The 57,671-nt window shown below is 47.3% G+C and carries 40 protein-coding genes (1 of these 40 running past the window's edge); 13 read left to right on the top strand and 27 right to left on the bottom strand.

Translation table 11 applies throughout. The features are described from left to right. The 3 genes from BLS15_RS00005 to BLS15_RS00015 all read right to left on the bottom strand — a co-directional run. Window positions 1–434 (bottom strand): hypothetical protein (locus BLS15_RS00005; protein ID WP_217635858.1); only part of this gene is annotated, 434 nt, incomplete at its 3' end. 135 nt (window positions 435–569) lie between these two features. Then, entirely contained in the window at window positions 570–1,046 is a 477-nt protein-coding gene (locus BLS15_RS00010) for a DUF4188 domain-containing protein (RefSeq protein ID WP_090509256.1), read from the bottom strand. Between the two features lie 12 nt (window positions 1,047–1,058). After that, entirely contained in the window at window positions 1,059–1,697 is a 639-nt protein-coding gene (locus BLS15_RS00015) for a TetR/AcrR family transcriptional regulator (protein WP_021252570.1), read from the bottom strand. 120 nt (window positions 1,698–1,817) lie between these two features. Between BLS15_RS00015 and BLS15_RS00020 the strand changes: the two genes are divergently transcribed. Continuing rightward, window positions 1,818–2,678 (top strand): DUF368 domain-containing protein, encoded by an 861-nt coding sequence (locus BLS15_RS00020; protein ID WP_051249843.1) that lies wholly within the window; start codon window positions 1,818–1,820, stop codon window positions 2,676–2,678. Between the two features lie 145 nt (window positions 2,679–2,823). Here the strand turns inward: BLS15_RS00020 and BLS15_RS00025 are convergent, their stop codons facing one another. Both BLS15_RS00025 and BLS15_RS00030 read right to left on the bottom strand, forming a co-directional pair. Beyond that, window positions 2,824–3,366, bottom strand: coding sequence for a DUF2199 domain-containing protein (locus BLS15_RS00025; RefSeq protein WP_028531910.1), 543 nt, complete (start codon window positions 3,364–3,366; stop codon window positions 2,824–2,826). A gap of 323 nt (window positions 3,367–3,689) precedes the next feature. Next, a complete protein-coding gene (locus BLS15_RS00030) occupies window positions 3,690–5,585 on the bottom strand; it encodes a PrkA family serine protein kinase (protein ID WP_021252573.1) in 1,896 nt (631 codons plus the stop codon). A gap of 265 nt (window positions 5,586–5,850) precedes the next feature. Between BLS15_RS00030 and BLS15_RS00035 the strand changes: the two genes are divergently transcribed. Further along, window positions 5,851–6,753 (top strand): DUF2161 family putative PD-(D/E)XK-type phosphodiesterase, encoded by a 903-nt coding sequence (locus BLS15_RS00035; RefSeq protein WP_021252574.1) that lies wholly within the window; start codon window positions 5,851–5,853, stop codon window positions 6,751–6,753. 176 nt (window positions 6,754–6,929) lie between these two features. On the opposite strand, the gene BLS15_RS00040 is transcribed toward BLS15_RS00035, so the two are convergent. After that, a complete protein-coding gene (locus BLS15_RS00040) occupies window positions 6,930–8,141 on the bottom strand; it encodes an aminotransferase-like domain-containing protein (RefSeq protein ID WP_021252575.1) in 1,212 nt (403 codons plus the stop codon). Between the two features lie 354 nt (window positions 8,142–8,495). After that, window positions 8,496–10,868 (bottom strand): sensor histidine kinase, encoded by a 2,373-nt coding sequence (locus BLS15_RS00045; protein ID WP_090509257.1) that lies wholly within the window; start codon window positions 10,866–10,868, stop codon window positions 8,496–8,498. A 200-nt stretch (window positions 10,869–11,068) separates the two neighbouring features. Here BLS15_RS00045 and BLS15_RS00050 point away from each other — a divergent pair, with 200 nt between their 5' ends. From BLS15_RS00050 to BLS15_RS00065, 4 genes are all read left to right on the top strand, one after another. Beyond that, the gene (locus BLS15_RS00050; protein WP_021252577.1) at window positions 11,069–11,479 is read left to right on the top strand and encodes a hypothetical protein; all 411 of its coding nucleotides are present in this window, start codon (window positions 11,069–11,071) and stop codon (window positions 11,477–11,479) included. Between the two features lie 17 nt (window positions 11,480–11,496). Further along, entirely contained in the window at window positions 11,497–12,564 is a 1,068-nt protein-coding gene (locus BLS15_RS00055; RefSeq protein WP_028531906.1) for a phosphodiester glycosidase family protein, read from the top strand. Window positions 12,565–12,951: 387 nt separating this feature from the next. Continuing rightward, window positions 12,952–13,161, top strand: a complete 210-nt coding sequence (locus BLS15_RS00060; protein WP_021252579.1) for a sporulation protein Cse60 — start codon at window positions 12,952–12,954, stop codon at window positions 13,159–13,161. Between the two features lie 38 nt (window positions 13,162–13,199). Next, window positions 13,200–13,481, top strand: coding sequence for a 50S ribosomal protein L25 (locus BLS15_RS00065; RefSeq protein ID WP_028531905.1), 282 nt, complete (start codon window positions 13,200–13,202; stop codon window positions 13,479–13,481). A gap of 148 nt (window positions 13,482–13,629) precedes the next feature. Here the strand turns inward: BLS15_RS00065 and BLS15_RS00070 are convergent, their stop codons facing one another. Then, window positions 13,630–13,878, bottom strand: coding sequence for an AbrB/MazE/SpoVT family DNA-binding domain-containing protein (locus BLS15_RS00070; protein WP_021252581.1), 249 nt, complete (start codon window positions 13,876–13,878; stop codon window positions 13,630–13,632). A 143-nt stretch (window positions 13,879–14,021) separates the two neighbouring features. Then, window positions 14,022–14,486, bottom strand: coding sequence for a tRNA (uridine(34)/cytosine(34)/5-carboxymethylaminomethyluridine(34)-2'-O)-methyltransferase TrmL (gene trmL, locus BLS15_RS00075; RefSeq protein WP_021261527.1), 465 nt, complete (start codon window positions 14,484–14,486; stop codon window positions 14,022–14,024). 220 nt (window positions 14,487–14,706) lie between these two features. Between trmL and BLS15_RS00080 the strand changes: the two genes are divergently transcribed. The 4 genes from BLS15_RS00080 (at window position 14,707) to BLS15_RS00095 (ending at window position 20,014) form a co-directional block, all read left to right on the top strand. Further along, window positions 14,707–15,156, top strand: a complete 450-nt coding sequence (locus tag BLS15_RS00080; RefSeq protein ID WP_021252583.1) for a MarR family winged helix-turn-helix transcriptional regulator — start codon at window positions 14,707–14,709, stop codon at window positions 15,154–15,156. Beyond that, window positions 15,153–18,314: an MMPL family transporter gene (locus BLS15_RS00085; protein ID WP_028531904.1), complete on the top strand. Its 3,162-nt coding sequence runs from the start codon at window positions 15,153–15,155 to the stop codon at window positions 18,312–18,314. The genes BLS15_RS00080 and BLS15_RS00085 overlap by 4 nt, the downstream gene beginning before the upstream one ends. A 271-nt stretch (window positions 18,315–18,585) precedes the next feature. Then, window positions 18,586–19,296, top strand: a complete 711-nt coding sequence (locus tag BLS15_RS00090; protein ID WP_021252585.1) for a response regulator transcription factor — start codon at window positions 18,586–18,588, stop codon at window positions 19,294–19,296. A 133-nt stretch (window positions 19,297–19,429) separates the two neighbouring features. Continuing rightward, a complete protein-coding gene (locus BLS15_RS00095; RefSeq protein WP_021252586.1) occupies window positions 19,430–20,014 on the top strand; it encodes a DUF3238 domain-containing protein in 585 nt (194 codons plus the stop codon). A gap of 103 nt (window positions 20,015–20,117) precedes the next feature. Here BLS15_RS00095 and serC read toward each other — a convergent pair whose 3' ends face one another. The 9 genes from serC to BLS15_RS00135 all read right to left on the bottom strand — a co-directional run bounded on the left by serC (window position 20,118) and on the right by BLS15_RS00135 (window position 32,885). After that, entirely contained in the window at window positions 20,118–21,209 is a 1,092-nt protein-coding gene (gene serC / locus BLS15_RS00100; protein ID WP_021252587.1) for a 3-phosphoserine/phosphohydroxythreonine transaminase, read from the bottom strand. Continuing rightward, on the bottom strand, window positions 21,181–21,327 hold the full coding sequence (locus BLS15_RS28805) for a hypothetical protein (protein ID WP_175460692.1): 147 nt from the start codon (window positions 21,325–21,327) through the stop codon (window positions 21,181–21,183). Before BLS15_RS28805 ends, serC begins: the two co-directional genes overlap by 29 nt. Before the next feature lie 88 nt (window positions 21,328–21,415). Then, window positions 21,416–22,381 (bottom strand): LacI family DNA-binding transcriptional regulator, encoded by a 966-nt coding sequence (locus tag BLS15_RS00105; protein ID WP_021252588.1) that lies wholly within the window; start codon window positions 22,379–22,381, stop codon window positions 21,416–21,418. Window positions 22,382–22,558: 177 nt separating this feature from the next. Then, window positions 22,559–25,954, bottom strand: a complete 3,396-nt coding sequence (locus tag BLS15_RS00110; RefSeq protein WP_028531903.1) for a GH36-type glycosyl hydrolase domain-containing protein — start codon at window positions 25,952–25,954, stop codon at window positions 22,559–22,561. Window positions 25,955–26,076: 122 nt separating this feature from the next. Next, a complete protein-coding gene (locus BLS15_RS00115) occupies window positions 26,077–28,242 on the bottom strand; it encodes a glycoside hydrolase family 3 N-terminal domain-containing protein (protein ID WP_028531902.1) in 2,166 nt (721 codons plus the stop codon). A 272-nt stretch (window positions 28,243–28,514) separates the two neighbouring features. Continuing rightward, the gene (locus BLS15_RS00120; RefSeq protein WP_090509270.1) at window positions 28,515–30,110 is read right to left on the bottom strand and encodes an extracellular solute-binding protein; all 1,596 of its coding nucleotides are present in this window, start codon (window positions 30,108–30,110) and stop codon (window positions 28,515–28,517) included. Window positions 30,111–30,217: 107 nt separating this feature from the next. Further along, window positions 30,218–31,120 (bottom strand): carbohydrate ABC transporter permease, encoded by a 903-nt coding sequence (locus BLS15_RS00125; RefSeq protein WP_021252592.1) that lies wholly within the window; start codon window positions 31,118–31,120, stop codon window positions 30,218–30,220. A 14-nt stretch (window positions 31,121–31,134) separates the two neighbouring features. Continuing rightward, a complete protein-coding gene (locus tag BLS15_RS00130) occupies window positions 31,135–32,097 on the bottom strand; it encodes an ABC transporter permease (protein ID WP_021252593.1) in 963 nt (320 codons plus the stop codon). A gap of 23 nt (window positions 32,098–32,120) precedes the next feature. Beyond that, a complete protein-coding gene (locus tag BLS15_RS00135; protein WP_021252594.1) occupies window positions 32,121–32,885 on the bottom strand; it encodes an alpha/beta hydrolase in 765 nt (254 codons plus the stop codon). Between the two features lie 581 nt (window positions 32,886–33,466). Between BLS15_RS00135 and BLS15_RS00140 the strand changes: the two genes are divergently transcribed. Further along, window positions 33,467–34,384 carry a serine hydrolase domain-containing protein gene (locus BLS15_RS00140; RefSeq protein ID WP_090509273.1) on the top strand — a complete coding sequence of 306 codons (918 nt, stop codon included), beginning with the start codon at window positions 33,467–33,469 and terminating at the stop codon, window positions 34,382–34,384. Window positions 34,385–34,493: 109 nt separating this feature from the next. On the opposite strand, the gene BLS15_RS00145 is transcribed toward BLS15_RS00140, so the two are convergent. The 9 genes from BLS15_RS00145 to BLS15_RS00185 all read right to left on the bottom strand — a co-directional run bounded on the left by BLS15_RS00145 (window position 34,494) and on the right by BLS15_RS00185 (window position 54,943). Beyond that, window positions 34,494–37,595, bottom strand: coding sequence for an efflux RND transporter permease subunit (locus tag BLS15_RS00145; RefSeq protein ID WP_090509276.1), 3,102 nt, complete (start codon window positions 37,593–37,595; stop codon window positions 34,494–34,496). Window position 37,596: 1 nt separating this feature from the next. Next, window positions 37,597–38,637: an efflux RND transporter periplasmic adaptor subunit gene (locus tag BLS15_RS00150; RefSeq protein WP_090509278.1), complete on the bottom strand. Its 1,041-nt coding sequence runs from the start codon at window positions 38,635–38,637 to the stop codon at window positions 37,597–37,599. A gap of 312 nt (window positions 38,638–38,949) precedes the next feature. After that, window positions 38,950–39,279 (bottom strand): hypothetical protein, encoded by a 330-nt coding sequence (locus BLS15_RS00155; RefSeq protein WP_021252598.1) that lies wholly within the window; start codon window positions 39,277–39,279, stop codon window positions 38,950–38,952. 299 nt (window positions 39,280–39,578) lie between these two features. Then, a complete protein-coding gene (locus BLS15_RS00160; RefSeq protein WP_090509281.1) occupies window positions 39,579–39,884 on the bottom strand; it encodes a polymorphic toxin-type HINT domain-containing protein in 306 nt (101 codons plus the stop codon). Between the two features lie 111 nt (window positions 39,885–39,995). Continuing rightward, window positions 39,996–40,514: a hypothetical protein gene (locus BLS15_RS00165; RefSeq protein ID WP_090509282.1), complete on the bottom strand. Its 519-nt coding sequence runs from the start codon at window positions 40,512–40,514 to the stop codon at window positions 39,996–39,998. Window position 40,515: 1 nt separating this feature from the next. Then, window positions 40,516–45,771: a polymorphic toxin-type HINT domain-containing protein gene (locus tag BLS15_RS00170; protein WP_090509287.1), complete on the bottom strand. Its 5,256-nt coding sequence runs from the start codon at window positions 45,769–45,771 to the stop codon at window positions 40,516–40,518. A 42-nt stretch (window positions 45,772–45,813) separates the two neighbouring features. Beyond that, window positions 45,814–49,551: a hypothetical protein gene (locus BLS15_RS00175; protein WP_021253961.1), complete on the bottom strand. Its 3,738-nt coding sequence runs from the start codon at window positions 49,549–49,551 to the stop codon at window positions 45,814–45,816. Window positions 49,552–49,776: 225 nt separating this feature from the next. Next, window positions 49,777–53,304, bottom strand: a complete 3,528-nt coding sequence (locus BLS15_RS00180) for a discoidin domain-containing protein (protein ID WP_090509290.1) — start codon at window positions 53,302–53,304, stop codon at window positions 49,777–49,779. A 190-nt stretch (window positions 53,305–53,494) separates the two neighbouring features. After that, on the bottom strand, window positions 53,495–54,943 hold the full coding sequence (locus BLS15_RS00185; RefSeq protein WP_021253963.1) for a MocR-like pyridoxine biosynthesis transcription factor PdxR: 1,449 nt from the start codon (window positions 54,941–54,943) through the stop codon (window positions 53,495–53,497). A gap of 445 nt (window positions 54,944–55,388) precedes the next feature. Between BLS15_RS00185 and BLS15_RS00190 the strand changes: the two genes are divergently transcribed. Both BLS15_RS00190 and cydB read left to right on the top strand, forming a co-directional pair. Continuing rightward, entirely contained in the window at window positions 55,389–56,798 is a 1,410-nt protein-coding gene (locus BLS15_RS00190) for a cytochrome ubiquinol oxidase subunit I (protein WP_021253964.1), read from the top strand. After that, window positions 56,782–57,671 carry the 5' portion of a cytochrome d ubiquinol oxidase subunit II gene (cydB, locus tag BLS15_RS00195; RefSeq protein WP_028531896.1) on the top strand. Its footprint extends 127 nt past the window's final position, so 890 of the gene's 1,017 nt are visible here — the first part of the coding sequence; the start codon lies at window positions 56,782–56,784; its stop codon lies off the right edge, out of view. The genes BLS15_RS00190 and cydB overlap by 17 nt, the downstream gene beginning before the upstream one ends.

Genomic DNA, 57,671 nt, shown 5'->3' on the forward strand with positions numbered 1-57,671 from the left:
GGCTGGAAGCTGTTCGGCACTACATTTTGATGCGCTCCATGCGTTTGCGCTGTAATGCTTTGCACTTGGCCTGTCGGCTGGAAGCTGTTCGGTACGACGTTCTGTTGTGCACCATGTGTCTGTGAAGTGATGCTGCCTACATACCCGCTCGATTGAAAGTTGTTCGGTACTACATTTTGTTCAGACTGTTGTGAAGTATAGCTATGTAGGTATCCTGACGGTTGAAGAGATGCACCTCTTGTCACATCAACGTTTAACGCTCCATAGCTTCCAGAACCCAAGTTGCTGCTCATACCATAGCCAGAAGAGATTCCCGTTCCATAGCTGGCACTATTGCTTGTATAAGATACCGGATTGGACGTTCCTTCGTTCACCTGCTGCACCAAATCCCGAAATTGTTGTTGACCTGGCTGGCGCAAGTACTCATTCGACATATGCCTATTCCTCCTATGCGATCGCATCTTATCCGTATGCCGCACTTATATTCACGGCGCACGATGTTAGTATGGATGAACAAGAGGAACAATTATGCATTTTACAGAAAAATTCAAGCAGCGATGAAACAAACATCAACCTCCTACTTTAGACCGGTTCATACGCTGACGGGAACTGTGATTGGAAGCCTCTACAGGAATGAGCTGACCGGCCTTGCCAAGGCCGAATGCAGGCATGTAGTTATAGACCGCTTCATACTGGCCAGGTTCAATCTGATACGTCTCATGGTAAACGCCAACCTCCCCGGCCTTGCCGGTCTGATGGAACTTGCGCCATGTTTCCTTATGGAACCCGTTTCTGGCATACCGCTCTAAGTCATCGTAGGAACGCCAGTACTGCACCAGCATCGGACCATTTCGCCCAATAAAATATTCGGCATGCAGAAAGCCATGCTCCTTCTCTTGATACAGCTCCTTCATCATACGCGGCATGGCCCGTGCGACTGGCAGCCATTTGCGTACCGCAAGCCAACGATTCACTCTCATCCCGATAATAAAGACAACGAATGAGCCTTCCATCTTGGCCGCAAAGCGCCCCATATGGATCCCCATCTCTATTCCTCCCTATTTTGCTAGCACTTCTAAATGCTCCATATAACAGGCCATAATATCATCTCCGCGCATCATAAGATGGGCCGTTAAATAGGCTCCATAAAAAATGGTAAACAGCATTTCCGTCATTTGCCCGACACTATAATGTTCTGTGGCTTCTCCTTTGGCGATCGCCTCTTCAGCAATTCGCTGCATGAGCACATAAAGATTTGGATCAATTGCGCGAGCCTGCTCCTCTTTCCCAGGGAAAAGCAGATGAATCTCAGCATCCGTCAACATCGGCATAAGTGGATGCATCTTCTCTTCTGCAAGCAGTCCCACAAGACGCAGCATGATGCCCGGCCGAGCATGGTCATCCTCAACAATGCAGGCGAATAAATGCTTGGCAGCATCCCAGCCCCGTAGCCCCTGTTCGTCGATTTCTAGCCAGCGCTTCGTCAACCACACGCACATGTAATAGACAAGCACATCTTCCTTTTTCGGGAAGCACTTAAAAAAGGTCACCTTCGACACTTCCACTTGCGCACATATATCTTCCACTTTCATCTCACGAAAGGATTGCTTCACACTCATGTCCAAGCAAGCTTCGTAAAGTGCTATTTTTGTCTTTGCCTTCTTCCGCTCTCTCAGCGGGACATTCAACATCACCATTTCTATTTCCAATCCTTTCTTGCCGGCAATGCTTTAAATATACCTGAGTAATTAAATTAACTCAAGTAAACTTTTTTGACGAGCGTAAATTCCCCTTCGTTTGGACTCTGTGCCCTTTTTATGTACAATGGAGTGGTAAGTAACTATAGAAAAGGAGATAGATACGTGTTTGAATGGAAAAATATTATTCGCGGGATTCTGATTGGGGCAAGTGACCTGATTCCCGGAGTAAGTGGGGGTACAATTGCCGTTGTACTCGGATTCTATGAGAAACTGATCGCTTCAATCAGCGGGTTCTTCAGCCGGGAGTGGAAGAAGCATCTAGGCTTCCTCATTCCGTTAGGCATCGGTGTCGGTTCAGCGATTTTGCTGCTTAGTAAAGTAATGAAGTGGCTATTGGCCGAGCATCCGCAGCCAACCTTTTTCTTCTTCCTTGGTCTTATTGTTGGTATATTGCCATTTTTGTGGAGAGAAGCAGATGGATCGCGCAACTTCAAGCCTGTCCACTATATTCTGCTGCTGATTGGAGCTGCTGCCGTAGCGTGCACAGCGTTTTTCAAACCAGACGATCATAACTCGATTATTGAGCTTACAGCATCCTCAGGGGTATTTTTATTTTTCGCTGGATGGCTGGGAAGCATGGCAATGATTCTGCCTGGAGTAAGCGGTTCATTCGTATTACTCCTGCTCGGCGCTTATCCGACGGCAATTCACGCCTTGTCAACACTGAACTTGCCGCTCATTGCCATTATTGGCGCCGGGGTAATCGTCGGATTCATTGTTAGCACGAAGTTCATCCGCTTCTTGCTTGCCAAGTTCCCATCAATCATGTATGCCATTATTATCGGCATGGTCGTTGGCTCTCTGGCCGTTGTTTATCCAGGACTGAACGGCTCAATCGGTACACTTGCCATTAGCATCCTAATGATGATTCTTGGATTTGCTGCTGCCTATGGATTAGGGAAGCAGCAGCCGCAATGATAAAGCTTCGACTACAACATGATTGCTTATACGACAGCAAGGCACCTCATCTTATTATCAGAAGATGAGGTGCCTTGCTGTATGAATGCACGATATGATGTTCAAATGCTGTAGGTAAGGTGCCAATATTATACGTGCTATGCCTCTAACGGGCATCTGACAGCTGGTGATATTGATTATGCAGCGGACGCAGCTCAAGCCAGCGTTGGAAGGATAAACCTTCCTGCTGCTCCTCATAGAGCGGATGCTCCGCCTCGCCAAGATGCGCCTCTGGCAGCTTCGATGAGCCCTGGAATGTCAATTGCACAGGCAATGTCAATGTATCCGGGTAGCCTGGAATTGCAGATGATAGGCGTCCCTTCACGTGGCGCACCTTGCTGGATGCCGAATGCCGCACATGTTCGGGATTAATTTGAACCCATACATCCCAGCTCACTTGCCCTCTGCCATTGCGGAACGGAACTGTCAATCTGCTGTGTATATAGTAATATTCATCGTCCATGATGCATTCATCCGGCGTCAATTGACACCGTTCTTCCCGTTCCCACGGCTCAATCTCCGTTACATAGAATGGTGCTGTACAATCCGTGTACACACTCGCCACAGGAGCATCGCTTGGCTTCCTTAATCGTGTGCGATGCCTCCGGCGTTTTCCTAGCAATTCTGCTCTACTTTCTCTCTCTTCCATATCTCTCCACTCCCTCTACTTATTTTTTACGCAAAAATAGGGAAAATGAAAGAGGGAAATTGTGAACATTTCTCAACAAAATTCTACAAAGTACAACAAAAATATTGTCTGTTCGTGTCGAATGATAAAAAAATGCGCCTTTATTCGATATTTCTCCCCTCTGTTTCAGAGGTAAATCAGATAGAAGTTGCAGATAGAATCTACGTGAAAGTCAATCGCATCCTAATGACAGCTCGTGGTCATGAATCTTCCCATAAAAAAACCTGCATGCGGCAGCTGCAGGTGGAAATGTAAAATATGATCCGTCGTTCCATCTTTATAGATTAACGATTAAGCAAGCTCCCTACATAGCGAAGCAATTCATTGGCGCAAACTGGGCAATACCCATGTTCCTCCATCAGTCTGGCTGAGACCTCATTAATGCGTTTCAACTGCGTTTCATCTGGCGTTTTCGTGGACGTCGTAATCTTGACGATATCCTTCAAGTCAGAGAACAGCTTCTTCTCTACCGCCTCACGCAATCGGTCATGGCTGTTGTAATCGAATTTGCGTCCCTTGCGTGAATACGAAGACAGCCGAATGAGGATCTCTTCCCGGAACGCCTTCTTCGCATTTTCCGATACGCCGATTTGTTCCTCAATTGAGCGCATAAGCCGCTCATCTGGATCCAGCTCCTCATCCGTAAGCGGATCGCGGATCTTCTTCCAATTGCAGAATGCCTCAATATTGTCTAGATAATTCTCGAACAAGGTCTTCGCAGATTCTTCGAACGAGTAGACAAATGCCTTCTGCACTTCCTTCTTCGCAAGGCTGTCGTACTCTTTGCGAGCAATCGAGATATAGTTGAGATATCGTTCCCGTTCCTCCTTCGTAATCGAAGCATGCTGATCCAAGCCGTCCTTCAAGGCACGCAGTACATCTAATGCGTTAATGCATTGAAGATTCTGCTTTATAAGCGCACTTGATATCCGGTTAATAACATATCGAGGATCTACGCCTGACATCCCTTCCTCGGAAAATTCACTTTGCATTTCCTTCAGATCATTGTCCTTATAGCCTTCTACCTCTTCACCGTCGTACATCCGCATCTTCTTCACTAAATCCATGCCCTGCTTCTTGCTCTCCTTCAATCGGGTCAAGATGGAGAATATAGCAGCTGCCTTGAGCGCATGCGGCGCAATATGAACATGACCCATATCGCTCTGACTGATCAGCTTCGAATAGATGCGCTCTTCCTGCGACACCTTCAAGTTATACGGGATCGGCATGACAATCATACGGGATTGAAGCGCCTCATTCTTCTTGTTCGCGATGAAGCCTTTGTACTCCGCCTCATTGGTGTGAGCGATGATGAGCTCATCGGCCGAAATCAGCGCAAATCGTCCAGCTTTGAAATTCCCCTCCTGTGTGAGCGACAGCAGATTCCACAGGAACTTCTCATCGCACTTCAGCATCTCCTGGAATTCCATCAAGCCGCGGTTCGCCTTGTTCAGTTCCCCATCGAACCGATACGCGCGCGGATCAGACTCCGAACCAAACTCCGTTATCGTAGAGAAGTCAATGCTTCCCGTTAAGTCCGCAATATCCTGCGACTTCGGATCCGATGGACTGAATGTCCCGATCCCAATCCGATTTTCCTCCGATACAAGCACTCGTTCCACCAGTACCCGCTCGATGTCGTTGTCATATTCCGTCTTCAATCGCAGTTGGCAAGACGGGCAGAGATTTCCCTCAATGCGAACACCCAGCTCGCGCTCAACCTCAGGCCGAAGTTCATTCGGTATCAGGTGCAGCGGTTCTTCATGCATAGGGCAGCCCTTGATTGCATATATAGCTCCCCGCTCGGTTCGGGAGAACTGCTCCATGCCCCGCTTCAGCATCGTGACCAGGGTTGATTTCCCTCCGCTCACAGGCCCCATCAATAGCAATATCCGCTTCCGCACATCAAGCCGCTTCGCAGCAGAGTGAAAATATTCTTCCACCAGCTTCTCAATGGCACGGTCAAGACCGAATATTTCCTTATCGAAAAACTTATATCTGGTCTGCCCGTTAACCTCTTCCACACCATACGACGCAATCATCTCATACACGCGCGCATGTGCCGTCATCGCCGGAGCGGGGTCACGACGCAGCAACTCGACATATTGTTTAAATGTTCCGGTCCAGGCCAATTGTTCACTTTCGGCACGATGTTCTGAAATCCGTTTGAATATGTCCATCCCTTTAAACCTCCATTGCTCCCGATTTGCAACACAGCCCTCCATCGCCGCTTTGCGTCTATCTCACTTTAGAGAAAAAATTAGTGTACTACATAACTATGCGGAACAAGCCTGTGAATATCACGAAATTTTCTGCATATACAAGCCCAACCTTTGGTTCGATCATGAGCATGGTATAATGGGACGAAGAGTTATAGGAAAGAGGCCGGAGAAATCATCACAAGATTTGTCCCCCTTTTTCATCGGGAAAGGAGAAACCGTTCGTATGGGCAAATCAACATCCCCTTCTACTCGAGCCAAAAAAACGAAACAATCTGCACGCTCACAGCGTGCATCGCCTGTCCGCTCGGATTCAATCGCAGCAGAGCTGGAGCAACAACATGAGACGGAGGAGACGAGAGAGAAGCAATTGGACTCGTCTAGAGTCATTCTTAAAGAATCAGAGCTGTACGCCCCAATTAAGACGTACTTTGAAGCGATTGGATATCATGTTCGGGGTGAGGTTCGCCATTGTGATATGGTTGCTATCCGCCCAGATGCACCGGAAGCAGAGCCGATTATTATCGAATTGAAGTCTTCCTTCAACGTAACGCTGTTGCTTCAGGCGCTTGATCGCTTAAAGCTGTCGTCGACCGTATACGTTGCTGTAGCCAAAAAAAAAGCAACCCGCAGCAGCCACCCGGTATCCGGACTTCGACAATTATGCGAACGGCTCGGATTAGGATTTCTGCTCGTCACCTTCTTTAAACGAAAGGCGCCATTTGTAGAGGCAATCTGTCATCCTCCAGGATGGGTAGAGCAAGCAGATCAAGCCGTATATAAGCCGAAGCCAGTCAGACCGTCCAAGACTAGAGCTGCAAGGCTTGTCCGTGAATTCCATGCGCGCAGCGGCGACTATAACGTAGGCGGCACGACGAAGCAGCCGCTCGTTACAGCCTATCGTGAGAAAGCGCTTCGAGTGGCTAATGTACTGCAGGAGGGCCCGCTTCGAGCTGCAGTTGTTCGCAGCAGAGCTGGAGTTGGTGATGCGGCCAGCATTTTGCAGAAAAATTACTACGGGTGGTTCGAGCGCCAGAGCCGGGGGATTTATGCATTGACCTCCGAAGGGACAGCGGCTATTGCACAATATGCGAATATTCTTGCGCAGCTGCCAGGATTATCGCCTTAGTCCATTTTCGGATTTATTACCCTGTCGCGGCAACAGATCGTTAGCCTTCTATCTGAGACCTGTCCAATGCAATCCACTTCTAACCCCATCCAGTTTCAAAAAAAAAGCAAGCAGCCCAGACAGGACTGCTTGCTTCTCATGATCTCTACATTTACGAACGTTTTGCGTACGATTGCTTACACACCAGAGTAACGGCCCAAGAATTCGGAGGCTGCCTCTGTCAGGCGCTCCATTCCGGTACGGATGACACTCGGCTGCGCAAACGAATAGTTAAGACGCATTGTGTTGCGATTTGGTTCACCTGCATAGAAGGACATGCCCGGAACGAATGCTACACCCTTCTCTACAGCAACCTTGAGCAATGCTTGGGCATCCAAGCCTTCAGGAAGCTCTACCCAGAAGAACATGCCGCCTTGAGGCGTATTCCACTTCGCGTCCTTCCACATCTCCTGCTGCAATTCGGAGGCCATCGTCTCCATTCGTTCTTTGTACACGGAAGACAGCTTGCGAATATGTCCATCCAGATCAAATACTTCTGGCAAGAGCATCTCACTAAGGATCAGCTGATCCAGAACACTGGAATGGAGATCCGCAGATTGCTTCGCCCGAGCCATCATGCGAATAACCTGCTTATCCGCAACGATCCAGCCTGTGCGCAGTCCCGGGGCAACTGTCTTACTGAACGTGCTCGTATAGGCTACAATTCGCTCCTCTGTTTTCCCTTCCAGGGAAGCGATATTAGGTACCTTGTTATCTGTAAACTTCAAATCTCCGTATGGATCATCCTCAAATATGAGAACTTCATGCTCGCGGCATAGATCCAACAACGCTTGTCTGCGCTCCAGGCTCCATACTCGCCCTGTCGGATTGCTGAACGTTGGTACTACATATACAAATTTCGGATTATGTTCTTTCAGCTTAGCAGCCAAATCTTCCGGAACCATACCGTTGCTGTCGCTCTCCACCGGAATGATGCGGGCGCTGTAGGAACCAAGCACTTGCAGGCAAGCAAGATAAGTTGGATTCTCCACGAGGACAACATCACCTGGATCCAGCAATGCTCTTGCGTACAAGTCAATCGCTTGCTGAGAGCCTGATGTAACTAGAATCTCATCTGCTTCCGATTCAATGCCGCGATTGGCTTGCATACGAGCAGCCAGTCTCTCACGCAGCACAACGGCACCTTCTGTCAATCCGTATTGCAAGGCTTGCGGGCCTTGACGGAATACACGCTCAGAAGCTTCACGAATCGCATCAATTGGGAACAGTTCGTCTGCCGGTAATCCTCCAGCGAAAGAGATTATCGACTTGCCCTGTGTTAATTTCAAAATATCGCGCACTACCGAGCTCTCTACAGAGCGAACGCGAGCAGAAAAATTATATTGCATAACGGTATCATCCCTTCCTATTTCCAAAAATGATACACCCAACGCTTTATTAATGCAATGGTGAGTATGATTTGCAGTCATCACAATCTTGTCACATGTAAGCGCATCCGGCATCATAAATACATGATATAGAAATTGAACGCAAAGTTTAAAGCCCCTTCATTGCTGGGTGCAATACTACTACTATTCTATGTCTTATCGAAGGTAACTACTATACCCCAATACATTTTAATAATCGATCAAGGTACAACAGCTCATGTTATCGTCCAAAAAAGGAGCACCCTGTCACCGAAGCTGGTGATGAGACGCTCCTTTTTCATATGCAATCATGATGAAATTAACCTTAACTACCCGCTATGCGCTTGGCTCTCCTCCGCGAAGCAGTCCATACATCATGCGGAATGGAATCGAAATAATAATGCAGACGCCTTCTCCTGGTGAAGCATCCCACGTCATACTGCCATTCAACAGAAGAACACGGGCACGGAGGAGCTTCAGTCCCTTCACCTTCGCACGTTCATTGAACACAGCTGCTGCTTCAAAACCAACTCCATCATCTTCATATAGAATGACAATTTGCCCTTCATCCTTACGTACTTGAAGGTCAATATTTTTAGCATAAGCATGCTGGGCTGAATTATGCAGAAGCTCCTGCACCATACGGAATACATGCAGCTTCATAGCCGGATACAGTGCATCAATCCCAGCTTCCTGATCCACTTGGAAATGAACGCGCTCGCTCCACTCTCCGCATTCCCCTTCAATATATTGCCGAACCGCATTAGCGAAGCCCGCCGTGTGCATAAGCTGCGGATCAAGCCCCAGACAGGTATGCCGCAGTTCCATATTCACGTCTGTCAACTGCTTCTCTACTTGAGCTAGCTGCTCCCGAAAAGCGGTCGCTTCCGTGTTTGCTTGAATGGCATCAAGCTGCATGCCAACATCATGCAAGCGCCGCATAACCGTATGCTGCAGCATATTGGACAGTTTTCCTTTGTCCTTCTCCATAGAGCCGAACATTTTCTCAATCACCCACGGCCCTGTTGTTAAGGATTGCAAGGTTACAGGCTTCCGTTCGGTTTCCCGTTTCAGCTGCTCTACTTGCGTATTCAGCAAATGAATCATCATCACTTTCTTCATGCCGATATTCATATAGCGGATTAACTGACGTATCCATTCTTGTTCCTCCATGTTCAGCTCAGCTCCATCTTCACGATGTGCGACTACCAAATACGCAATGTACACATCATGCCGCTCAACCTCGAACCAATAAGCCGACTCGGAATAGAATTGACCCGAACGAACTCGCCGCTCCACATCTGTTGCATCGAGTCCACCATCAATATAGAGCTCGATATCATTATGCGGGTTTTTGATCACAAGTGCTGCCCCCCGAACCTTCAAGGTCTTGATGAGGGAGTAGAGGATCGCCTTGCTCCATTCCTGCATCGTATCTAGTGCAGTTAATTGAGCCGTAATCAGCTGCAGCGACTCCTTCAGCCGCTGATTGCTCGGATAAATTGCTGTTGTAAGCTTCCGATTGAAGTATGGGAAGCTGTACAGCAGAACGGACAATAAGATAACGATAAAGCCAAAGCTGAATATATGCTGCACGATCGTATGAGATTCAACAAAGATGATCGCATTCAATCCAACAAGGAGCGCCCCCGGAACCATGGCGATAAGAACAAGCGACACGACCCGCTTAATGACAATCTCAAAGTCAGACAATTTATGGAAGCGATTCAAATACACAAAGCTTAATGGCAGCAGCAATGTGAACCACCCCGTCAATAGCGGCGGTACAAGCGGATCCTGACGGAATATCATTGGAACATAGGTCAATAACAGGATTGGTGTAAATGCAATCCCCATCCATATCCACACATAACGAATGACAGATGCGATATGAGGTGAGCTTAATCGATTGCGATAATAAGTGGATGCGATCCAATAGAAATTGTAGGCCACTCCGCTCACAAAGAGCCAATCGGCTACGATATTGTCAATTTGGTACACATCGTACACATAATCGGTCATAAGAAGCGTTGTTTTTAACACAAAGTATAAGCCAACGATTCCATAGAACACGTGAATGCCGCGCCGTGAATATGCGATACCCGCTTTCTCATAGAAAAATTGTGCAATGAAGTGCAGCAGAACGATCGGTATTAAGGCTACGGCGCACCAAATAATAATCTGACCAAGCATATCTCCCCGGAATGTAGCTCCCATGCTCATATAGATGATGACCATTATAAGCAGCAAGCAGGACAACATTCTCATGGACAAGCTGGAACGTTCCTTCCACCATATGTATCCTGCAAGTACAATGAAGATAAACTCACTCGCAAACGGCAGCACTCCGGAAAACGGATGACGAGGTTCGTACGCTATATCGATAAGCCTGCTATGCCCAGAGTGATCAATAACGATATATTCCGCTTGTTCAATCGTGTGCCATCGTCGGACGGTTGGATGTTCATTTGGCGGGTTGCCGTTAATGCTAATGATCCGGTCACCAACCTGCAGCTGGTGTCTTGTCGCGAATGCCTCTTTTGAGAATTCGGCGATTGTCCATACCCCTTGCTCTACCTGCACACGAATCCCTAAATAAGGATACCGAACCGTTACAAATACGAACCAGCACTGCAATACGAGTAATACTAATAACCCTATTTTTGTAATCGTTTTCAAATTTTTCGATTTTATTCCTTTTTTCTCCATCTCTCTTCTTTACCCCTGACAGAAGAATCATTTATCGACAAATTTCATCACAAACCTTTCTTTATTCTAACGAACGCTTCCTGTAACTTCAATGCAAGATTTGTATGAATTTTGCATCTCTTCCCCCAATAATGATAGAATTCATGCTAGAATGGGTAATGTTTTTACGTTACCATTCGACTTCTTTCGAGGTGATTCAATTGCAACCAACAGCACAGACGGAACGCGACACGGCACGTCGCTCCCGAACGAAGACGAGCGGAGCTAGCGCCAAATGGTTTCTCCTCTTCTGGGTCATTATGATCGGTATTGGAGTAACGGCTACTTACTTCTACAGCACCCATATGAAGAAAACAATGCTTCAGGAAATTCAAGTGCAAACCGAGGCCCAACTGCAGCAAGTCAAATTAGACTATGAAAAGCAGCTCGGCGAGTTAAATAAGAAGATGGATGCCATGCAAAGCAAAGTTCAATCGTTCAATGAACTACTTACGTTTACAAAGGATAATACTTCGAACAAAACGGACAACAGCAACAAGCTGTATACACAATTGAACGAAGTGAAGAAGCAGCTTGCGGAGCTGCAGAAGAAGATGGATTTGTTGAAATAACAAGCGAGGCGGTTTTTATGAAATTGCAAGTAAAAGTGGTCAATCGGCTCTTCATGATGATCACTGCACCTTTTCTTGGCATGATGATCTGGATGCTGATCTCTTCGCAGAGCGTATCGCTTCAATTCGATAACAAGCCGCTTGCGGAGCCAGCAGCATTCAATAAGACGCAGGCTCAAGTATCCGCTCAATTGGATCAAGCGAAGGCGACGGCCGTCTATACAATCGAATCCGTACGACGTATCTCTACCTTGTATAATCGGACGACCACAACGATGAATGACATCGTTCAATCGGCGAATAGCCAAGCGAAGCGGCCAGAGCGTATCTATGATCGCCGGATATCATCGCGGCTCGGCACACCGAAGGAGCGCATCGACAGCGAGAAGCTGCGCGCGGAATTATACACAATCAATCAGCCCACTTATCGTGGATATGCGATGAAGGTCAAATTGAAGGATCCGCAGGCAATGCAAATGACGCTTGGCCGCGACGAGTATGGTGGATCGGAGACGACGATGCAAGCTGTGAAGCGGCATAATGCCATTGCTGGCATTAACGCTGGCGGTTATGCAGAGAGCAGAGGCAAACGCTATCCACTTGGAACGACCGTGGTGAATGGCAAATACGTCCCCTCATTCGAGCCAAGCTTCAAGAATCTGTCCTTCGTCGGCATGGACATCAATTCCCGCTTGATTGGCGGACAGTTCTATCAGAAGGAAGAGCTGGACAAGCTTAAGCCTGAATATGGAGCAACCTTCGTCCCTGTTCTATTAAAGAATGGTGCGAGTCTTACGATCCCTGATAAATGGAAGACGTCACCCGCGAGGGCGCCCCGTACCGTTATCGGCAATTACAAGGATGATCAGCTGCTCATCTTAGTTGTTGACGGCTATAACGAAGGCGGCAGCTCCGGTGCTACGTTGGAGGAACTGCAGCGCAAGCTGGCGAATCTCGGCGTAAGAGATGCATACAACCTGGATGGTGGAGGCTCATCGACGCTTGTATTCAATGGACGAGTTGTCAACACACCATCTGATGGCGAGATGCGATCTCTTCCTACTCATTTCTTGTTCTTCAAATGACAACTTACGGAACAACCTGCATTTCATATTTTCATTTTGGTATGTTTTGGGTATAATAAAGGCATCCATTGGGGGTGTGCATATCATGTCCGTAACTTTTGGGATCATTATGCTCGTATTCGCAATGTTCATCGTAGCTATGTTAACAGCTGGCTACAATGAGGATAAGACGAGCGGCTTGTAAGAAGAAGGAGCTTTCCGATTGCGGAAGGCTTCTTTTTATGCTTCCATTTCTAAATATGGATACATCCGGTTGGATTGACACCCGTTACCTAACTTGATACGATAAGAATAACGAGGCATTTCACCCCACTGGGGCGAGATGCCTTCGTGCATATTTATAGGATTTTACATTTAATGGTCTACTGTGAGGAAAGGACTGATGCAATGATCCAGGTAAGAGAGTTTGTAGACGTAGGCTCAGTGACAGCGGAGCAGAAGGCAAATGAGTTTTTGGCAACGCTGCAGGAAGAGCAAGTTATTGAGATTAAATACTCGGCAGGTTATCGCCCAAATCGCGAAATCTCCGAGCAAAGAAGCTGTATATTGGTCATCTATCGGACAGCTAGCGTTCCTGCTGGGAAGCATGAGCCATAGCTGCGATACACCGAACATTTGAAAAGGAGAGGTTTGTCATGATGCAGCATTTTCAGGCAGTAACAAGAAACAGCGAGGATCGAGGAACACTGCGGCAGCTTCGCAAGGATGGACGGCTGCCTTGTGTCCTGCTGCACAAGGGGACGAGCGTGAATCTTCACTTGGATGAGAAGAAGTTCTCCATGTGGGTCAGAGATACGACAAGCAGCCAGTTGGAACTCAGCTTAGACGGGGCAGATTCGATTACGGCTACCGTCAAGGAGATTCAGCGTCATCCTGTTACGAATGACATTGTGCATGCTGACTTACTGCGTGTGTAATTCCCCTGCATTTCCTTCAAGCACTACTACAAGTATAATCATACAGCCAAGGTCGGAGAATCTCTTCTCCCCTTGGCTAATTTTATTTATAGCTCCACAAATTAAAAAGAAGCATCACCGAGTGTGATGCTTCGCCTCTTGTTTCTCTTTATCGAGCCAAGTGAGTCATGTCATGCATACATTGTGCGCATATGTATCGATCCTTGAAATCCGCTACCCCATCCATTGACCCACAAAATACGCATTTCGGACGGTAGCGCTCTAAAATAATATGATCTCCTTGAACCAAAATTTCAACAGGATCCCCTTCGTTCATCTGGTAGCGCTTCCTCAGCGATTTGGGAAGTACGATACGTCCCAGCTGATCGACTTTACGGACAACACCGGCAGGTTTCATCAGTTCCACCTCTCTTGAATATTCTCTTCTCTCATGTTTACCCTCGAAACTACTGCCCCTACTACTTCGATGCCTCGATCCAAAATCCTGCTGAAATTTGTCAATTCAATTCGTTTTTATTCAAATCTTGTAATATGGTGCAATTACCGCAAATTAAAGAAGTCTACTTGACGCAGTGCTTCATATACGACAATTGCCGCTGCATTAGACAAGTTGAGTGACCGTACCTTATCCGTCATTGGCATGCGCATGCATGTCTCTGGATTCGCATGAATGATCTCCTCAGGGAGACCTTTTGTCTCCTTGCCGAATACGAAGAAGTCCCCATCCTGGAACGAGAAGTCACTGTAGCAGTTGTCTGCTTTCTTCGTCGAGTAGAAGAAGCGGCCGTCCTTGTATTTCTCCTGAAGTTCTTGGAACGAATCATAGTAATGAATCGTTACTGCATACCAATAATCGAGACCTGCACGCTTCAAGGTCGCATCGTCCGTTCGGAACCCGAGTGGACGAACCAAGTGCAGATGAGTACCCGTCGCTGCGCAAGTGCGCGCAATATTTCCTGTGTTAGCTGGTATTTCTGGTTCAACCAGAACGATGTTGAAAGCCATCTGATGTTCACCTCACATATTTCATTGTTATATTATACACCAATATGGCAAGCCTATAGATTTCCGTGCACAGCAAGTAAATTGATCTTATTGCACCATGTTCATAGAGGTGGGTTTGACATTGGATTTTGCATGAATTATTATAGTTCTACAATCGAATGATTCGACTATTGAACGATTTGATTATCGAACCATTTAATATCATAAGGGAGCTATTGTTGTGAAACGAGATGCCAAAACCGTCATCGAACGGTATATAGCCGCAGAATTTACAGTAGTGAAGCATTTATTTAACGAGATCGGAGAAGCAATCCCCAATCATCTAACCATCGATCAATACCAGATTATGTGCGTACTTCATCAGCGAGGGCAGTGCACTTCCACCGATCTGGCCGCTGTATTCAAGGTCGTCAAGAGCTCCATTACCGCCATTATAAATAGACTTGTCGATCACGGATATGTAGAACGAACACCTGCTGAGGAGGATCGTCGCGTCATCGAACTGTCCTTAACCGAGGAAGGGCAGATGGTCTATGAGCAAGTGGATAAGCAGGTACAGGATATTGTCTCCTCTTATCTGACTCATTTCAATGAAACGGAAGTCGAAACCTTCATCGGGACGTACGAGAAGCTCGCCCGCTTGATGACAGAAGGGAAGAATCAAACATGAAAACGATACTAAAAGCAAGATGGGCCGTCATGACGGCCTGGATTGCGGTTGCTGTTATTCTTGCCATAGCAGCACCGTCGCTATCTGAGCTTGTGAAGGAGCATGGTACGATTGGCGTACCTGACGGCTACTCCTCTGCAGAAGCGATCCGCATCATGGATGAAGTGTCCAATGCGAAAGGCAATGCACATGAAACGAGTATGGCACTGGTCTTCCATAATCCAAATGGATTGACGGATAAGGATACCAAAGATATTCTGCATGCTATTCAGCAGCTCAATCAAAACAAAAACAGCCTTCATATCGTCTCCATGCTCGAACCATACGGACAGTCGGAATTGAAGGATAAATTAATTTCCAAAGACAACAAAACCGTACTCACCTCCCTGTCAGTCAGTACCGAGACAGCGAATCCGGTAGAAATTCGTGATCAAATCAATAAAGAACTTGCTTCTACTTCTGTTGAACACTACATTACCGGTCGCAAGCTGATTGAAAATGACCAACTCGTCAGCTCACAAGAGGGCTTGAAGAAGTCGGAACTGATTACCGTTGTATTCATTCTAGCCATCCTATTTTTCGTCTTCCGCTCGATCGTCGCAGCCTTCATTCCGCTGCTAACAGTCGGTCTGAGCTACATCATTTCACAATCCATTGTCGCATTTCTTGTCGAAAGCACCCAATTCCCGTTATCGACGTTCACGCAAATCTTTATGGTGGCTGTCTTATTCGGAATTGGAACGGATTACTGCATCCTGCTCCTCAGTCGGTATAAGGAAGAGCTCGCTAAGCACGACGATCTATGGGATGCGATTGCCGCTACGTACCGTACTGCCGGCAAAACAGTCCTCTTCTCCGGAATCGCCGTACTTGTCGGTTTTTCCGTGATTGGATTTTCCGAATTCAATTTGTATCGTTCTGCCGTTGCAGTTGCCATTGGAATTGCGATTATGCTGCTCGCGTTAGTAACGGTCGTACCGTTCTTCATGGCCGTGCTCGGCAAGAAGCTGTTCTGGCCAGCGAAGAAATCGATTGAGCATAAAGAAAGCCGTTCGTGGGGTGCCATTGGCTCATTCTCACTGCGCCGACCGCTGGCAGCGATGCTCGTGGTTGCAGCCGTCACTGTGCCATTCCTAATATCCTATAAAGGTGAAGTATCGTTTAACAGCTTGGAGGAAATCGGTGATAAATACGATTCCGTCAAAGCCTTTAATATTATTGCAGACAGCTTCGAGCCTGGCGAATCCATGCCAACCCAGGTCGTCATCAAGAGCTCTTCCCCGCTTCAGGTGGGCGAATATATGGCCGTAGCTGAGAAAATGAGCCGTGAGCTGATTAAGGTAGATGGTGTATCGGGCGTTCGCAGCCTTAGCCGACCTGCAGGCGATGAAATCAAGGACTTCCAAATTACCGAACAGATCAAGACACTTGACAGCGGCCTGTCCAAGGGAAATGACGGATTATCCAAAATTAAAGATGGATTGTCCGAAGCGAGCAACGAATTAAGCAAAAACGAGCCTAAGCTCAAAGAGGCAGCTAGCGGAGCAGCACAGCTCACCGCGGGAACCGAAGAACTGAAATCCGGAATCAAGCAGCTGAATGAGGGACTTGGCCGCATTGAATCTGGCATTCGCGATGGTTCTGCCGGTGCCGGCCAACTGCAGCAAGGTCTGAAGCAGGCCAAGGAGAGTGCGCAAAAGCTGGGCCAAGCCCATCAGAAGCTGCTCGATACCTATAAGCAGATTGGGCAAGGTCTCACTGAAATAACAAGCGGCGTTGGCCAAATGAATACACAATTCAGCGAATTGACCAAATCGCTGCAATCGTTAACGACTCGGTTCGCCAGCTTGGAGGAACGATTCCCTGATTTGTTGAGAGACGCTGATTATATGGCGATTCGCGGTACCGTAACCGCTGCTGGGCAAGGGGCAGCCCAATTATCCGGCGCTCTTGGACAGATGCAATCTACATTAGCGAAAGTAAACGGAGGCATGGCTCAGGCGAACCAAGGCTACGAGCAAGCCACTACCGGCCAGAAGGCGCTGGCATCAGGGTTCGATCAGCTCATTGCAGGCATCTCGCAGCTAGAGTCAGGTCTGAAGCAGGCAGCCAGTGGCCAAGGCCAAATCATTAGCAAAGTCCCTGGCATCATAACAGGACTTGATAAACTTCAAGCTGGCCAAAAACAGATCGGAGACGGCTTCTCGCAATTATCTGATCAGATTGGCAAGCTGACGACCGGCTTGAAGGATGGAGCCGATGGATTGACGCAAGTATCGGATGGGCTCAACTCTGCTCAGGGATATTTGCAAAATGTAAGTACAGCGCCCGATAAAGAGCTTGGCGGCTGGTTCGTTCCTGATGAAGTATTAACGAATGACGCCTTCCGCAAAGCGCTCGATATGTACTTATCCGAGGATCGCAGTGTAATGACCTTGGACGTCATCTTTGCTGATAATCCATATGGAACCCCGGCTATCGATCGGATCGACGCTGTGAAGGCAGCTGTGGATCGCAGTGTGAAGGGAACTTCCTTGGAAAAGGCGACGATCGCAGTTGGCGGTGTATCGAGCACGTTTGCCGACTTGAAGCAAATGTCTGGTGAAGATTATATGAGAACTGTAACGTACATGATCATCGGCATATTACTCATCCTGATTGTCCTGTTCCGATCCATCATTATGCCGCTGTATATCGTAGCATCCTTGCTGCTTACCTTCTTCACTTCGATGGGAATTACGGAAGTGATCTTTACGAAGATGCTGGATTACTCCGGCGTTACATGGGCAGCTCCATTCTTCGGCTTCGTTATGCTGATGGCACTTGGCGTCGATTACAGCATCTTCTTGATGGAGCGCTTCAATGAGAATAAGCATCTGGATGTGAAGGATGCAATCCTATACGCGATGAAAAATATGGGGACGGTTATTATTTCTGCCGTAATCATCTTAGGAGGAACATTTGCTTCCTTCTATCCATCAGGCGTACTGTCCATGATGCAAATTGCAACTGTCGTATTATCCGGACTTACCCTGTATACATTCCTCATCCTGCCGTTCTTCGTACCCGTCATGGTCAAGACGTTCGGTTCTGCCAACTGGTGGCCGTTCTTCCATAAGCAGCTGGACGAGAAAGCGAAACAGCAAGTTAGTGCCTAAACTGCTTTTCTAGGTCACTTGAGTATTAATCCATTGAATATCCATTAAATATCCATTGATCACATGAAATACATCCGCAATGTTGAAGAGGAACCGAGCATCGGTTCCTCTATTTTTTACACCCAGTTTACGTTTGCTTAATATGCCGCTGACGAATATCCTTCATAATGTTGGTATATGGCATTCGATCGTGAAGCAATTGGTGCACGATATCGAATGCAGTAAATCGTTCAACCGATTACTTACTAAAAGAATTGTGGGAGGGACTATTTTGAAATCCAAAATTTTAGTTGTTGATGACGAACCTTCAATCTCTACCCTCATTGAATATAATTTGAAGCTGGCCGGCTATGACGTTCTGTGTGTTTATGATGGGGAGGCTGTATTTGATGTTCTATCCACTTTCCGTCCAGATCTGATCATACTTGACCGCATGCTGCCGAAGAGCGATGGATTGGAAGTATGCCGCAAGCTGCGCGTGGCGAACAATATGGTGCCTGTCATTATGCTGACAGCGATGCATGAAATAGGCGATAAGATTGATGGATTAGATAATGGGGCTGACGATTATATGACGAAGCCTTTCTCCCCGCAGGAGCTTATATCCCGCATTCAGGCTGTTATGCGCCGCATCCGTTCCCTTCCTCTTGTAGATGAAGGACAGGTGTACCAAATCGGCAGTCTGCACGTCATGGCGGATCAGCGTGAAGTGAAGCTGGAAGGCCGGGATGTGGAGTTAACTCCGAAAGAGTTCGAACTGCTCGTCTTCCTATGCCGTCATCGCGGCAAGGTATTGAGCCGACAGCAGCTGCTGCACGGCGTATGGGATTATCACTTCCTCGGCGATACACGCATCGTCGATGTCCATATTAGCCATCTGCGCGACAAGCTGGAGAAAAACGCGCGCAGCCCTGAATATATCATGACGATTCGCAATGTAGGCTACAAGCTTACAGAACCGACAAAGCGTCACTTGGCCTAACTTATTCCTCATTTCCGATATAGCCCCGCCTGTTTCCCCGAGCAGGCGGGGTTTTTATTTGTTTTTCCTGCATAATCAACTCACTGGGCTATTATGAATGAACGAACACAATTACATGACCATGGAGGTTGCTATGGCGAACATCGTTAAAATTCGAGCAAGTGTTTTTATACCTATGTCTTGGACGGAGCCGAAGCAAGAGTTGGATACGGGAAATATCATTCAATACGAAGGCGACACTCGCGAATTTACACCGTATGCCGTAAACGCGATGCGTTCCAGAGTTGAGCAAGAAGTTGTTGTTGATTTTTATAAAAAGGAAGTGTTCTCCTATTCGAATACTGGCATCACAACCGAAAAAGTGACTCACCCAGATGGCTCTGAGCATAAAAGAACCGGCAAAGCCAGTACAGAGGGAATTTTGTGTTCCCATATTCGTTGGGGATCTAATGAAGTCATGTTCCAAATGCGTGCAAGTGCCAGTAATCCATTATTAGCACTTGCGCCTCCTGTTGATTATTTATTACACATACGAGTTACAGAAAATGGTGCCGTTGAAGTTGAGGGCAGCCATGATGGATTCCCGTGTTTTGAATTTTATAAGCAAGTAGACTTTGGGGCATTTAAACAAATCTATATTCATGATTTCAGAGAAACCGGAGATACCGCTCAAGCTCTGGCCGGGGAAATGGAGTACCATTTCAAAAAAGTGTTATAACGGAAATTGGCACTCAATACACGCATACAAAAAAACGAGTTAGCGGGAAACACTCCCCACTAACTCGTTGTTACTTATAAGAACAATGATTTCACGTTTCCCTTTAACCGTTGCGCTGTTGGAACTGCTTCATGAACTGCGCAAGAGCCTCACAGCTCTCGTATGGAACTGCGTTATAGATGGAAGCACGGAGCCCGCCAACGCTGCGGTGTCCTTTCAGACCTACGAATCCTGCTTCGCCAGCTTGCTTAATGAAGGCCTTCTCAAGCTCTTCGTCCGCCAAGCGGAAGGTCACGTTCATAAGGGAGCGGCTTCCGCGCTCCGCACAGCCGCGATAGAACTCTCCGCTAGCATCAATCGTGCTGTACAAGAGTTCTGCCTTAGCTTGGTTATCGCGTTCAACCTGCTCAAGCCCGCCGCGCTCCTTCAGCCATTGCAGCACCAGATTGACCATGTAGATGGAGAAGGAAGGTGGTGTATTGTACAAGGAATTATTTTTATAATGAGTACTGTAGCGAAGCATCGTCGGAATCGTCTTCGGGCTGCTCGCAATTAGTTCTTCCTTCGCAATGACGACGGTTACTCCAGATGGCCCCAGATTCTTCTGAGCGCCTGCGTAGATCATGCCGAACTTGGATACATCTACTGGACGGCACAAAATGTCACTGGACAAATCCCCAATAAGGGGTACAGAACCACTGTCTGGATAAGCATGGTACTGCGTTCCGCCAATTGTCTCATTGGAAGTGATGTGCACATAGGCCGCATCCTCTGGTGCGACTACCTCTTCTGGCGTCGGAACGCGCATAAAGCGATCCGCTTCTGTCGAAGCAATAACGCGCGTTGCACCAATCAGCTCGGCTTCTTTAATTGCTTTCTCCGCCCAGCTTCCGGTATGTACATATGCGCCTACTTTGCCTTCAGTGAGCAAATTCATCGGCACCATCGCGAATTGTGTGCTAGCTCCGCCTTGCAGGAACAATACATCGTACCCGGAAGGAATGTTCAGCAGTTCCTTCAGCAATTGTTTCGCTTCATTATGAACCTGTTCATATACCGCTCCGCGGTGCGACATTTCCATAATGGACATGCCTTGCTCTTGAAAATCTACGAATTCGGCTTGTGCTCGCTCCAATACAGCCAGCGGCAGCGCTGCCGGCCCTGCATTAAAATTGTACGCGCGATGTTGTCCCATCGGTTTCTCCCACCTTTGTCTCCATGACTAGCATGTTCGTAGGCGTCCATAAAATGATCCGAACGTCTTCTGCTAGCGATATTTTATCGATAATGATAGCAGTATTTGGGTTCGCCATCAAGGAGCAATCCATATGTTTTGCAATAGATTGACTTAGTCATCGAGCGATACTCATTACTTATAAGGTATAGTTGAACCCATAATGGTTAAGCTTTACCTACGGATTCCCCCTTAACGAGGGTAACGTAGACGCGCTCATGCTCAACCTTCTCCTCCGCAATCATCTTAAGCAGCTGCTCGCATGCGAGCGAGCCCCACTTGTGCTTGGAATAATCGATGGTTGCGAGTCGCGGCTGCATATAGCGAGTCAGCTCAATATTGTCAAACCCGATCAGATGAATATCCTCGCCAACACGGAGCTCTGTATCTGATATGCGATTATACAACCCAACCGCCATCTCATCGTTCAAGCAGAATACAGCAGCTGGCCTAGTGTACTCCTGCATGATTTGCTCGGCAGCCTTTTCACCGCCGCTTTTGTTGAAGTCGCCGACGATTTCAACCCACTCTACATTCGCTGCCCGATCCGATACGAGCTTCACTGCCTTCATCCGCTGCTCGGAATCATATGATCCAGGCGGGCCTGTCACAATATAAATCTTCTGGTGCCCCTGCTCCACCAAATATTCCGTCGCCAAGGTCGCACCCGCCTTGTTATCCAACAGCACCTGATTAATGTTCGGATGATCCAATTCCCGATCCATCACCACAATCTTATGATTGCGATCAGCGTACATAAGCAGTTCCTCGCTCGTGAACGTCTGATCGAGAATGACGGCGCCGTCGATCATTCGTTCCGGCAGCATACGGTGAGACTGCTTCCCACTGCATACGATCAGATCATAGCCCTGCGCATTGCATACCTTCTTCATGCCGTCCAGCAATTCGCCATATACTTCGCCCTTGAAGTCTGTTAAAAAGGCGCCGATGATCTTCGTTTCTCTTTTTTTCAAATTGCGGGCAGCGGCGTTCGGTACATAGTTCAATTCTCTGGCAATAGCCAATATTTTTGAGCTTGTCTCATCCGTCACCTTGCTGCTGCCATTCAGGGCATAAGATACCGTTGAAATTGACACTCCTGCTTTTTTAGCGATATCCTTTATACTGACCACGTGTCCTCAATCCTCCGTTTGATAACCAATCCTTCTTCCTTATGATGTTGCATCTGTTCGGATGCCGCTTTGTCTTACTGAGATGTGCCGATGTCCGTTCATGCTCTTCAGATGTCCTTTCCCTATTGTAGCATTATAGGGAAAAGGGCGACCCGGAAAAGATCGCCTTTGCCTTCCTTACATCCATATTTCAATCCGATTTGCACCGTTTTTCCATTCGGGTTCCATATCCGCACTGGCGATTTGTATGCCACCCTGCCGATACGGGTTATTCAGCCGCTCCGCATTCACCTGCGTCCCATTTATCGCCGCGCGGCTCACGCCACCGCCTGCAATATGATAGATGAAGGTAACCTGTCTTCCGGCAAAATGATAGTCAAAATGCACCCCATCCATCGTGTTCGGAAGCACAGGATCAATGACCAAATCGCCTCCAGCCTGCCGAATACCAAGCACATTTGCAATTAGTTGATTCATATAGATTCCCGGACCACTGGAGTAGATTCTCCATCCGCCCTTCACCTGCACCGATCCACTGCGAAGCGCATCCATATTCGCCTGCGCCTCATACCGGGAATGAAACTTCCCGTCAGAGCTGCTGAAGTAGGCATTGCTTTGGCGCAGCTCTGCGTTAGGGACGACTTCCCGAATACCAACAGGATTAATCGTCTCCAAGCCCCGCCAAGCATCGTTCGCACACCCAAGCTTCGCCATCGCTTCAACATAACGAATATGCGCATGCACATACTGCAGTCCTACCTCGCGTCCGAAGTTCGACGCCTGCTCAGCCCGCTTAAAGTGAGTGCTGACGCCGCCCGCATATTGAGCCGGTCGATTCATAAGCCGCACACCATCCGGGAACGAGAGATTATCCTGAATCAAGCGATAATTAATGTGAGCCTGCTTCTCATCGACCAGTTCGGCAATAATGCTGCGCGTCATCGGCAGAAGCCGGTATTGAATGCCAGTATCCGTATCTGTCGGATGCAGCATCAACTTGGCATGCGCCGGATCTTCCATATAGATGAAGCCGGGAATAACCTCCGTGTGCAGCATATAGCGCTTATAGTCCTGTTCAATGCCGGATGCGATCTCTTGCAATTCCTCAGCTAGCTTCTTGTCCACTGCCAGCAGCACATCAGCGAATTGCTTCATTGCTTGATACGTAAGTGCCACGGTCCAACTGCTGATCATATATTTCTTCAACTGCGCATTCGCCGGCTGCAGCGTATCATCCCAATCTCCATCGCCATAAGATGATAAATGCGTATCATGTAGGAAATGATTGCGAATATACGAGATTTCCTTGATGGCATGCTCCAGTATGGTCGCCTTATCCGCCGTAAAGTCAAAACGCTGCTTCATGGTATAAGGAACCTTTTCCTTCAAAATACTGTAATCCCCGGTTGCCGTCAAATAATCACCCAGCACCTTGAGCGGCCACACGATAATATCCCCGTGGCTCTCCTCCTGCTGTACCGTAAAGTACTCATCGAACATAAACCATTGCGGCCAGTTTCCATCATCCTCATATTGGTGGGAGTAGACCATCTTCACAATATCCCGCACCTGCTCGTACTTATGAGTAGCCATGAAATATTCAACTGGCCCTTGGCATACGTCACGTGTTCCCCAAGCCGCTCCGCCATACTGTTCTAGTCCATGCGGCACTGCATAATGAACGAGCATGTTATGTGTGTACCACCACGCCAAGGCATTCATCTTGAACAGCTCATCGGACTGCCCCGCTCCATACGATAGATGGAATTCGTTCATCAAGCCTTTCAAAAATGCACGGTATGCGTCCATTTCGGTTTGGATATCACGTGTCCCCGGGGAGTGTTCCGAATTCGCTGCGTTCTCTCGTCCGTCCAGCAATCCCTGAATTGTTAACGTCCATTCTTGATTCATATCAAGCTGCATGACAACAAGTGAAGCGTCACCAGATTGGATGCCGCTTGCCAGCATCGTCTCATCACCGATCGTCACTGACGCCCCTTCCACCCACATGCGATATTCAAGATTCGGGCACACCTTAGCGCTCAGCGATTCCCGATTCGCATGGAAGATCAGCGTTCCGCCCTCCTGCTTCATGTGAACCGGAAGCTCGAACTCGTTGACATTCATCGTCACTTGATTGGTGACCACATACTTATAGGCCGTTCCATTCACAGAGCGGACGTTCAAGCGGATCTCAGGCGCGTCCGATGCCGTGTAATTCGTCACAATTAGCATGTCGTCGTCAGTCTTGTAATACCAGCGCGCGTAATTGAAGCCCATCTCGAACATAGACGGCATCGCGAGCAGGCGATACTTTCCGTTCAAGTGTATATAGACGCGTTGCCCAGACGTCTTTGGCACGTTCAGCGGGTTGCGGGCATTGCTCATCATTTTATTGAAATTTGTGTTGCCGACCACCACATGCGAGTTGAAAATGCCGTACATATAAGCAGTCGACGTTATGACCTGCGCGCCAAGCTTCACGCTGGTTCCGCTCATTACGATATGACCATGCGGACGTTCAACGAGCAGTTCCTTCTCCTTCAGCACGACATGCTCGTAGGAATCTGTGAAGAAGGACAACAGCTTGCCATCTATACGCTCTTCCTGATTTCGTTCCGGGAAAAGCGCCTGTACTTCTGCTTCTGTCATCGAAAGCGTCCGCAGGGGTTCAGCAATATCGGCATTGTATTGGACAGGATTTAACGGATTCGATGCTGCATTTTTTTCGTTGGCAGCTATATGACTTGACTCGGACAAGTAGGCTTCCCATGCCTGCCGGACCTCGTCCCGATACTCCAGCTCCGTTATTGCAGCCGCATGGTCTGTTTTGTACAGGCCATAAAATACAAACCGCTCTTCTCCATGAAGCATAACACGCTCTGATTGCAGCGCAGTATAGGCACACTCGTACTGATACACTTCATTGGAAAGACAAGGCTTGATCACACTCACTGGTATGTTGGTTTCCTTATAGGACAATCCGAAAAATTGAAACCCGTCAGTCGAGTAGCCAATCGCACGGCTGAGCGCTCCCTGCTGCATATAAGGGAATACTCCACCTTGCGGTTGATTCTGGCGTGAGCATACAACACAGCCGATCTCTTCATCCTCGAAGACAGCATGATCGATATATTGCGACAGATACGCCTCGTTGCTGCGTACCGCACCTACTGAAGCAATGCCAAGATCTTGGCCATACAGGATATCGACGGTTACACCTTCCCCGCGTACCGCAATATCCCAGAACCAAATGCCCTCTTTCAGAAGTGCAAAGGTAACCGTATACGCTACTCCCTCGACGGCCCCTTCCCATACGGCCTGGTTCCCTTCCACCCGCACGGCGCTGCGTGAGCGAATCCCGAGCAGCGGATAGAAGCGGATACCCGAATCGTCGTGAATCCGCAGATATAAGTTATTGAGCGAGCCATCAAGCGGACTCGTCACCAACTGATTGAGCATGATCTGCCCGCTAACTGCTTGATGCAAATCACCGCTCGGCCAAAATGTAAAGCGCAATTCGCCGGCTTGTATCGTAAACTTCGACTGCGTTGATCGCTCTATTGTCGTCATGTCTGCCCTTCCTCCTATCCCAGCTCATAGCAAGGCATCTATTGTATCTATAAATCTAGTTCTAGTTGTTCTAGTAAGGCTATGCTTTTTTGATTAGCTCATCTCTTATTCCTAAATCAGCATCAGCGAACGAGTCGGAAAGAATCTTGCAATGTATCACGGCTGTTCGATCCAACATGTACTTGGAACATTCCTTCGTCGCTTACCAAGCGAAGATCGGAATGGTGATATCTCAGCTGCTCCTCGGTTAAGTGGAATAAGATTTCCTTGCTTTCTCCTGATTCCAACTCAATCTGCACATAGTCCTTCAGCTCGCGCAGCGGACGAACAACCTCGCCCGATATGTCACGGATATACAGCTGTACCGTTTCCACACCTGCTCTCGCTCCTGTATTCGTAATCGTTATGCGGATTTCAAGCTTCTCCTCATCTGATATCTCGCTGCTGGTAAGCTCCAGATTGCTGTAGGCGAACGATGTATAGGACAGTCCGTAGCCGAACGGAAGCAGCGGCTCATTCGAGCAGTCGATATATTTCGAGACATAGCGTTCATCCGTCTTGCTCGGATTCAGCGGCCGTCCCGTATTGAAATGATTGTAATAAACCGGAACCTGTCCGACTGATTGCGGGAACGACATCGTAAGCCGCCCTGACGGATTCACCTTGCCGAGCAAGATGTCCGCAACGGCTGCTCCGCCTTCACTGCCAGGGAACCACGCTTCCAATACAGCATCTGCTGATTCGATGACGCCATGCAGATCGAGCGGCCGGCCATTAAACAAGACAGCAGCCATCGGCTTGCCAAGCGTCTTCAACTGCTTCACTAGATCAAGCTGCACTTCCGGCAGACGAAGATCCGTACGGGAGGCGCCTTCGCCGCTCATCGCGGATGCCTCGCCCAGCGCAAGCACAATGACATCCGCGGCAGCAGCCGTATTAAGCGCTTCCTTCAACTGAGACGCTGACATACATTCGATGCCGCATCCAGCCGCAATGCTTAGCTGCCCGCTTGGCAGCCGCTCCAACAAGGCATCGCCCAGCTTCACCGCATCCTCCTTCGCACCGACACAGGACCACCAGCCTAACACGTCCTCACTCTGAGCGAATGGCCCAATCAGCGCCACCTTGGTATTAGGCTGCAATGGCAGGATGCCGCTATTTTTCAGCAGAACGCAGGATTTAGCTGCCAGCTCGTAGGATGCCTTGCGATGCTCCGCGCAGAAAAGAATCTCACGCTCCCGTTCCGGATTCGCGCCGCGCAGTGGATTCTCGAACAGTCCCAGCTTATCCTTAAGGCGCAGAATGCGCAGCACCGCTTCATCGACAAGAGCCTCATCTACCTTGCCTTCGCGGATAAGTCCCGGCAAATGATGTACATAGCACGGCGTCATCATCTCGATGTCCACGCCCGCCCGTATAGCACGAAGTGCTGCCTCGCGATCATCCTCAGCCGCACCGTGAGCAATCATTTCCCGTATGGAAGCCCAGTCCGATATCACAATGCCACCGAAGCCCCATTCCTCACGCAGAATGCCGCGCAGCAGCTTTTCATTTCCTGTTGCTGGTATCCCGTCGACGGTATTGAAGGAGGACATGACCAACTCGCAGCCTTCGTCCAGCGCTGCCTTGTACGCAGGCAAGTAATATTCGCGCAAGGCTCTCTCCGACATATCAACCGTGTTGTACTCGCGGCCTCCTTCCGGTGCCCCATAAGCGGCAAAATGCTTCACACATGCGGCCAGCCGCTCCAAATCTCCCTTTATATCGCTGCCTTGATAACCGCGCACGAACGCCCGCGCGAATAAGCTGTTCAGATGCGGATCCTCGCCCGTCGTTTCCATCACTCTTCCCCAGCGCGGATCACGCACCAGATCGACCATTGGTGCGAACGTCACATGAATGCCCGAGACAGCCGACTCTCGTGCCGCGATTTCCGCACTCTGTTCTGCGAGCTCCGTATTCCACGAGCAGCCAATCGCGAGCGGAATCGGGAAAATGGTCTTGAAGCCGTGAACGACATCTGCCATGAACAGAAGCGGAATGCCGAGGCGGCTTTTCTTCAGATAATTCTGCTGCACATCGATTACCGCCTGCGCCCCGGACAAGCCAAGCACAGAGCCGCTCGCCGCAACCATCTGCTCCGTTATGCCCATTTCCTCCATTGGCCCCGTTACCTGCCCGTCGCTGTCCGAGCCTTCATGAAAATGTCCCGTAAGCTGCAGCAGCTGAGCAATTTTCTCTTCCAATGTCATCTGTAGTACAAGCGCTTGAAGTTGTTGATTATCCATAATAGTTCCTCCACGGTTCGAATTTCTCGTTTGAACGATCAATTGACTTGTCATCATTCGAAGGGATTTCATTTTCATTTCCTAAAGTAGTGATTCTCCTTCCTCAGGGACTTGCGCAAATACTTGACTCCGTTATACATACACCAAGGTGCAGCGAATCATCGGTTGTGCAAATTCCTCATTGAGAAGAATAATGTTGTGAAATAGGAACCCGGCAGCAGCAAGCCGTTTGCAACAGTTGGCATACCGGGTTCTTTTTAAACAAATCGTACCTATTTCAAATTGTTCAGCTCATCCAACACCGGCTGAACGAGCGACATTTTGCTCTCCACCCACTTCTTCCAGTTCGATTCCAGATCACCACTCTGCAAAATGAGATTCGTATACTCCGTCTCGTAATCGAATGTTGCCTGGTTCTTCACCTTGGAATCGTGCAATTGAACCGTCCAGTCGTAAGCAGCCAGCTTGCCGCCCTCTTTGCCCAGTTTCGCCTTGTTCTGATAATGAAGAACGGCGCGTTCGCGATATTCCTTCTTAATCGCCGGGTTAATGATGCTGAAATCATCTCCCAACAAATACAATCCTTCAAAGCGGCTTGGATACTTATCCTCAAGCGATGTCCCTTCCGGCAGCAGGCTTGCCAGCTCCTTGTTGTCGCCGTATTTCCAGTCCTTTCCCTCAAAGCCCATGTTCAAGAGCATTTGTCCTTCTTTGCTAGTCGAATAATCCAATAAGTCCATAACCCGTTCAAACTTCTCTTTGCTGATGTTCGGCGAGAAAATAAGCGCCGACCAGAAATTCACCTGCTCCAAATTGCGATATTTGCCGTCGTCGCCGAGCACGATTGCGGTATGAACAAGATCATCGCTGTTCACGCCCAGGTTCTTCTTCATAGCCTTATCCACGTCTTGTCTGTAGGAAGCCAGACCGCCAAGGCTGGTAACTGCCGCAACTCCTTTAACGCGGAAGTTGTCGCTGCCCTCGCTGTTTTTCCATGTATAGAACTCAGGATTCAGCAATCCTTCCTTGTACGCCTGCTGCATCAGCTTCAAACCGGCAAGCGTTTCTGGATCCGCTGCTCCCCAGTGATATTTTCCGTCCTCTCCTTTATAGAAGGCAGACTCCACACGGGAATGCTCGCTGTTCGGCATAATGATGTTCGTCAATGCATCTCCTGCGTTGTAGGAAAGAGGCACCAGATTCGCACCGACCTTGCCCGGATCCTTCTCCTTCACCAGCTTGGCATACGTCATTAATTCAGTTGTTGTATACACATCCTTCAATTCGAAGCCAACAGCCTGTGCCCAGTCCTTGCGCAGGGCAATAACGCCGATTTGGTTGACGAGTGGATCAGCAGGCTTGTTCTCGTAGTACACTGGACGCGGCAGAATATACGTGCCGCCCTTCAGCTCTTCCAGCTTCTCGCCAAGCCCAGTCAGCTTGTAGGCAGCAGCTACGTTCGGCCAGCGCTCCTTCCAATCATCCGGGAACTTGTACAGAAGTCCTTGGTCAATATAGTTCATCGCGTCGCCGTGAATGTAGTTCCATGTAGCTACGTCAGGCAGATCGCCGGAGCTGACCCACAACCGCAGCTTCTCCGCCCATGAATCCCATTCGATGAAATTGTAGTCCCACTCTAGATTGAACTTATCCATCCAGAACTTATGGAACTCATTGTTTAATTGTCCGTCCTTCAGATTAATGGTGCTTGCCACGGAAATGTTGAGTTTGTCCTTGTAACTTCCGTCTGCATCCTTCTCGTTGCCTCCTTGCGCTCCCTCCTTCGAGCATGCCGTAGCCAGCAGCGTTACCAGACATAGCGAGAGGAGAAGAATTGATCTTACCGACAGCTTTTTGTCTGCTTTCATGTTTTGTCGCCCCTTGTTTTTTGGATAATAGATTTTTGATGCATACATGCATACTGAATATTGCCTTCATACCATCATGCAAAAAAAACAAAAATCTATGTGTATCATCAGGTCTTAATAGCCCCTGTCAACACCCCTTTAGCGAAATGTTTCTGAAGCAGAGGGAAGAAGCACATGATAGGCACCATCGTGACGAACACCGCAGCCATCTTCATCCCCGTTGAAAAAGCTTGCTTGCCGACAGCATCTACGCTTGACGCATTGGATGCGTTCGTCGACGATTCTACAATAATGGTGCGAAGCACATTCTGCAGTGGAAGCTGATCTGCCTTGCGCAGGAAGATCATCGCATCATACCAGCTGTTCCAATACCCGACACCATAGAACAGCGTAATGGTCGCCATAATGGGAGCAGCCAGCGGCAGCACGACGGAGAACATAATTCTCCATTCGCCCGCACCATCCAAGCGTGCGGACTCCATCAGCGATTCCGGAAGGCTGTAGAAATAGTTCATCATTAATATCATGTTGAAGGCGCTGAAGCTGCCAGCAAAAATGACAGACCATAATGTCCCTGTCAGATGCAGGGATTTCATGATCAAGTACAGCGGAACAATACCGCCGTTGAAGATCATCGTGAACAGAACAAGGAAAAAGATGATCCGCTTGCCCGGAAACTTGCTTCTACTAAGTCCGTAGGCCATGCTGCTAGTCAGGAACAGGCTTAGAGGCAAACCGACAATTAGCAGCTTGAAGGTGTTCCAGTATCCCATAAGAATGCTTCCGTCCGTGAAAAGCGCCTTGTAAGAGGCCAGCGTTGGATTTTTCGGGAACAGCATGAACGGATTGTCGGCGTACTCCTTCGGCGTCGAGAATGAAATCATAATGACGTTCCAGAACGGAATGAGAATCAACAGTGCAATACCAAGTAGAATGACAAATAAGATATAGTCGAGAGCAGTCATCTTCTCTCTGCGGAACGATGACCGTCGTGCAGTTTTCTTGCTCATTGTTGCATCCCCCCTTATCGGAATAGCCCGTCTCCGCCCAGCATTTTCGCTACTCGATCGGCAGCAAGCAGCAGGATCATATTCACCAGAGATCGGAACAAGCTGACCGCCGTTGAGAACGAGAAGTCAGTCGAAGATTGGAAGGTGATCCGGTAAATGTACACATCCAACACCTCAGACACATTTTTCGTAGCTGCATTTGCCAAGTTGAAAATTTGATCAAAGCCCGATGACATCAGTCCACCTACGGACAGAATGAACATGACCGTGACGGTAGGCATAATGTTGGGCAACGTAATGCGAAACACCTGCTGTATCCGTGATGCCCCATCAATTTGGGCAGATTCGAATTGATCCTGATCGATACCCGAAATAGCGGCCAAGTAAATAATGGCTCCCCAACCGGCGGACTTCCAGATATCCGTAAGCAGCAGCATCGGAACGAATGTGCTCTCTGACCCAAGAAAATTAATCGTTGGCAAGCCAAGCAGCGTCAGCGTGCTGTTCAAGAGTCCATCGTAGGCTAATACGTTAATCACGATCCCTGAGACGATAATCCACGACAAGAAATGGGGAAACGTCAGTATGGTTTGAAATACCTTTTTCGCACGCTTCATTCGAAGCTCGTTAAGCATGAGCGCCAGCAGGATCGGAAATGGAAATTGTATGACCAGCTTAATGATGTTGATGTACAGCGTCCGCCACAGCGCATCGAGGAAGGCAGGATCACGGAACACGTACTTAAAATTTTCAAACCCGACCCATGGACTGCCCCAAATGCCCAAGTTCGCCTTATAATCCTTGAAGGCAAGCGATAAGCCGCCCATTGGCAAATACGCAAATAATAGTAGCCAGATCAGCCCAGGAAGGAGCAGCGTATATACCATTCGATGCTTCCATATTTCACTGAACAGCGCTCCCAGCTTTGAACGACTCTTCAGCTTGCCGTCTGGCCCCTGCAAGGCTGCAGATTTCACATTGCATTTCCCCTCTCAGATAGCTACTTGTTGTCAAAAAGAAAGTCAAACGCTGTCCTCAAATGCTTCTCCCAAAATACCCAGTCATGGGTGCCTGAATCTTCAACATAGCGGAAATGGAACCCGGATGAGGAAGCGGCATTCATGTGCACAGCAAATGCTCGATTCATTTCGATGAAAGGATCTTCCGAACCGCAGCAGCACAGAATGGACGGTATCGCACTTCCCGCTTCCATCCTCTTGGCAGCCAGCGCATATAGATCCTGCTCGGGCTTCACGAGTAAATCCATGCCAAACACCGCCTGCATCTCTCTCACCATTCCTTGGGGCATATCGGGATCGCGAAGTCGGCGCTGCATATCGGTCACTCCGGACAACGATACTGCCTTGGCGTATCGCTCGGGATAGGTAAGTGCACATTTCAATGCGCCATATCCCCCCATCGACAAGCCCGCAACGTATGTATGCTCTGGCTCGACATTCAACTGGAGCAGCTTGCTGCACAAATCGGGAAGCTCTTCGGTAATGAATGTAAAGTAGTCGAGTCCATACGCCATGTCTGTGTAATAACTGCGATTAGCCTCTGGCATAATTACCGTGCAATTGTGACGCTGCGCATATTGCTCAATCGTCGTCAGCCGCTGCCATGTGCTCGCATTATCACCAGCACCATGCAGCAAATAGAGCGTACTGCTTGGCGGAGTTTGCGATTCCAAGGGATAAATCACGTGAATGCTCGTGTTCATTCGCAAAACGTTCGACCCAGTTTCTATCGTTACATGCGCCATATGTAATCCCTTTCATTTTTGGATTTTTGAAATATAGTTCTGACTGCTAATAGATCATCAAACATCGACCGTTTTACATGTTCATTCGCTACTGTAATCCAGCTTTTCGTCTGCAACTAAGTGAAAATCACTCGCTGAAAACACATGATTGCGTAATGTAAGCAACTCTTTCGAATCGTTTCGACACAATCATAGATCTATGTTCCTGAATCTGTCAATGCTTTTTTTATACAATCGAACAAAGGGGTAAAATTTGAATACTCTTAATTGGCAATTACCCATTTTTTGAGATATAAAATAAAAAGAAAGCGATTACTATAGACTCATTGACAACGCACTAGAACCAATGACATACTTGAAATATAGATTTCATCATACGTAATTGAAACGTTTCTATTCAATAGTGACGCATGATTTCATGATTTTCATGAAGAGATTTGGATCACATTTCTACATCGATCATCCCTGACATATACAACAAGCGTTTTGGCGAAACGAAATGTGCTCGAATTGTAATGCACGCGAAATGGTTTGGACGGGTATAGGAACATACCACTCATATTGAGAAAGGAGTAATGGAGATGATAGAAACCTCAAGCCTGACCGAATTCGTGAATCGAATTAAGGCTGAACAATTGCAGGTCACCTCTGTGCGGGTTCGTCAGGGCAGGAAATTGATCGGAAAGTGGGATCAGAACGAAGACAGTCGGCGGTTGCAGCACTCGATCAGCAAATCGTTTACATGCATGGCCGTCGGTCTCGCCATTGAAGAAGGCAAGTTGACCCTGGACACAACGCTAGGAGATATGTTCCCGCAGTACGCTCATATGCACACGGAGCCCAATCCCCTGCTTCACCCCGCAGGCATCAAGCTGGGCGAACTGCTTCGCATGTCTTCCGGTCATGACTCTCCCCCTCTCTGGGCAGAGGAACGAGCTTCACTGCAGGAAACGGATTGGATCCGCTATTACATGTCTCTGCCTCTGGATAGAGTGCCAGGCGAGCGGTTCACATACAGCAGCGGAGATACCTTCATGATCTCGGCAATGGTGCAGGCAGCCGTCGGACTAACGGTGCACGACTACTTGCGTCCAAGGCTGTTCGTGCCCCTTGGGATTACAGAAGAGACATGGGATTCCTCGCCGCTTGGCGTAACGCTGGGCTGTGCCGGGCTGGCACTTACGAACGAAGAACTGAGCCGCTTCGGCCAGCTGCTTCTGCAGCAAGGAATGTGGAACGGGGTACAATTGATCCCTGCCGATTGGATTCAGCTTGCAACGAGCAAGCAGATCGGCAATGAAGGCAGCCGTGACTGGTGTCAAGGCTACGGCTATCAATTCTGGATGTGCTCCCACAATGCCTATCGGGCGGATGGCGCGCATGGACAGTTCTGTATTGTCATGCCCGATAAGGATGTCGTGATCGCCATCAATAGTCAGGAAGATCGGCTGCAGGATATTTTGGATGCGGTGTGGTCAAAGATTTGGCCGATATTGTAGCAAGTTGCATTTACATAAAGAAGCTCCCGCAAACGAGTATATTCGTTCGTGGGAGCTTTGCTATATACCAAGATTTCTTCGATAAAACTGTAGGTTGTCCTTTGTCCAATTAATTAGATACTGTTGCTTCGCTTACGTTCTCCGCCTTATTTTTGCGTGTGAACAAGCGCTTCATCCAGTTCGAGAAATCATCCAAATACGTGTACATAACTGGCACCAGCAGCAGCGTAAAGATCGTCGAACAGGACAGACCGAATATTACGACAACCGCCAATGGCGCTTGCATTTCCGCGCCTTCCCCGATGCCGAGCGCAAGCGGCAGCAAGCCGAGCACTGTCGTTAACGTCGTCATGAAGATCGGACGAATCCGGCTCGGCGCACCTTGCATGATGGCCTCATGGCGATCCAATCCGCTGCGGCGTTGGATATTGATGTAATCCACCAATATAATCGCGTTGTTGACAACGATACCCGCGAGCATAATGACACCGATAATCGCCGTAACGCTCAGTGGTGTGCCTGTAAGGAACAATCCGCCAATAACCCCAATGAACGTCGTCGGCATCGCGAACATAATAATGAACGGATACAGCAGCGATTCGAATTGAACCGCCATGACGACATAGACGAGGAAGATAGAGAATACGAGTGCAATTCCAAGATCCCCGAATGCTTCCACCATATCTTCACTCGCTCCGCCCATGGAGTATGAATACCCATCTGGGAAATTCATTTTCTTCAGCGATTGTTCAATGTCCTTCGATATGCTGCCCAGGTCTCTGCCCGCAATATCAGCCGTAACGTTAATTTGACGCTGCTGATTCTCGCGCTGAATCATGACAGGCCCTTGGAGCTGATTGAACTTCGCAACAGCAGACAGTGGAATTAACTGGCCATTCTGCGATTGAATCGTTAAGGCATTCAATGCAGCGATACTGTTGCGTTCTTCCTCCGGCATTATGACTCTCACATTATATTCATTGCCGTCTTCCCGATATTGGGTAGCCATCTGCCCATTCATAGCAAGCGAAATCTCGCTCAAAATTTGCTGATAGGAGATGCCGTAGGAAGCGGCCAAGCTGCGATCGACAGTAATGTTCAGCTCCGCATTGCCTTCCGCTGCGGAAGACTCTGCATTGTATACCCCTTGTACGTCAGAGATCATCCACACCACTTGATTCGCAACTTCCTCCAATACCTGTTGGTCCTGGCCATTCAGCTTGATGTGAATTGGAGCTCCTGCACTAAAGCCTGACTCCTGTGCAGATACGGTAATGTCTGCGCCTGCAATATTTCCTGTCGCATCCGTTAATTTCTGCATTAGTTCCTTGGTCTTGATATCCCGCTCCGAAGCGCGAACCAGTTGAATGGTGAACGTAGCGGAATTGGTTCCGCCTCCGCCGAAACCTCCACCGCCGCCAATCGATTGCGAGGCCGTCTCAATGATGCCCTCATAAGGCTTGAGCAGGGATGCCACTTCGTCAGCGGTCTTCTTCGTCTCTTCCAGACTTGTACCGCTTGGCGTCTGAACCTTGATCTGAATTTGCCCTTGATCCCCGCCAGGCATGAATTCCATGCCGATGAACGGTACGAGGAAGAAGCTCCCTACAAGTAAAGCAATCGTGGCAAACACCGTCGTTTTACGATGTCCGAGCGCCCATTTCAATATCTTTTTGTATCCTGCAACAAACCCGCCGAAGAAGCGCATATACCAGCCCTTCTTCTCCTGCTGCATAATCTTCTTCTCGGATACGATTTTCGACGCCAGCATCGGAATGAGCGTAATCGCCACAACAAGCGATGCAATAAGCGAGAAGCAGACCGTCAGTGCAAGCGGACGGAAGATATCGGCAGTCAAGCCTTGAATGAACACGATCGGCAGGAACACGACGAGTGTTGTCATTGTTGAGGCGATAACTGCAGAAGCGAGCTCAGATGCCCCCTTCACGGCCGCCTCCTTCATGGACATGCCCTGCTGTCTGTAGGTAAATATATTTTCCAATATAACGATAGAGTTATCGACCATCATCCCGATGCCGAGCGCAAGCCCGCCCATCGAAATGATATTGAGCGTCTGCCCCGTGAAATACATGAGCGTAAACGTCGAAATAATCGCAATCGGCATGGAGAGCGCGATAACGAAAGTCGAGCGTACGCTACGCAAGAAGAGAAGCAGGATCACGACGGCCAATGCGCCGCCGCTCATCATATTGCCGATGACGCTGTCGATCGATTGACGAATGAAGGTCGACGTATCGGACACTTTCTTCAATTCAATACCTTGCGGCAATACATCCTTCATCTTCGCGAGTCCCTTGTCGATGTTATCCGCAACCGCTACGGTATTCGCATCCGATTGCTTCTGTACCGACAGAACGAGGGCAGGGCTGCCATCTACTAACGTCAGCGAGGTTTGCTTCTTGAACGTATCCTTGACGACAGCTACATCACTAACTTGTATTTGTCCCCCACGCGGCAAATGAATGATAGACTGCTTGATGTCATCTACGGAACCGTATTCGCCCTTCACTCGGATTTGCAGATCCTGCACACCTTTCGGTACAGAGCCCGCTGCCTGAGATTTATTTTCTGCGTTGATCGCCTGCACCACTTGAGATGGCGTAATGCCGTACCGCGACAGGCTTGCACGATTCAGCTCAACGAGTATTTCGCGTGTTTTGCCCCCAGCAACAGAGACTGATGCAACTCCACGTTCTCGTTCCAAGGATGGAATGATGGTCTTGTCCGCAAATTCTTGAAGCTTCTCTGGAGATGCGCCCGTCAAGCCAAGCGTAATGATCGGCATCTGGTTCGGGTCGAACCGAAGCACGGTCGGATCATTGGCATCATCAGGAAGCATCCCCTTCACTTGATCGACCTTCTCCCGGACATCGATCAGGGCGTTGTCCATATTCGTGCCGGTCTTGAATTGGAGCATGACCAGCGAGGAATTCGCCTGTGACTGAGACGACAGCGTGTCAATCCCTTGAATCGTGCTCAGAGAAGACTCCAGCGGTCTGGAGATCAGCTTCTCAATTTCCTCTGGAGCCGCCCCTTGATAGGAGGTCGCGACCACAGCAATCGGCACATCGATTTTCGGGAAAAGGTCGATTGCAAGACTGCGCAGACTGAACAAGCCCAGTGCTAGAATCGCCAGCACGAGCATCATTACGCCGATAGGACGCTTAACGGAGACGTCGATTACTTTCACGTTAGCGTGCCCCCTCGACAATTTTGACTTTATTGCCGCTTGTCAGTGTCAGCTGTCCTTTGACAACAACCTGGTCATTCGGTTTAAGATTGCCCTTCACCGCCGTCAGCTTGGATTGCGCCTCAAGCACCTCTACCGCTTCCTCGACAGCTTGTCCATCGCGAATAACGAATACGTGCGAAGCACCATTCTTCTCGACGATCGCTTCTGTCGGCACGAGCAAGGCATCCTTCAGCACTTGCTGATCAACCAAGAACTTGGCCGTCATGCCCGGCTTAATCTCCTCCTTCTTGTTCTCTGCCTGTGTTTCCAGTGCGTAAAATCCAGATTCGTTCGCCACAGGAGACAAGAATGTAATGTGCGCATTCATGGTTTTGCCGAGATCCGGCAGCTCCACCTTGACTTCCTTCCGATTTTGCAGAAGCAGCATCTGATTAGCGCTCACATTTGCCGTGAACTTGATCGGGTTGGTTGACACGATCGTGAACAACGGCGAAGTGCCTGCAGCAATCTCGCCTTGCTCGGCCGCTACACGCACCACCTGACCACTGATCGGCGCCTTGATGGATGCGTCTGCTTTACGATTGCTCGCTTGCTGAATACGGAGCTCGGCCTGTTCGATACTGCGCTTCGCCTGATCCAATTCAAGTTCAGACGCCTGTGCATTATGCAGCGTTTTATATTGATCCTGCGCCTGTTCCAAGCCCAGCTGCTCCAAGCGGAGCTGAATGTCGAGATCGTCTGCCTTCACACTTGCCAGAGTCTCGCCTTTGCTGACGGTGTCACCCTTCTTCACGTTTACTCGGCTCAGTTCGCCGCTCAGCTTCGGCATCACCTCGACAGATCGGCTTGCACTCGCTGTCCCAATCATCTCATTGGTCTGATTCAAAGCCCCCTTCTGCACGGCCGCTACCTGCACAGGCGTCTCCTTCTCCTGTGCTCCCTGCATTGGCTGTTCTGCCTCCGGACTTCCGCATCCTGTTGCGGCTCCGAGCATAAGCAGAATGCTCCCCATAATCAGCCAACGTCTTCTCACTGCCATAATTGTCCCACTCCCCTTTTGTCTATCATGTATGAAATAATCCCCCTAGCATTTCAGCGCAGCCTACTTACTAAAGTTCTAGTTATATGGTTTAGACGTAAAATATCAGCTGCTCCCCTTATGATAACACGATAATGAACCACGGGTCATTCCGTAGAGTGGATAAAGATGTGAAGATTGCGTGATGTTGATAAGAACATTAGAAACATATTTTTCAAGCCCAAAAATATGTTTGAAATTGAACGCCGTAACATTCGGCACTGGGTGGGGATAAAAAAGACCTCAAGGACAACAGTCCTCAAGGTCTTTCACTTATTGAAAGACAATATGAAACAAGAATGCTTTTTTGTTGTCAGTTGAAGAGAGCAGGTAGTATTCGAATGAGTTCCCTTTATCTTCCCTTACATAGAATGTTGATTTATATTCAATAAATCTTACTAAAGCAGCAAAAATGGTTTTTGAAGCATTTAAGTTGAACTCTTTTAGCTTAATTACAATATTATACTGACCTTCGTTAAACTTAATAGAAGAGTCTGCAATATTATCTTGCCTCTCAAAAAAATCAGTTGTCTCTGACCAAATTCCTATTTCATATTCAGTATTTAAGGTTTTTGAGAGTTCTAGCAAAACGTCCTTATTCATTCCTAATTATCAACTCCATGCATCATTTTTTTGATTTTGGGATATACATCCCCCCCTCGGCAGGGGAATGAACAGAGACAATGCCTCCACTTTCGTTGGTTACAATCTTATTTCCACGGGAGTCTTCCCAAGTTTTCCGCCCTTTTTCATCAATCCTACTTGTTCTATTCTTTTTGTTGTTATTGATAATGTTATCGATCGCTTGAGGAGTAAATCCTCTTTCGTTTGCACGTTGAGCGCCATGTTCACTAAATGAATGACCTCCGGGAGTCTTGTCTCCTGTTTTAATACAATTGGTATTATGCCCAAATGCCCAAATCCGTCACATAATACGTGTGATAGTTCGCAACCGTAAAGTTATAAACCATAACTGGCTCAACTAGCTTAACGAACTCAACCTTATCAATCGTCAAGTTGCTTCCGTCAGCCTTTTGAAGCTTATCGCCTATTTGGAGTTCATCCGCAAAGCCCCACCCTTTTCCTTCTGCCCAGAACGGATGGTTGTCGGTCGTCGGTCGTGCCATAATCATAATCGTGACGGCCCTATTCGCTTCAACCTTACCTTCGACGACAATCTTTGCACGGACTTGTTGAAGCAATATCATACGCGGATTATGAGGGTTAATTTCTAATAGGGCATGTCTCCCGATTCATTCGACACTGGGCAGGGGAAAATAAAGACCATGAAGGAACGTTTCCCCATGGTCTTAATAAGTTTAGTGCTTTTCCACAAACAACCCCATCTGCTCAATCGACGGTATTATTGAATCAATTGATTTTGAAGTGTGAATTCCCATCAAATAATCATATCCTATAAACACCTTCATCCTTCTGGGATAATAAACCTCTGCACCAATATCTTCACGTAAAAGTAATCTGCAAAACAAATCTATTTTCTTATTATCTAACTTATCCCTATCCTTAACATGCAAATAGGTTTCTAAAACATCTTTTGAATAAAGTTCTTGGATTTTTTTTCTAATACCTTGAAATGTATCATATGAAAAACTGCGTCTAACATCATTAATCGTTAAATAAGGAATCCTCATGTAATCCATAATTAAATGTATTGCATTAATATAGCAATCTTCAATTTCCTTGTATTTGTCGACTGTCAGCATTTCTCCTTCAAAAGACTTGCCAATATCACCAATTCCAATCCAATCTTCCTTCAAATATCGCCTTTTTTCATCACGAAAATCAGGATTATATTTTGTTATCTCGTATTTGTACAATTTAATCACCTACTCGATTCAAATTAGCATCATACGTTCCCATTCTCGTATCTCTGCTATTAAGCCGTTCTGGTGTCGTTGCCTGCTTCCAAACACCACCATTATGCGGCCCCAAACCGTTACCACTGCCAATATCTTGACTGATATATGTTTTAGTTTTTTTGTTATAAAAAATTTTTTCTTTGGTCTTTGCAGTAAGCTTAGTTGGTTCGAATCCTAATTTCTTGGCAGCATTTGTGGCCTGCTTCGTTGTCATCCTTACCCATCCACATTTTGTATTATGAACCCATATCCCTAAATCCGTTACATAATACGTATGATAGTCCGCAACCGTAAAGTTATATACCATCACTGGCTCGTCCAGTAAGACAAACTCTACTCTATCAATCGTCAGATTACTTCCATCAGCCTTTTGGAGTTTATCCCCCACCTTAAGCTCATCTGCGAAGATCCATCCCTTACCTTCCACCCAAAACGGATGGTTGTCGGTCGTCTCGATGAGGAGATCACCAATGTATAGCTTTATTATATCATTACGGTAATTCGTATAGAGTGCTGTGACTTCCTTATAAGCCAATTCTCCATTTGCATCAAACTCAGACTTAGCAAGAACCTTATCTCCGACTTCAATGTCTTCGATATTTTTCTCTCCATCGTCTGTTTGAACCTTGGTTCCAGCGGTAAAACAATTGCAACCACTGTTTTTTCCTACTTTCACACTCGGCTTATTTTTAGCACTGAATTTTGGAAGGCCTTTTGTTGATAGCGAATTATTGGTTACCGTAGCAAACATATATTCCGCATCTGTTAAAGGAAGCTCAAGTTTCATTTGATTAAATTCCGCTTTACTGTAAATCTCCCAAAAAGTCTGTCTGTTTTGTTCCTTTGGTGATAGATATTCAATTTGCGCCTTGTTATTATAAAAACCTTTTACAACCCCGGCTGACATATAAGGCAATATATATGCCATGACAATTCTGTCATCCATATAATAATCAGCATTACTTTGATCAGCACATTGACCTGTATGAGCATATTTCCCGTCAACTGAGACGCAATAGTTCCCAGATGGATCAGAATAAATCAACGGATTGTTCTCAACATACGAATACCGATTCATGCTTAACGGATTCGTAAGATTCCCAGCATACGTATCTTCCGACATGAAGCGGCCTTGGCTCGGATCATACCAGCGTGCTCTTAAATATTGCAAGCCTGTCTCCGAGTCCCAATACTCTCCGGAATAGCGGAAGATGTTCGGTACTTGCTCCTTCTCCGTGTCCGGATTGCCCCAGATGTCATACGTATACGTGTTCAATTCCTTGCCTGCACTATCCAGTAGCGCTACGACGTCGCCATGTCCATTAAAACGATAGTATTGAAGCTCCTTGGACTTCATTTCTTGGCGCGCCCACAGCTTGCCTTGCACATCATAGATGTATGCATATGCGATGCTTGGCTTGCCATCTGTTCCTACTTCCGCTTCTGCAACTAGATTTGCAGATGCATCATAGTAATAGCGAGTCCGCTTCTCTTTTGTTGCCCGCTCATACAGCAGTCCATCCCCGCTATAAGCGTAATTAACTTCCTTTCCATTGCCCCCTTTTACTTGAGTAAGACGGTTAAGCAAGTCAAAGGAATATGATGCATTCTTCATGCCTGACACAGTCTTGTTGACTAATCCAGTCCGGTTACCAATTACGTCATACGTATACGTATCATCTGTATTCTGATCCTTAACGCTTAGTATCCGGTTCAAAGCATCATAAGTGAACTCACTGACTTGATTTCCTGATGTTATGCCCGTAATATTTTTGTTCACGTCATACTGATAATTAAATTTTTGGTCACTTGGTGCGCCATTATTCGATAATCCTGTTAGATCATATCCATTGAATGAATAATCAGTGCTTAACCCTTTGCCATTTGCTTGGCGCTTCATTTGCTGGTTCGGACTATACTCGAAGGTGAATCGATCCAGTGGTGTATTTGCCGCAGCATTCAACCCTTTACTGTTTGCATTCCCACCGTATACCTGAAGCTCCGACACTTGATTCATTTCATTTAATTGTCCTTGAACACGCATGACTTGCTTATCCGCGCCTGTTAACGTATATCCAGTATGTTGCTGCGAGTTCCGTTCATAATCCAATTTCGTACCGTCTGGATAAGAAATGCCAATCAGCATACCGTCATCCGCATCATATTTGTAGCCGGTTACCCCATGACGATCCTTCATCGCAGTAATGCTGCCATTGGAATCATAACTATACTCTACGGTTTCATCTGCTGTTTTCATGGTCTTCAGCAAATTATTTTGATCGTACGAGTATTCGGTGGCTTGACCAGCTTTGTTGACGAATTTTTTCAAATTATTGCTTTCGTCGTAGTAGAATTTCTCAGTGCCTCCCGATCTTGTATATTTCGTAAGACGCCCGAGTTCGTCATAATTAAGCAGATCCCGCATGTTGTTTGAAGACGAAACTTCCTTCAGAAAACCACCCTGGCTATAAGCATAGGAGGTTAATCTCCCATCTTGATCCTCAACGCTTCTCAATCTGCCGAGCACATCGTAGCCAAATTTCACTTGTTTTCCCTTGGCATCTTCATTGTTCAAAACATTACCTGCGAGATTATAAGTCAGCTTGCTCGTAATGTTATAACCATTTCCCGTATTTTCTTCCATAGCGCTCACTCGCCATAGTGAATCATACGTTTCACGAACCTCATACCCTGCCGCATCCGTATACGTTAACTTACGATTAATTAGATCATAATCTATGCGATCTTTCGTTTGATCCGCATATTGCGTTTCTAGCAGGCGACTAAATGCATCGTAGCGGAATTGTGTCTTATTGTCTTCCGCATCAGATTGTGAGATCAAGTTTCCTCGTTCATCATAAGTATATTTGTAACGAGCCTGACCATTTTGCTCCTCTGCCAGCATGCCTACAGGATTATATCTTTGTACTGTCATGATTCCATCCGGAGCCGTCGTGGCTACCTCATTATTTGAATCGTCATAGACATTACGAATCGAGGTACCGTCTGGATAGATCAACTGCAGCATACGTCCTAAGCGATCATATTGGTACTGTTCCGCAATACCGCGACCATCAACCACCTTGTTCAGCTGACCCGTCGGCAAGTATTCGAATCTCGTCGTAATCATATTCTTGCTTCCATCTGCATCGGTTACATTCAACCCTCGACTTGTAACGAGTGATTTCCCGTATGGAGATTCATAACCGAAGGACGTAATGATTAGGCGGCCATCATCATACACGATGCTCGTTGACACGTTCCCGATTGAATCGTATCTATATTCGGACGAAGCAATTGCTTTGTTGGACGAAGCACCTTCATGAACAGAATGATTTGTAACGCTTCCTTTATCATCGTACTTGAGTACAGTTACACGATTCTGATTCAATGCAGGTAAAATCTTCGTTAGAACCTGGCTAGGTCTTGACCAATAATACGGCGTTGAGCCTGTCTGATATTGAATTGTCGATTCTTGCCCTGTGCTAAGCTTCTCAGACAACAGCAATCCCTTATCATCATAGCTGTACGATATGGACTCAGCATTCGTCGATGCTCCATTCTGAGAAGTCGTTTCTTCAATTCGAAGAGGCAGATTATGCTTGGCGGCCATATCATAAGTCATCGAGCGATCCATCTCTGTTGTTCCATCGCTTATCTGAACCCGCTCCATAACATGCAAGTCTGGCTGATTTGGAGAGGCATACACTTTTTTAATTCGATATTGCTCCGTTAACTGTTCTGAGTTTACCTTCGTCGTCCAAGATGCGTCCTTCCCGAAGCTTTCTAAATCTTCATTCGAGTACTCCAGTTTAATAGGATGTAACTTCACGTCTCCTTCCATCGAAGCATAAGAATCCTCTCGGCTCCGAACTTTGTACACAAATTCAGAAGCGTATGCTCCGATCTGTTTACGCTTAGCTACATAGTCAATCGTCGTAAACGCAGATGAAGGATGAACAATTCGAGTTAACATGGCATATTCGTTCATCCCTTGATTATCTATATCATTCACGAGATCCGGTAAAAAGTTAAATCTAGATTCCGGGAAGTAATATATATACTTGGTGCTGCGACCAGCCGGATCGACGACCTGGTTCAATACCGTGCGGCCTTCCTCTTGACTTTTGTTATATGTGTATTTCCGTTCCGTCCCTGATTGTTGAACCATAACCTGATTCGTACTATATGTAAAAATCAGCTTATTTCCATCATTATTCGAAATCGATGACAATACTTTAATGCCATCATTCGTGTTATATGCAAATTCTACTTTATTACCGTAATTATCCTTAATCAGAATCAAGTATCCGTTCGCATCCAGAAAATAATCATATCCGTTCAATACAGAGAGCTTATAGGCACTTGGGATGCCTGATACTGACTGGCTGGAATCCACCTTAACAAGCACATTTTTTAGCCCATACCCTAATAAACTCAAATCTGTACCTAATAGATAGGTTCCAATTCCCGGAACGTACAAGTACTTATTTCCGTTATCCGTTTGTAGATAAGGCAGATCCCATCTCCAACCACGACCTAATGCGGAGCTAGCCTCTTCTCTTCGCACTTTCACAGCATTACGATACTGCCCCGATTGCGCATCCTTTTCCACACCCATTTCCTGGCTTGCTAATGCGCTATCATATTTCCGAACGAGAGCAAAAGGGATCGTACCTGGTAATATGATATCTACCGATTGAACGTACAAATCACCGGTCGTAGTAGAAATCGAATCTTGACCATAGCCAATTTCATACGAAGAAGTTTCATTTCTTAGTTTATGATGCTGCAACGCAGGTTCATCATAGGATGCAGAAGCAAAAGCAGGTTGCCCTGCTTCTACTTCTACCGACAGTTGTTGAGGTGTCTTTGAATATTCTTCCTTAGGTTCTTCTCCTGTATCCCAGAGGATGGGTTCAGTAACAGAAGCGTTCTTAAGGATTTCATCCGCACTTCCTCTACCCTGCTTTTGATCCAGCAATGCCTGATAAATGTTGTACAATGAATGGCCGGAAGCAATCTGTTTATAGAGCCATTCCTCTGTAACTTGAAATTGCTCTAGTACCCATTTAATTGTAATAGGCTTAACAGATTCACTTGCCCGTAGCTGTCTATTATTGTTTTGTTCCGCCTCTGCATAGACGTTCGTTATTGGAAAGCCAGGCAGAACAATCGCTATACATAACAGAATCGCTAAACATTTCTTAAACATCTGCAAAATCCTTTCCTATTCAAATTCAAGAACTTATTTTTACTATTTAAATGGATAAACCTTTTTCGTTCTCTTGATCAGATTCCCTCTGGCATCGTATTCGAATTGAATTTCATCACCTGTATAGAGTGTTATTTTGCTTAATGTGTTATTTCCATAGTTGTATTGGTAAGTTGTTTTAGGCAGCAAGTACAAGGATGCTGCAACAAGAACAACATCTAGCCCTTTGCCTTTCTCTTCTTCCAAAGTCAAATAGTAGACTTGATTAATTGTCAGTTCATATTCTAGTACTGTGTAGTCTTCCCCGTGCACTTGCTTTACTTCTTTGGAGGCCTTAATTGGTTTCGTCAGTGACTCATCTGCATATAGTGTGATGACAGGCTGCAGCTCAAATGGTTCTTTTTCTTTCGTCACAAACCGAACCACTCCGGTACGTAACGCTTTATACTTGTAGTAGCCGGTTTGATTTAGCTGTTTAATCACCGTTTTCTGTACGTTATTTAGTAATTCCTCAAATACGACATCCCCTCTAGAAATCGTAAAGGCTCGATATGGCGCTCCGAACTTGACTGGTGAATTGGAAGTCACTGTAATCCGAACATTGCCTCCACCAGGAACTTCTGCACTCGTTTCTGCTTGAGTGCCTTGCTTATGAATGCTTCCATCTGCCTTATAAGCAACATAATCATAGAATTTCGCATTCGCCTTCGATGCATCGGTTACGACGTGAGCTGTCGAATACGTCTTGTTCTGGAACATGACTTGCTGATTCAACTCGAGCACTCTCTTAAGCAGAGCTGGTTCTCTGCTCGGAGTCGCGATAATCTTGTCATTCTCCTTGAAGAGAACAGGAAGTTCGGAGGTCCCTGTAATCACAACCGTGCCACCAGCAGGTATAGTCACATTGCCTACATGCTCCAATTGAGCGCTTAGTGGAATATTTTGAACATCATATACTGCGTAATCATAGTGACGACCTACATCTGACGGTGCCAAATTTTCAAGCAATACGGACTGGTTGTGTTGGTTTACGAGTACGTAGCTCTCATCTTTGTTTACTTTGAACGATTTCCCTGGCGTAACAGTTTCTCCTCCTTGGAAGGAAGTATATACACCTGCAAAGGTAATCGGCTCGGCACTTACAGTTGTAACCACTACGTTGCATCCTGCAGGAATACTTAATGTACCGACATATCGATCACTCATTTTCTGAATATGACCGTCAGGTCCCGTTAGAATATAAGCGTATTCATACTGCAGTCCTCCCGGGAGAGAAAATAACGTTTCCGTAGAGTCGCTTATATTTGTAAAAGAATAACTATTCCCTTTTGCTACTAAAGCACGGAGCATAGCAGGATGAGCTGACTTTTCAACAGAGATGCCGTCATTGTACCGAAGTACCACAGGTGCAGATGATGTGACGGTTACAATCATTTTTCCAGATACCGATGTTGTGAAGCTACTTGTTGAGTCCGGCGTTTTACTCGCCACTTTTCCCATTGCATCGTATACTACTGTATCTATTGACCCATGTTCAGAAGTGACATCTTTTCTGATAACCATTCCTGATGGACCCTTATTTAAGAATGCGTAAGATTCATTCTTATTTATCGTAATTTGTTGATACGTGCCGCTAGCGTTTTCTTGACCCTTAAACACCGTGTAAATTCCGATAAAGGTTACAGGTGCCTCAGACACTGTCGTCACTACGATTCGATCGCCCGCTGCAACTGATTGGCTGTAAGAGGTGCTTAATCCACTACTGCTTTCAGTACCATCTGCACGATAAATAACATAATCAAATTTTCCACTCGTAGAGATGGTTGCATCATTATTCAGCGTTCTTGTTTTCGTGCTTACATTCGTGAATTCATAGCTTTTCCCTTGCGTAAGTGTGACACGCAGATGAGATGGATCGGAACTTTGCTGAATAGTAATAGTATCGGCGTACTCAAAAGTAATTGGCTCGAGAGACTGAGAAGTCACAATCGCATAGCCTCCCGCCGGGATATACGTTGCAACTTTCGAATTAATCCCATTGCCGTGAATGTTCCCGTCTGCTTCATATACAACATAATCAAATGACCCTTTTACCTTAGGGGCATCATTTCGAACAGATTGCATTCGTGAACCATTATTATGAAATACATAGGATTCACCTTGATTCACCGTAATGCGCTGGATTGCCTCACCTGGGTTCTCCTGCTCAGCGAATATGCGATATGGGCCACCAAACGTGATAGGTATATCCGTTACATTGGTAACTATGATTGTATGGCCTGCAGGCACATTCGGTTTACTATATGAATTTTTCCCTCTCGACCGTTCGGTTCCATCTGGATAGTAAATGACATAATCAAATCTTCCTCCAGAATAGGTAGAGTCACTGCGTAGATAGGCTGGGCCCTCGCTTCTGTTCGTGAACTCATGAGTCTGCCCTTGTGTTAATGTTGCACGAACATAAGCTGGTTCTCCGGTATATTCCATTGAAAAATCATCCGTATATTCAAAGGTTACTGGTATGTCCGTTTGAACCGTGACAATTGTCGATGCTCCTGATGATATACCCGGCTGCTTCTTGGAGTTCATCTCATCATATAGACGCGCTCCATCCGCTCTGTAAGTTACATAATCAAATGTTCCTCCAAGCTTAACCGCATCATTATGCAGTGAGTGGCTCTTGCTACTATTATTTGAAATGATATAGGACTCACCTCGGCTTACTGTGATACGATGAATTGCTTCATCAGAATCGCTGCCCTCGAACGCTCGATAAGGTGCGCCTATCGTAGTAGGGTTATCGCTAACTAATGTTATAACGATCTTATAGCCCGATTGAACACTCGGCTCACTGCTGCTGTTCGATCTATGGGTGTGTTCTGTTCCGTCCGGCTTATAAATTACATAATCAAATCGGTGTTTGCTTGGATTTTCAAATTGAATGATTTCCGTTTTCGTACTTAGATTGGTCAGTTCATAGCTTTCACCAGGGTTCAAATCAATGCGTAAATAAGCAGGCTCATCACTCACTTCTCCATCTGCGATTCGGTAAGGAAATCCTATCGTCACAGGGTTCGAAGTTACTCCTGTAATAATTAACTCCTCGTCATTAGAAATCTGTGGTTTGCCTACAGAGTAGTAGGCCCCACTAACCCTCTTGCCATCAGCATTGTACACAGAATAGTCATAGCGCCGCTCTTGACTTGAAGATACGTTGCTCGCGATTGATTTTGACCCGTTCGGGCCAACATTAAGGAGGCGGTAGCTTTCCCCTTTCTGTAGGGTAAATCTTAATAAAGCAGGTTCAGATGTTATGGAGTAAGTAGCATCGTCGCGAATCTTCACCGTCATCGGATTAGATTCAGTTGGTATACTGATAACTACTGTCTCATCCGTATCAAAATTTATGACTCCCGTACGATCCATGCCCTTCCGCTTGGCATCACCCTTTTTTCCATATACAACATAATCATAAAAGATGCCTTTGGATTGACTTGCATCTGTATAAATCGTACGAGTAGTCGATGAGACATCAAACGAGAATTCATACGACTCTCCTGGATTGATAACGAATTCCGTATACTCTGCGGCCATCATCACCCTATCTCCGTATACATTTTCTGTAACAGGTATAGTTGGAACATCAGATTCAATATCTTCCGGCAATGGAGCATTAACCTCTTCCTCCTCTAGGTCAAGCGCTAACACTTGTCCCGTTCCCGGAATACTTATCGCTATAGCGATAGCAAGAACACACTTTATTAGCTTCTTATAAATCATCTTATTCTCCTTTTCATTCAAATTCTAGAATTTAACATTCACTATTCTTTAACAGTTCCATAATAAGGAATATTAATAGGGGAAAAGTCCCTTTTTTAATCCCTAAAATCAGGAATATCATCTACTATTTTAGATCAAAAGACCGATGTATCTTCTTTCATCTGCACAAAAAAACTCGCCTCCAGCAAGGAAGCGAGTTTTTTAATTATTTCAACAGTCTATCTGTTATTTCGGTTCAAGCTTCGACATGAGCGTCTTCATCTCATCAATCGGACGATTGGCATCGTATGGGTATCGGTTCAGCACTTCGAGCATTAATTTGTACCATTTCCCCTTGTTGCCGATCTTCGCCAGCATATCATCCATGGTAGCGATCAACTGCTTGTATTCAGGAATTTGCCCTGGTGAATATACCTCAAACTCGTAGAAAGAGTTGCCGAAGACGGTTGCCCGCTGGATGCCTTGGAACTTCACATAGCGAGCTGACGTCGTGTTAAATTCGAGAATGTCCATTTTACCCTTGGACTCAATGACTCCGCCTTCACCGGAAATATTTCTCCAGTTCGTCTTGTCATCAGATACAAGAAGCTGATACTTCTCCGCATAGGCGCCTTCCCACTTGATAATTACCTTATTGATATCCTTGACCTCTCCCAAGTCTACAAGGAACCAAGCATCATCCACATACTTGCTGGCCCAGCGAGTAGACGGATTGCCATCTACGGCCTTGTCGGAGGAATAGTATGGGAACTCTGGCTCCGAGGATTCCGTAGCCTTGTGCAGAGCCAGATTTTCCGTGCTGAGCAGCTCGATTGCTTTGTTGTAGATGACCACATTATCCAACATGCCCTTAAATGCGTTCGTCTCGCTTCCAATGCGAAGCGTCGGCAAGACAAGCGTATTCATCTTTGGATATTGCATTTCCAAACGTTCCACATACTCATCAATATTGACGAACAGGGATACACCCTTGTCATCGCCCTTCAGCAAGATATGGGTCCACTTGTCTTCCGGAACGACATAATTGAACGTGCTGTTATAATGCTCCTTGCTAAATCCGAGCTTTCCTGTGTTGCCCTGCTTCAATTTCATCGTACCAACAGGCGATTCCATCAAGACAGCGTCATCTGGATTATCCTTGTCCGGCTTGATCCACATGGACGCGGTCCAACCGAACCCAATCGCATCAACTGGCGTCTCGATGTAGCTCTTGCCGCCGTTGAAATGCGCCCCCTGTTCATATTTTCCTTCCGTTATATCCACATTGACTGCCTTGCCATCAAATCCATTGCCCGAGCCATCCTTAAATCCCTTCTCGAACATGTACTGCATAACGAGATTGTCTGGATTGTTTACTGTAATTTTGTGGGAACGATCGGCATTCGGCGCATCACCGATCACCTTTGTACGATTGTTAAATTGCGCAAAGGATTTATCATCGCGCGTTCCCGTCCACAGCTTCTCTGCCACGACCTGTATGCCAGGCAGCAATCGGATATGCGCATCGTCCATTGACAAGCCATTCGCTTCAGATACGTCATTCCACATGGAGAACATGCCGCCCTTCACGCGCGGATGGCCAAGTGGCAGCGATGTGTTCTCCCACTTGTTCGGCTCCCACTCATCGTACAGGAATTGCGAATTCAAGTAGTTTCCGTATAGGGTAGGCACAATGTACATGTATACATTCTGCGAGTTGATGACATCATAGCCGAGATCCACCGCCTGCTGTGGCGCACCGTATGGCTCATACCAGATGTCCATCGTTGCGTCATTGCTAATCGGCGTCGTTCCGGTATATTGGGTCAAGCCTCCCCACATGTGCGGGTGCTTGCCTTTGCTGTTAATATGCTTCACGAGTGTATCCATGTACCAACGGTAGCGCTCGATATCCGGACCCCAATATTCATCCGTGCCAATATGCACTTCTGGCCCGACGAATGTTGGGTCACTTCCATCTATATACTCATTGAATAAGTTCTTGATGAATTCCACGGTTTCCGGCTTAGAAATGTCCAAATGGGAATCGTCTCCAAGCGCCGGGTTGTAGGTCGTGAATGCGCGAGAATGTCCGGGTGTGTCGATTTCCGGGATGATATTAATGCCATAGTCCATGCCCATGAGCTGCAAATCCTTGAATTCTTGCTTCGTATAATGCCCACTGGCACTTGCAAGTCCAGGATACGTCGTGCTTTCTAAGCGGTATGCTGCACGTGTGCCATCTGCGAATGGCTCCCCGACGTCATCATTCAAGTGAATTTGGAACATGTTCATCTTGTACCATGACAACAGCTTCACATAATCGCGAAGGAAATCAACCGTGAAGAATTTGCGGGCTACGTCGATCATGAGTCCACGCTTCTCATACTTCGGATAATCCCTTGCTTCACCTCGTGGAATCGTCAAGTCCTTATTCTGCTTAATGATTTGGAGCGCTGTTCTCGTTCCGAAGAAAGCTCCCTTAGCTGAAGAAGAGGTAATGGATACATACTCCCCTACCTTGAATACGTTTCCTTCATCGCCAAGCCATGATAAAGAAGGATCAATCGACAGATACAAATCCCCAGATTTCGGCGTCCCAGAGACTACCGCAAGCTGGTATCCCGTCAGATCCAATACATCTGCGCTAGTCAGCTCTGCCGCCTTACGGAGCAAAGACTCATCCTTTGGATTGACTACAATTCGCGAAGATTTCTTTAACTGGAAATTGCCCGAATCCCCGTACCATTCGCACAGAGAAGGGATTACTTCCGGCTCGGAATTGCGATCCGATGTCTGCTTATGCAAGCCTGGAACGATTACGGGGATACTTCCTGACAGCAGCTTCCGGTCTGGATTATTCTGATCCTCCACCTGAATCATCAGATTCACCTTGGCGTCTACTAGTGGTGTACGGATGTTGCCTTCACGGTCGATGACAGGAACCCTGTCGCTACCAAATACACTGACGCTGTAGCCTTCCGGCACTCCTGCAGTGGACCAATCGAGCTTCGTCTGTCCGGCTTGCACCGTGAGCGCTGCCGTCACCTTGTCAATGACAGATTGCAAGTCATTCAATTGATACACCTCAAATTCAAAAAAGGAATAGCCATACAGTACTCCATCGACAGGAGCACGCTTCACACCTTGGAACTTCACATAACGAGCTTCGAGGGAAGGGAAATCAACCGTCTCCACACCGCCCTTACATTGGATGGAACCATCGTTGTCCTTCACATTCGTCCAATTCTGAGCGTCATCCGATACGAGGATCTTGTATGTATCGGCCGGCGTTTGCCAACGGATTACGACACGATCGAATGCTTTTTTCTCTCCGAGATCTACATAGAACCATTGATCATCTTCCTTCGCCGAAGACCATCTTGTATTCCCTTTTCCGTCTACAGCCAGCTCAGGCCCCAAATAATCTACTTCATTACCGGAGGAAAAGGCTGGCTTATGCAGAGCTAGATTCGTTCCGCTAAATGTAGCAGCCGCGAGGAGACGAGCAGCTTCCTCATTGGAGTCTCCAATCGGATTCGGAAGGATATTGCCGTCCTTGTCATACACGACATCTGTAACGCTCGGCGGAGTCCCATCACCCTTATCTGGTTTAGATAGGACTGAGCCTTCATCTTGATGCTCCACCTTTACATTCTCCTGCCCGTTTGGTTGAGCGTACGCCTTAGGCTGTACTACTGTAAGCGTCGAGGTCATAACAACCATCAAACTGAGCAGCATCGAAACCGCTTTCAAATACATAGATCTCTTCATTATTTCCCTCCATCTCATCTAGTTATCGGATAGCATAGTCCCTCCTTCTTCCTCCCTCCAATCTCATCTGCGCTCAATTTCGCAAACGCTTTCTTTTTCTTTCCTCTCTATCATATTACAAAAAAATGCAACTAGAAAGGAGGAACTTTCCAATTGCATTTCTTTTTTTGAATTTCTACTCCGGTATGAATCATTTTGCTCGCTGCTGTGATGCATGAATCGCTTGAGCAAATCGCGCTATTCCTAACCCAATTTCATCCTCATGCGGCCTTGCATACGTAAACCGGACATACCCAGGTTCTGAACCGTAGACCGTACCAGGATTATAGAGAACCCCTCGCTTTATGCTTTCCTCTAGCAATTTTGCATCAGGAATCGATGTTTTTACTTTGCACCATAAGTGCAGACCTCCTTGTGGAAGGGAATATGCCACCTCCCCTGGAAGTTCGCGCTGCAGCGCATCGATAAGCAAGTTCCGTTTCTTGAGGAGTTCCTGCCGCAGCCGTACCAAATGGCGGTCAAAATAAGTTTCCGACAGCAAACGTGCGGCGATCCGCTGTGGCAGCACACTCATTCCGAAGTCGATTTGCTGTCGTTCAGCAGCAAGCCGCGTGATAACAGACTGCGGGGCAACCATCCATCCGATCCGCAGGCCTGACGCTACAACTTTGGATAATGAGCCAATATAAATGACGGTATTGTTTGTATCAATCGATTTCAGTGTCGGCGGCGGATTGCCTGTGAAGGACGTCAAGCTGAACGGATCATCCTCTACAATGGGAATGCCTAGGTTGCCGCAAATCTCAAGCAATTGTTCCCGTCTAGAGGGGTCAAGCACACGGCCCGTTGGATTATGGTAATTCGGATTCACGAATATCATCCGTATGTTGTGCTCCCGATACAAGGACAATATCCCTTCCGGACATACCCCCTTCTCGTCTACAGGCAGCCGAAACAAGCGCAAGCCCGCCGAGTGAAACATAGGCAGAGAATAATAGTAGGAAGGATCCTCGATCGCGATCGCATCCCCAGGCTGAAGCAATCGGCGAGTTATTAAATAGAGCGATTGATGAGACCCTGATGTAACGAGAATCGATGATGCTGTCGTTCGAATGCCGCGATATTGATGTAAAGAAGTGGACAGAACCTCCCGCAGCGGCACATAGCCCTGAGGATCGTCATAGCTCATGTCCTCATGCAGCAGATGCTCGCTCAGAAGCATCCTCATCTCTTCATTTGGCGACAAATCGGGTGACAGTTCTCCGCTGGCAAAGTCTATACAGTTGCTGTCCGAATCCAGTGCGGAACGAATCAATTCGGCGTATACCGGATCAGGCTGGACTAGCTTGCAGCTATCTAAATATTGATGCCAATCTGGCGTTTGTTGAGAGTCTGCCCCCCACTTCGACTTGCTTACTCGAGTACCACTACCGACCATGCTTTCAATAATGCCTGCAGCACGCAGCTCTTCATAGGCTTGAACGATAGTGCTTCGATTTACATGTATTTGCTCGGCAAATTTGCGTTCCGATGGAAGGACGCTTCCCGGAGAAAATTCACCGTTATAAATGCTGCGCTCGATATATGCGGCAATCTGCTGATATAGTGGTTGATTGCTGGAACGATCCGGTTGCCACATGGAAATACACCTCTTGCTTTCTTGGTCTGTGATTTTTATCACATATAAATAAGTATATCATTGCTCTTCGTGATCCCGTACTGACCCTTTTCATCGAAACGTTGTCAACTCTGTGTCAGTCTCTTGAACATGGATGACCCCGCCCTGTTGAAATGGATGGCGACATCCCCTCCAGTCTGCTCTAAGATAATGCTGAACGTGAGAACTTCACTTGACTGGCTGCCAGTGCCATATGACAAGAGTATGTACGATGTGTGCAATGATGTGTGCTGCGATGTACGTACAGCCTCGTCAAGCTCATAACCTAACGCTTTTCTTAACGACTGAATCTTAACGAGTGTCACACTAACAGCACCACATAACGTGAAGACATTCACATTATTCGAATCTCACAGACCTTTTTCTTGTTGCACAACGATCACATTTTCATCACAAGGAGGCCTCTATGGATCAGGTCATTCTCGCGCGAATCCAATTCGCATCAACAACTTTATTCCACTACATCTTCGTCCCCATGACGATTGGACTGGCGTTTTTAATCGCCGTATTAGAGACGCTCTATGTCGTCAAGGGCAAGGAGATTTATAAGCAAGCTGCCTTGTTCTGGAGCAAATTATTTCTGATTAACTTCGCAGTTGGCGTCGTCACCGGCATTTTGCAGGAGTTTCAGTTCGGGATGAACTGGTCGAATTATTCCCGCTTCGTCGGTGATGTGTTCGGGCCATCGCTTGCCATCGAAGGTCTGCTCGCCTTCTTTATGGAATCCACCTTCATCGGCTTATGGGTGTTCGGCTGGGAGCGCTTATCGAAGCGCGTTCATCTCGCTTGCATCTGGATCGTCTCGATCGGTACCGTGTTGTCCGCGTTCTGGATCTTGACCGCCAACTCGTTCATGCATGCGCCTGTCGGATATGAATTCAACAATGGACGGGCAGAGATGAGCGACTTCTTCGCACTTATTACGAATCCGCAATTGTGGCTGCAATTTCCGCATACGCTGTTCGCCGCATTCGCAACCGGCGCCTTCTTCATGTCAGGCGTCAGCGCTTGGAAACTGCTGCGTGGACACAATCCGGACATGTTCCGCCGTTCGTTCCGCGTCTCGATTACCGTTGCCTTGATTTCGTCCGTCATCGTTGCCTACATTGGGCATGCACAGGCGCAGCATCTGCTCACTTCTCAGCCGATGAAGATGGCAGCGGCCGAGGCGCTCTGGGATACGAGTGAGGATCCGGCACCGTTCACGTTATTTGCCACAATCGATACGGAAAAGAAAGAGAACTCTTTCAAAATCCAAGTTCCATATATGCTCAGTCTGCTATCGTACAACAAGCTTAGCGGCAGTGTAGAAGGGATGAATCAGATTCAAGCACGCTATGAACAGAAGTACGGGCCCGGCAATTATATTCCATCGGTCAAGATGACGTTCTGGAGCTTCCGCATGATGGTTGCCGCAGGAGGGCTCATGTGCCTTGTCGGCATTTACGGCCTGATATTATCCCGCAAGAAGAAGCTGGAGCAGCGCCCATGGTTCTTGAAGCTGATGGTTGGCATGATCGCCTTTCCGTTCCTCGCCAATTCGGCGGGATGGCTTATGGCCGAGATGGGTCGTCAGCCGTGGGTTGTGTTCGGAGTTATGCGTACAGAGGACGCCATATCGCCGACAGTTACGGCGGAAGAACTTCTCTTCTCGCTCATTGCGTTCACGACCATTTATGCGGTACTCGCCATTATCGACGCTGTTCTCTTCGTCAAGGTGATACGTAAAGATGAGCAGATGGAAGAACCGGGGGAAGAAGATATGAAGAATTACGATCCATTTGATAAGGAGGTAAGGCATGCTATCGCTAAATGAGTTATGGTTCATGCTCGTCGCCGTGCTGTTCGTCGGCTTCTTCTTCCTTGAAGGATTTGACTTCGGCGTAGGCATGGTCGCCAGGTTCCTCGGGAAGACGGATCATGAGCGCCGCATCATTATCAACACAATCGGTCCTTATTGGGATGCGAACGAGGTATGGTTAATTACGGCCGGGGGGGCTATGTTCGCTGCCTTTCCGGAATGGTATGCGACGATGTTCAGCGGTTTCTATATCCCGTTCGTCGTGCTGCTGCTGGCGCTTATCGCGCGCGGTGTCGCGTTCGAGTTCAGGGGCAAGATGGATTATGGCGCTTGGAGGAAAGCGTGGGATGCCGCGATTTTCATTGGTAGTCTGCTGCCTCCTTTCCTATTCGGTGTCGTATTCGCCAATATCATTCGCGGTGTGCCGATTGACGGGAACAAAGAAATGGTCGGGAGTGTGTTTGACCTGCTGAACGGATATTCCCTCGCTGGCGGTGTGGCCGTAGTCATGATATGCATTCTGCACGGACTCGTCTTCATTACGCTGCGAACCACCGGCAACCTGCGGGAGCGGGCACGGAAGGCAGCTCGCGATGTCAGCCCGGCAGTTGTCATCGTCCTGCTGCTGTTCGCCATGATGACATATGTCAGCACTGATATTTATACGGTTCATGGCAGAGGTTGGCTTATCCTGCCGCTGTTAGCTGGGGGCGTATTGCTCTTGGCCATGTCATTCATTAAGCGTGAGCGGGATGGACTGGCGTTCGCCATGACAGGGGCCGTTATCATTCTATCGGCCGTGAGCATGTTCATCGGCTTGTTCCCACGAGTGATGGTCAGCTCGATCAGCCCTGAGTTCAATCTGACGATTATGAATGCGGCTTCCGG

It is taken from the genome of Paenibacillus sp. cl6col (genome assembly GCF_900102125.1).
Taxonomy (GTDB): domain Bacteria; phylum Bacillota; class Bacilli; order Paenibacillales; family Paenibacillaceae; genus Paenibacillus_B; species Paenibacillus_B suaedae.

Coding starts and splice junctions, on each gene's coding strand:
- BLS15_RS00010 (WP_090509256.1), bottom strand. CDS start 1,046: ATGGGGATCCATATGGGGCGCTTTGCGGCCAAGATGGAAGGCTCATTC.
- BLS15_RS00015 (WP_021252570.1), bottom strand. CDS start 1,697: ATGGTGATGTTGAATGTCCCGCTGAGAGAGCGGAAGAAGGCAAAGACA.
- BLS15_RS00020 (WP_051249843.1), top strand. CDS start 1,818: ATGTACAATGGAGTGGTAAGTAACTATAGAAAAGGAGATAGATACGTG.
- BLS15_RS00025 (WP_028531910.1), bottom strand. CDS start 3,366: ATGGAAGAGAGAGAAAGTAGAGCAGAATTGCTAGGAAAACGCCGGAGG.
- BLS15_RS00030 (WP_021252573.1), bottom strand. CDS start 5,585: ATGGACATATTCAAACGGATTTCAGAACATCGTGCCGAAAGTGAACAA.
- BLS15_RS00035 (WP_021252574.1), top strand. CDS start 5,851: ATGGGCAAATCAACATCCCCTTCTACTCGAGCCAAAAAAACGAAACAA.
- BLS15_RS00040 (WP_021252575.1), bottom strand. CDS start 8,141: ATGCAATATAATTTTTCTGCTCGCGTTCGCTCTGTAGAGAGCTCGGTA.
- BLS15_RS00045 (WP_090509257.1), bottom strand. CDS start 10,868: ATGGAGAAAAAAGGAATAAAATCGAAAAATTTGAAAACGATTACAAAA.
- BLS15_RS00055 (WP_028531906.1), top strand. CDS start 11,497: ATGAAATTGCAAGTAAAAGTGGTCAATCGGCTCTTCATGATGATCACT.
- BLS15_RS00060 (WP_021252579.1), top strand. CDS start 12,952: ATGATCCAGGTAAGAGAGTTTGTAGACGTAGGCTCAGTGACAGCGGAG.
- BLS15_RS00065 (WP_028531905.1), top strand. CDS start 13,200: ATGATGCAGCATTTTCAGGCAGTAACAAGAAACAGCGAGGATCGAGGA.
- BLS15_RS00070 (WP_021252581.1), bottom strand. CDS start 13,878: ATGAAACCTGCCGGTGTTGTCCGTAAAGTCGATCAGCTGGGACGTATC.
- trmL (WP_021261527.1), bottom strand. CDS start 14,486: ATGGCTTTCAACATCGTTCTGGTTGAACCAGAAATACCAGCTAACACA.
- BLS15_RS00085 (WP_028531904.1), top strand. CDS start 15,153: ATGAAAACGATACTAAAAGCAAGATGGGCCGTCATGACGGCCTGGATT.
- BLS15_RS00095 (WP_021252586.1), top strand. CDS start 19,430: ATGGCGAACATCGTTAAAATTCGAGCAAGTGTTTTTATACCTATGTCT.
- serC (WP_021252587.1), bottom strand. CDS start 21,209: ATGGGACAACATCGCGCGTACAATTTTAATGCAGGGCCGGCAGCGCTG.
- BLS15_RS28805 (WP_175460692.1), bottom strand. CDS start 21,327: ATGGCGAACCCAAATACTGCTATCATTATCGATAAAATATCGCTAGCA.
- BLS15_RS00110 (WP_028531903.1), bottom strand. CDS start 25,954: ATGACGACAATAGAGCGATCAACGCAGTCGAAGTTTACGATACAAGCC.
- BLS15_RS00115 (WP_028531902.1), bottom strand. CDS start 28,242: ATGGATAATCAACAACTTCAAGCGCTTGTACTACAGATGACATTGGAA.
- BLS15_RS00120 (WP_090509270.1), bottom strand. CDS start 30,110: ATGAAAGCAGACAAAAAGCTGTCGGTAAGATCAATTCTTCTCCTCTCG.
- BLS15_RS00125 (WP_021252592.1), bottom strand. CDS start 31,120: ATGAGCAAGAAAACTGCACGACGGTCATCGTTCCGCAGAGAGAAGATG.
- BLS15_RS00135 (WP_021252594.1), bottom strand. CDS start 32,885: ATGGCGCATGTAACGATAGAAACTGGGTCGAACGTTTTGCGAATGAAC.
- BLS15_RS00140 (WP_090509273.1), top strand. CDS start 33,467: ATGATAGAAACCTCAAGCCTGACCGAATTCGTGAATCGAATTAAGGCT.
- BLS15_RS00150 (WP_090509278.1), bottom strand. CDS start 38,637: ATGGCAGTGAGAAGACGTTGGCTGATTATGGGGAGCATTCTGCTTATG.
- BLS15_RS00155 (WP_021252598.1), bottom strand. CDS start 39,279: ATGAATAAGGACGTTTTGCTAGAACTCTCAAAAACCTTAAATACTGAA.
- BLS15_RS00160 (WP_090509281.1), bottom strand. CDS start 39,884: ATGATATTGCTTCAACAAGTCCGTGCAAAGATTGTCGTCGAAGGTAAG.
- BLS15_RS00170 (WP_090509287.1), bottom strand. CDS start 45,771: ATGTTTAAGAAATGTTTAGCGATTCTGTTATGTATAGCGATTGTTCTG.
- BLS15_RS00175 (WP_021253961.1), bottom strand. CDS start 49,551: ATGATTTATAAGAAGCTAATAAAGTGTGTTCTTGCTATCGCTATAGCG.
- BLS15_RS00180 (WP_090509290.1), bottom strand. CDS start 53,304: ATGAAGAGATCTATGTATTTGAAAGCGGTTTCGATGCTGCTCAGTTTG.
- BLS15_RS00185 (WP_021253963.1), bottom strand. CDS start 54,943: ATGTGGCAACCGGATCGTTCCAGCAATCAACCACTATATCAGCAGATT.
- BLS15_RS00190 (WP_021253964.1), top strand. CDS start 55,389: ATGGATCAGGTCATTCTCGCGCGAATCCAATTCGCATCAACAACTTTA.